Here is a 56,483-nt window from a genome sequence, read left to right as displayed (position 1 = left end):
CGTCAATTTTTTTACTTCACTCATCATCATCGCTTTCCTGCTGACGGGCGTCAGCTAATTGCTCCATTATGTACGCCTGCATTTCCTCACTATCAAGAGCCAATAACTCGGGATTTTCTATCCACTCATAGAGTGTGCGGCGTACGACTTCTTCTAAAACATCAAGGGTATCATCTTCATCACTGTATTGATGAATATAATGCAAAAGCTCATTTAACTGATCGGCAGCTTCATCGGCATCGTCTTCAAAAAACGCCATATCACGGTAACTGACCAGATAGGCATGAATATCGAATTCACTGTACATTGCCAAAGCCAGACCAGTTAAGGGTTTCAATAAAGCGACCCAGTTTACTTAAACCATCGGCGTCTTGCTCGCTAAAACGACCGACGGTCGGGCTGTCGAGATCAAATACGCCCACCACCTCATCGTTGACAATCAGCGGCACCACCACTTCCGAATTTGACGCACTGTCACAGGCGATATGACCGGGGAAGTCGTGGACATCATGCACGCGTTGCGTGGTACGCTGCGCCGCGGCTGTACCGCATACGCCTTTACCAAAATCAATGCGCAAACAGGCGACTTTGCCCTGAAACGGGCCTAATACCAGCGTTTCAGGCGCCCGGGTCAGATAAAACCCCACCCAGTTTACATCCTCAAGCGTATCGTAAACCAGCGCCGAAAGGTTGCTTAAATTGGCGATAAGATCAGTTTCGCCGCTGGTAATTGCTTCAGCCTGGGCTATCAGCAAAGAATAATCCGTATCTGCCATACTCTTTAAGACTCGTTATTGTTCAGGGAAAATGTGGCGATGGTGTCGTTCGAATTGCCAAAACTGGCTTTCATTTCCCGTTTACTACGGGTCACCAGGAGGCCGTCAGCGCCCACCCGGAAGGGTTCATCCGAGGGGCAGTATTTGGCCTGATAGGCCATCACTAACTGGATGGTATTCTCTTTTTGCTCTGCACTCAGGGCCACGCCGTCAGGCCAGCGTCCGGTTTCTACCGCGGTGACCAGTCGGGCATAGGTTTCAGGGGTAATACTAGCGAGTAAATCTTCGAACTGCATTAACGTTCCCGCTTATTAAAAATTAACCGCACACGATTCACCAGGAACCACAGCAAGCCTAAAAACAACAGACTATAACTGACTTTAGCATACCAGGTATCTTCTGCAGGCTGTTCAAGAAATATGTAAGCGAAGGCGGCAATAGCAATTAACAAGGCTAACATCGATTGACTCAACAGCTTCTCTTTGCGCCGTTGCCGGGCACGTTCCTGTTCCCGCTCAAGATCATCCTTGGAGCGCCCCGCAAGCACGTAATCGCAGTGCGGACATTGCTTCGCTTTATCGGAGGTACGTTTATTACAGGAGGGGCATTTTATTAGTGCCATCAGTTCCTCTCAGTTCTTACATCAGACTAAGCAATATAAGGGTTTCAGCGGTAAATTCAAGCGTTGATCAAGGCCCACAATAAAAAGAACCCGCACTTCGGCGGGTTCTTTAAATAAAACCTTGAGATTTTATTACTGCTCAGATTCTTTGCGTTTCGCCTGCTCGGCATCGAAATCCTGCCAGTAGGCTTTCACCGTATCTTTCATTTCACGGCGCAATAACATGATCCCAAGTAAGTTCGGGAGCGTCATCAGCACTATGGCAACATAGGACAAGGTCCAAACCAGCGTTGTGTCGGCGAATGAAGCAACGAAGAAGCCGGCCACATAAATAATCCGGTATGGCATCACGCCCTTTTGTCCGAACAGGTACACCACCGCACGGTCACCATAATACGACCAGGCGATGGCCGTCGAGAAAGCAAACAGCATCAGGCTGATAGGGACAATGTACTCGCCCGCGTCGCCAAGGAAACCATTGCTGAAGGCAATTGACGTCAGTGCCGCAGAGTGCACCAGACTATCGCCGACAATGACAATGTCCTCTTTCACCAAACGCCCGTTATCGATGCGTAAAGTACCGGTATAAGGGTCTTCACCGGCGACGATAAAGCGTACGTTCTCAGCTACAGAGCGCGCATGCAGCATGGTATAACCATCCGATACTGCAGCGCCGTCGCGCACCTGAATGGTACCAGTGAAAGTCTCAATAGAGCTCTCACCCGTGTTATTGAGATAGTGATACAGTTCCTGACGGTCGGCATCAAGGGTGTCGTTGTAATTGCCGGCAATGACCTGAAGATCCGTACGCGAGAAAACGTTTTCGTGTTTCTCATTCCATACCCCGGAAGACAAAATCACCAAACCGGTTAAGGTACAAACAATGATGGTGTCAATAAATGGCTCAAGAATTGACACCAGACCTTCAGAGACCGGCTCATCGGCCCGCGCTGAAGCATGCGCAATGGGCGCTGAACCCTGGCCTGCCTCGTTAGAGAACAGACCGCGGTTTACCCCACGGTTAAACGCATAAGCAAAGGTTGCGCCAAGGAAACCACCGGTTGCGGCCGAGCCAGTGAAGGCATCAGTGAAAATCGCAGCAAACGAAGGACCGATTTGATCCAGGTTATATAAAATAACGCTGAGCGCACCGATGACATACAGCACACCCATGATCGGCACAATGCGTGAAGTCACCGCAGCAATACGTTTGATACCGCCAATAATGACCATCGCCAGTAAGATTGCCAGCACACCACCGGTCAGCATAGGATCAAAGCCGAAGCTCATTTCCATACTTTGCGCGATGTTGTTGATTTGCGGCATGTTACCAGTACCAAAGGAACTGATGATGGTGGCAACGGCGAAGATCACTGCCAGCCATTTCATGTTCAGGCGACGATCCATGTAGTACATCGGACCACCGGCCATCGAGCCATCTTCAGTTTTAACGCGGTACTTGTGCGATAGGGTCACCTCAACAAACTTCGTGGTCATGCCTAAGAATGCGGTCACCCACATCCAGAATAGTGCTGCAGGACCACCAAGGAAGATTGCTAAGGCAACACCACCAATGTTACCGGTACCGACGGTGCCGGAAAGTGCTGTTGATAAGGCCTGGAAGTGACTGGTATCGCCCTGCGCGCCTTTTTTATCAAACTTACCGCCGACCACTTTCCAGGCGTGTTTGAAAAAGCGCACCTGAGGAAAGCCCAGATACAAGGTGAAGAAAATACCGACACCCAGCAAAATATAAGGAAAATAGACCGCTGAACCCAGGTAACTGTCCAGCAGCAACAGAAAATTATTAATCGCTTCCAAGGTATCCCCCTTGCGAATTGTTATCGTTATTTATTGTAATTGTAGTTTTAAGCTAACTTGCGCGGGTTAATCGCGCAAGTTATTCGCTACAGCATAGACTGCGCTGACAATATCTGCACCCAATTGTACACTGCGGTTAGCAGACCAACCGAAATCTTCATCAGGTAAGTTGGCATTATCTTTGAAAGGCATTTCCAGAGTAAAGGCCAAACAGTTAAAACGCTGTGCAACTGCGTTACTTGCAATGGTCAGATTCGCTTCGCCCGGTGCATCGACCTCATAACCATGCTCGACCTGAAATTCCGGGGTAATTGCCAGCAGGGTTTCTTTAAAGGTCGCAGCTAAACGTTCGTGCCGCTCATCATAACAAGGTACGCCCTCACAGCCCGCCAGGAAGTTATACGGCAGGTTTTCGTCGCCATGAATATCCAGGTAAAGATCAACGCCGGTCTCCTGCATTGCATTCAACACGTAATAAACCTCGGGGCTCTTTTCCAGCGTTGGCGTTTCCCATTCGCGGTTCAAATTAGTACCGACCGCGTTGGTACGCAGGTGACCGCGGACGCTGCCATCTGGATTCATGTTCGGGACGACGTAAAAGACGTTATTTTGCAGCAGTTTGCGCGCCGTACCGTCTTCATCATCAAGTAAGCGGCTCAATAAGCCTTCAACAAACCATTCCGCCATGCTCTCGCCCGGATGCTGACGGGCGGTCACCCAAATTTTATGTTTCTGCTCGTCTGGCTCGCCAATAACCAACAGGTTCATGTCACGGCCATCCAGCGTCTGCCCCAGCAGACGGTGTTCAACCAGACTTGACTGCTGTGCCCACTGGACCAGATCCTGGTGACGCTCGTACGAGTACGGCGTGAAATAGGCAAAGTAGAGGCTTTCCTGCTCTAAGGTGTGACGAATAGTCAGCTGTTTACCATCGTATTCAGTTGCGACCCGAAACCAGGTCTCGCGGTCGTATGAGGCCACCGCGGCGTATTCTTTCCAACCGTCCGGATAGGCAGACTCACCGGCATTGGTAATGGTCATCACATGTTCGGTACCCACTTCACCGTACAATTTAAAGTGAAACCACTGATAAAAGTCCGACTGATGATCGCGGCGGATCTGCAATTCAATGTCGCTTGCCTCGTCGGCTCTGATGACGTCAATATTGCCGCTATCGAAATTTGCTGTAATGAACATAATAAATTCCTATGGTTAGGCAAAACAAAAGCGCCCCATGGGCGCTTTTATTGAGATTACCGGATTATTTCGGCAGGTTCATTAGTTGATGACCCGCCATTTTTTCAGCGACACGAATGACCTGACAGCTATAACCAAATTCATTGTCATACCACACGTATAGAACAGCACGGTCACCATCAACGATGGTCGCCTGCGAATCAACCACACCTGCATAACGCGAACTAACTAAGTCAGTAGATACGATTTCAGTTGAGGCGGTGTAGTCAATCTGCGCCTGCAATTCAGAATGCAAAGCCTGATCGCGTAAAAAGGCATTTAACTCATCTTTTGAGGTTGTCTTTTCCAGGTTCAAATTCATAATCGCCATCGAAACGTTCGGGGTTGGTACCCGAATCGCGTTTCCGGTCAATTTACCTGCCAGTTCAGGCAGTGCTTTGGCGACTGCTTTTGCCGCACCGGTCGAGGTCAGCACCATGTTCAGCGGTGCCGATCGGCCACGACGCTCAGCTTTGTGGTAGTTATCGATAAGGTTCTGGTCGTTCGTGTACGAGTGAACCGTTTCAACGTGACCATTGCGGATCTGATAGTGATCGTGAATCACTTTCAGCACTGGTGTAATAGCATTCGTCGTACAGCTGGCTGCGCTGACAATCAGGTCTTCCGGCTGAATCATCTCATGGTTCACGCCATACACGACGTTCTTAATGTCGCCTTTTGATGGCGCCGTCAGCAGTACTTTCTTCACGCCTTTCGATTTCAGGTGTAAGCCTAAACCGGCTTCGTCTTTCCAGATACCAGTGTTGTCAATAACGATGGCATCATTAATACCGTACTGAGTATAGTCAACCTGATCCGGGCCATCTGAATAGATAACTTTAATACTGGTACCGTTCGCTTTGATGGCATTATTTTCATGGTCGACGGTAATAGAGCCATTGAATGGACCGTGGATCGAATCACGACGCAACAGGCTTGCGCGTTTTTCCAGGTCACCGTCGCGACCGCCACGCACTACAATGGCACGTAGCCGCATTTTATTATTGCTACCGTTACGCTCAATCAGTAAGCGTGCCAGCAAGCGACCGATACGACCAAAACCGTAAAGTACGACGTCCTGCGCCGGAATTTCGTCGGCTTTATCGACAATGTCAGCCAGTTCACGATTCAGGTAATCTTCAACAGAAGCGCCATTGCCGGCATCTTTGTGCAGATAGTTGAACGCCAGCTTACCCAGGTCAACCCGCGCCGGGGCTAAACGCATTTTGCTCAGTGCTTCAATGAACGGGAAACTTTCACGCAAGCGCAACTTGACCCCTTCATGGCGACGAATCAGTCGGTGCGCTTTAATAATATTAATGGTATCTACGTTTAACAGAGAACGGCCATAGACCAAAATTTCAACGCCATAATTGCGATACAGACGGCCAATCAGTGGCTGCATCATCTCGGCGTATTCCTGGCGCTCCTGCCAGCTTTGTAAGGTCAAATCCTGCTGTTGGTCACTCATGCGATTACCCTTGCGTTACGGTGAAAAGAAACGAAACAGAAAAAAGTGCGCGCTATTGTACTTAAAAGCGTCCCGAAGTGCCAGAAGCTCTGTATCCAGCTGATAACCGTGCTATAATTTCGGCCCTGTTTGCCACTTACCGCCGCATATATCGATGCGCATGTCGCTGCAACTGATCAGGCTGTTCACGTAAGGAGTTTTGCATGTTACGCCGTACCAAAATTGTTACTACTTTAGGGCCTGCTACCGACAAACGGGAGACGCTGGAAGCACTTATCAAAGCGGGAGCGAATGTCGTCCGGCTGAACTTCTCGCATGGTAAGGCTGATGATCATAAGCACCGCGCTGAAATGGTGCGCGACATTTGTGCCAAACTCGGTACCCACGTGGCGATTTTGGGCGACCTGCAAGGCCCTAAAATACGCATTGCCAAGTTTGCTCATGACTCGGTAACTCTCGATGAGGGCGACACCTTTGTCCTTGACGGCGAACTGGCGCGTGACGCTGGCAACGGCCAGGCGGTCGGTATTGATTACAAGGAACTACCGCAGGACGTTGAGCCCGGTGACATTCTGTTATTAGATGACGGCCGCTTACGCTTGCAGGTCGATAAAGTCGACGGCGCGAAAGTCATCACCACCGTGCTGGTAGGTGGCAAGTTGTCGAATAATAAAGGCATTAACCGCTTGGGTGGCGGACTCTCTGCTGCCGCACTGACCAGTAAAGACCATGAAGACATAAAGCTAGCCGCCGCTATTGGCGTCGACTATCTGGCCGTTTCCTTTCCGCGCTCAGGCGCCGATATGGAGCAGGCCCGACGCTTATTACGCGAAGCTAACGGCACTGGCATGCTTTGCGCAAAGATTGAGCGGGCTGAAGCGGTCGCCAGTGACGAAGCACTGGATGAAATTATTCGCGCCTCTGAGGCTGTTATGGTGGCGCGCGGTGACCTGGGCGTGGAAATTGGCGATGCCAAGCTAGTGGGTAAACAAAAGCGAATCATTGAGCGCGCGCGGCAACTGAACAAGGTCGTGATCACCGCCACGCAAATGATGGAGTCGATGATCGAGAACCCCATGCCGACCCGTGCTGAAGTCATGGACGTCGCCAATGCCGTACTGGATGGCACCGATGCTGTGATGCTGTCGGCCGAAACCGCCGCCGGTAAGCACCCTATTGCCACTGTCAAAGCCATGGCGGAAATTTGTCTGGGCGCTGAGACCCACCCGGCCGCACGTCTGGATAAAAACGATCTGGAAGAAACCTTTACCAATATTCAGGAAGCGACCGCAATCACCGCAATGTATGCGGCGACCCACTTAGCCGGTGTAAAAGCTATTATCGCATTGACTGAGTCAGGCTCTACCGCCAAGCTGATGTCGCGCATCCACACCATCTTGCCAATTTTTTCGCTGTCACGTCATAGCAGTAGCCGCAACCGTTGTGCTTTATATCGCGGCGTCTACCCTATTGCCTTCGACTCGACGCAGAGCAAGCCCGAGGGACTGGTACACGATGCCATTGCCGAAATTAAAGCGCGCGGCCATGTCGTCGCCGGCGATCTGATTGTCCTCACTCACGGTGATGTCATGGAAACGGTAGGTTCTACCAATACCTGTAAAATCATTGAAGTGAAGTAATCAGTCTGTGCGGTAGTGTTCAATGAGTTCAGTTAAAGTTGCGCGGTAGTCGCGCAACTTGCTTTTCAGACGCAGTTTCTGTGGCTCACTCAAGCTTTTATAGAGTTGATTTAAAGCGGCGATCCCCAGTTGCCGGTTACGCACAATTTGAGCCTGCAATTCAGCTGAGCGCAGTAGCTCAGGCTCAGTCATCAACAGCTGTATTTGATCGCTGAAACTCTTATCAGCGGGGTCTGCCAGAGCCTCCTGAAACGCTTCCAGCCAACTTTCCTGATAGGTAAGCCATAGTCGGTCGCTCTGCTCAGTTTCCGTGACCCAACGGCGCAGGATGCGACGCTGATCGGCATGGACCCGCCCTAACCATTCCTCAGCACGCTCAATCATGCGCTCGTAGCTTTGCTCAAACCGCTCTTCCGCACTCAGTTGCTGCGCTTCTTCGCGCTCTTCCTCCAGGCGCTGCGCCAGATTATCAATCAGTTGCTGTCGCTGGGCAATGCTTAGCCGTGGTAAGTATACCTGCGCATAAGGTTCAACCTGATAGCGGATACGGCGCCATAAATCGTAGACGTGTTCACTGTAGGAGAGGATTGTTGTTTCGCTGATGTCGCCCCGATCCAGATCAGTCAGCAGCTCATCGAGCAGATCACGGTAACGCGGCAATTCCGAACGGGCATGCCATAGGTGCAGTTCGTCGATGGAAGCGTCAATATCGCGTTCGAGCTGTCCGGAAACCTCAACGTACTTACCCAGTTGCCATTCCAGAAAAGTATCAGCCAAGCGATAGCCGAACTGCGTTGAGCAGGCGGACAAAAGCGAGGCCAGAAAAATGATCAACAACAGCCGACGAAGAATCATTGACGTAGTGTCCTCCACTGCAGAGAGTTAACCAGTCGCTATACGGCCGCCTAATTGTTAAGGATCAGCCTTTTGATGCGCTCTTTATAGCTGCGGCTGACTTTAAGTTCTTTGCCGTTTTTCAAGATAATATGGTATTCACCGTTTTGACGACTGCAGAGTTTCTCAATCTGATCGAGATTGACAATAGCTGAGCGATGAATCCGTTGAAAGCGATTCGGGTTAAGTTCATCCTCGAGCTCTTTCATGGTACGGCGCAGAATGTGGGTTTCGTTTGCTGCATGAATACACATGTAGTCACCTGCGGCATCTATCCACTCAATAGAATTAATCGCGACCCGGGTAATTTCGCCGCTTTCTTTAATTGCGATATGCTCGGGATAACGTGATGCTCCCATGGTCTCATCTTCTGCCAGTTTGCGCAGGATGGCTTCGCAGTCTTCCCCCGTGGCATCTGCCAGCAAATTCAGCATGCGCTGCTGCTGCTGATCACGCTCACGCTGAGCTAAATTACGTTCAACACGCTCCAGCGCCAAAGCCAGACGTTCATGGTCCACCGGCTTCAGTAAATAGTCGATGGCACGCACTTCAAAGGCCTTAATCGCATACTGATCATAAGCAGTGACGAACACTACGATCGGCAGTTCAGCGCCGCGTGCTTTTACTTCGCGCAGCAATTCAAAACCGTTCATGCCCGGCATCTGGATATCGAGAAACACCAGATCGGGCTTAAGTTCGATAATTTTTTCTAACGCCTGACGTGCGCTTTGGCATTCATCCAGTAACTCTACTTGCGGAAAGTCCTGCAAACGCACAATCAGGCCACGCCGCGCAAGCGATTCATCGTCAACAATCAGCGTGCGAATTTTGCTAGTCATGAGACATCAACCTGTTCGAAGGGGATGCGGATTTCAACACGCATGCCCGAAGGATCGTTAGCCGTTAATGTAAATGAGTAGCTCTTACCATACAAGGCCTGTAACCGATCCCGTGTGTTTGCCAGGCCGACCCCGCCGCTGCTGATAAGGTCCTGAGTGGGTGCTTTTGCACCCGGACCATTGTCCGCGACCACCACCACCAGTTCACCGGCCTGACGTTCTGCGGCAATACGAATCTCACCACCCTCTTCGAGCCTGGCAATGGCATATTTAATTGAATTTTCAATCAACGGTTGTAAAAACAGACTTGGAACCAATGCCTGCTGCGCTTCCTCACTTACCTCGATAATCACGTTTAAACGCTCATCAAAACGTACCTTTTCGATATCAAGATAGAGCATTAAAGCTTCTATTTCGCGCTCAAGCGGTATTTTTTTAATCGGTTCGTTGTCCAGCGAGAAGCGTAAAAACGAACTGAGCTTGGTCATCATTTTATTGGCTAACTCGTTTTCTTTAATCAGGATCAGCGTCGAGATTGCATTCAGCGTATTAAACAAAAAATGCGGATTCAGCTGATAACGCAGCATTTTTAACTGCGCCTGATGCGCCATGGAGGTCGCCATCAGGGCTTTTTGCTTTTCGTCTTGCAGCATCTGGTAGTACTTAATTCCGAAATACAGGCCACTCCAGCTCAGCATGATGTAAAACTTTGCCAGGGTATTTTTAAAGTAAAACAAGTTATTTTCGGGGCGAAAACCAAATTTATAGATTTCCCAGTAGGTCGCGTTGTCAATCACCGCCCAGATACTGGCGCAAATATAGGCCGAAGTTAGCACAATAGGCACCAGCAGCCAGGGCTTAATGTCCCAGATATGCCGGTACAGATAACGTAGCGGTACGGTCAACAAAAAGCCGGCATAAGCGCCAAGTAAAATAATAAGAATGTAGATGTCGCGCATCTCGTGCATCAGTGAGCCGATGTACTGCACCAATGCATACCCCAACCAGCCAGCTGCTTGCAGCACCCAGAAAAAGCGGTTGCGGTCATCAAGTAAGGCTTTCCAACGTCCAATCACAGGCTTAGTGTCACTTTGCTATCGGTTATGCCACCGATTATACCCATTATACCGACCCCTGTCGGTTCGTTTATCGCACGCAAAAGGCTACATAGCGTAATCTGCGCGTGCTACCATCGGTGCTATTCTTAGAGAGCTGATAAAGGCTGTCGTGCTATGCATTACCAGATCACACCCCTTGATTTAAACGGCCATCAATTTGCCGTTACCCTGACCCTGGCGACGAAATCTGCGAAGCAGTTAACGCTCAAACTGCCAGCGTGGATTCCCGGCAGCTACATGATTCGCGATTTTGCCCGCAACATTCTTGACCTGCACGCCGAGGCAGATGGCCGGCAGTTGCCATTACGGGCCGTCGACAAGCAAACCTGGCAGGTCGACACTCAGGACGCCAGCGAAATTACCGTGAGTTATCAGGTGTATGCCTTCGATTTGTCAGTTCGCAGTGCTTACCTTGACCAGTACTGGGGATTTTTCAACAACAGTAGTCTCTGCCTCGCGGTGGCCGAGCGCACTCATGAACCGGTCAGACTCACCCTGAAACTCTCAGAGCAGTGTCAGCATTGGCGGGTAGCGACCGGTATACCACGGGAAAGCGGTGAGGCGTTCCTGCCCGGCACCTTCCGAGCTGATAATTACGAAGCTCTGATCGATTATCCTTTCTTACTTGGCGACTTAGGTATTCACGAATTTATTGCCGGCGGGATCAAACACGCGTTTGTGACCGTGGGACGCAACTTCGCTGATACTGAGCGTATTTGTGGCGATCTTGCGCGTATCTGTGAGCATCAGATACAACTTTTCAATAAACAGATACCCTTTGATAGTTATCTGTTTCTTACCATGGTGGTGGGCAAAGGTTTCGGTGGCCTGGAACACCGTAATTCAACCGCGCTGCTATGTTCGCGCCGTGACCTGGTAAGCCCCGGCATCCGCAGCACCATTGACAGCGACTATCGCACCTTTTTAAGCCTGTGCAGCCATGAATACTTTCACAGCTGGAATATCAAAACACTGAAGCCAAAAGATTTTATTCCCTATCGGCTGGATGCCGAGCAATATACCCGACAGCTGTGGTTTTATGAGGGCGTCACCTCCTACTTTGATGACTTTGTCTTGCACGAGGCTGGCCTGATTGATGCGCCCACGTATTTGTCGCTGGTTGGCGATACCCTGGCACGGGTACACCGGGGGGCGGGCGTTGACCGACATACCGTGGCCGACTCAAGCCTGCAGGCATGGAACCGGTTTTATAAGCAGGACGAAAACGCGCCCAACGCGGTGGTCAGCTACTATGCAAAAGGTGCACTGATAGCGCTATGTACTGACTTGTTGATTCGCCTGAAAAGCCATCACAAGCAGACGCTGGCGCAGTGTATGGCGCAGTTCTGGACGCAATTTGGCGCTACGCAAAGCGGTACCGGGGACGACAGTTTCGCTGACTTCTTAGATGCTGAATATGGTATCAATCTGAAGTCCTTTATTGAGCGCGCGGTCCATACGACTGATCCCTTACCCGTTGACGAGCTTTTAGCCGAGTTCGGCGTAGCCGTTGAGCGCAAGCCGTCTCAGGACGACAATATCTTTGGCGGTAAACCCGCGGCGGCGCCCCTACCCGTTGCCTTAGGCGCTAAATTTAAAGCTTCGGCACAGGGTCTGGAAGTACAGGTCGTCTTTGCTGACGAGGCGGCTCAAAGCGCGGGCTTAAGCGCGCAAGATCGAATTATCGCCGTGGATGGGCTACAGGTGACGGATAGCAATATGCGCGAGGTTTTCGAGCGCTATCAGCCCGGTGACGTAGTGAAACTGCATGCTTTTCGCCGCGACGAGCTGATAGAACTTGAACTGATTTGGCAGGCGCCGAAGCGAAATAATTACTTGCTAAGCATTGACGATAAAGCCAAAGCACGCAGCTGGCTGAAGCTCTGAACGCTTCAGTCAGCGAAATGCTCAAGCACCAACGCCGGGTCGAGCCGCACATTGCCCCAGTTCACGCGCCAATCGAGGTGCGGCCCGGTAGCCCTGCCGGTGGCGCCGATCGCGCCAATGCGCTGACCTTGTTGTAACTGCTGGCCAACGCTGACATCGACGCTGCTCAGATGAATATAGGTGGTGGTCACACCAAAGCCGTGATCAACAATAATGGTGCCGCCTGAATAAAACAGATCAGAGTCAGCAAATACCACGGTTCCGGGCCAGACCACTTTTACCGGGGTGCCGGTAGGTGCTGCGACGTCGAGACCAAAATGCGGGTTGCGGGGCTCACCGTTAAAAATGCGCTGGCTGCCATATACGCCACTGATGCGGCCCTGCGCAGGTTCCACCACCGGGGTCAGAAAATGTAGTTCGTCGGTCATAGTCTGGCGTGCTTGCCAGACTGCCTGTGCTTCCTTGCGCGCCCGCGCCACCTGTTCAGGATCAGGTGTCACTGTGCGTTGCGGCACCCCCTCAACGCGATCGATCTTATACTGGCGCGGCGCAAGCTCAATGATTTGCGCATGTTCGCTGCCATCAGGCAGAGTCACGGTGAGCTGCTGCTCACCTTTGGCGTCGCGCGCAAAACCAAACACCACCACCCCGCTGGCTGAGACTTTCAGCGCCTTGCCATTCAGCAAAACTTCAGCCCCCGGCTGGGTCTTACCAACCACAAGCGCACCGGCAGTTCGTGCGCCGCGTAATTCAATCACAGGCTCGGCAGCGAGTGCTAAAGCGCTTGCCATGCAGAAAAAGGCAGCGATAACGTGCAGCATTTGCTTAGGCATAACCGATAGCTCCTTTGCCGACACCTTCAAAGGCCAGCACCTTTACCTGACCCGTGGCCTGATTTTCCACTGCAATCTCTGCGGCGAGGAATTCAGCAATACACTCCACCGTTGAGTCGTTGGCAATAATGAAATTCTCATCTTGTGGCACCGCCAGCTCAAATAGTCCCTGATCAGCGGTATAGCGATAGGCCTGATGACTGTTATCGTCAATAGCTTCAGCATGGATTGAACGGCGCAACTCGCTACAGCTGCAGGTATCTTCACGCGACCCCAGGTAAATGTCCTGCCAGCGCAGCGCCCACTGCTGCTCTACCTGTTGGCGGCGCAAACCGTCGATAAAGATCTGTAACTGTGAACGGTGGCCATGCGCAATGCGCTGGCAATTGCCATCATGCTTTTTTAGGCCATGGGTGTAGTGATAGTACGCACCGGCAATCACTTCCTCGCGTAAAATCACTTCAAGCCCTGCTACGTTCCCGGGTAATTCGCGTTTGATGACCGCCCGCAGATACGCATTAACACTCGCCATGGACACTCTGTCAGCGTCAATAAACGCGAATGCGTCAGCCGGACAGAAAAGATGAATTGACTTGCCTGCCGGGCGCAAAAAATCGACCCAGTAACTGCTGTCATCATCGGTGTGCGACACGCGGGTATAGGGGTGATCGGCAGGTACTGCCAGTTTATGATCGACCGCATCATCAATAATGCGTTTGATCTGTTTTTTCACCTTGCCAAAGTCGAGCACCATGGACTGCTCGTTCAGGCTACCATCAAGAATAATATCAACGATCCAGCTTTCACCGACAATGCCCCGCTCCGGGCACAGGTATGAAAAATCAATGACGGTCAGATCGTTTACAAATAACTGCATAGGGTACTCAACCAAAAGCTAATTTAACGAAGCCGATCATAGCATCTTCAGCCGTTTACGAGAACTTGAATTACGTGCCACCAGTCATAGATAAGCTTGGCGCTCAATAACAGTAAAATAGCGCCCATCAGGCGGTCCAGCCAATGGCCGAAACGCCAGATGCGCTCGTAAACCGGGCCGATTGTCAGCGCCGTCGCCAGTAACATGAACCACAAACCCGTGGCGACGGCCATATACAGCCCATAACCGGTTTTTATCCAGGTCGGCGTTTGCGGGCTAATCACGGCGGTGAACAGTGCCATAAAGAATAAGGTAGCTTTCACGTTCAGGCCATTGGTGATAAAACCAATGCGAAACGCTTTACGACGGCTTAAGTCACCTGCTGCTGCGGCCGCGGCAGGCACCTGTTGCCGTGGCTGTGCCTGAATGGCTTGCCAGCCAATCCAACCCAGATAGAGTGCGCCGAGCAGCAGTAAGGTGGCATAAACCCACTGGTAACGGTGAACGATGAGCGTCACTCCGAGCAGCGAATAAGCCACATGGATAAGAATGCCGGCACCAATGCCTAACGCCACCCAGCGGCCAATGCGCCGGCCATAGGCCAGGCTATAACGCGCAGTCACCGCAAAGTCAGGCCCTGGTGAGGCAACCGCAAGAAAATGCAGGACAGCGATTTCAATAAATTCTCTTAAATACATTGCCAAACGGCCTCTTTTCTATTTAATCTTGTTCTAATTTTTGCAATCGACATTAACTTAATCGCAACTAAGGCGGGTTCCTGTGCTGCTGAAAAATTACTCTCTTAATGCGTTACGCGTATTTGCTGTCGCTGCTAATGCTGGCTCATTTAAACATGCGGCGCAACAACTTGACCTGTCACAGTCAGCAATAACCCGGCACATTCAGACGCTGGAAGAGCAACTGGGCACCAAACTGTTTCACCGCGATAATCGTGTCCACGCCCTCACCCCGGTCGGTGAAGCCCTCGGCCAGCGTTTGCTGCCACTGTTCCAGCGGCTTGAGCAAAGTGTGCAATCGGCGCGCAGCAGTGGCGATGAGGAGCTGACCACGCTGCGCTTACTGGTACCGGCAAGCTTTCTGCGTTGGTGGCTGGCAGCGCGACTGGCAGATTTTACCGCAATTTATCCGCATATACGTATTCAATTGGATACCTATGATGAAGCCGCCGGCGCACCGCAACATGCGGCCATTGCCCAGGCACTGCAACAAGGCACGTTAGACCTTGCGATGATTCACGGCCGCATTAAAGACCGTAGCCTTAAACAGCAACGCTTGTATCAGCCGACGTTTAGCCCGATCAGCTCAGCTACCAGTGAGCGTGATACGCTAACGCCCTGTTGGGTAGATCCGCTCAGCGAAAGCTGGCAACAATTAATGCAGGGCTACCCCGAGTTTGCCAAAAGCCAGCGGCTGCAGCCGGTCGCTAAGAACAGTATTGGACTGGAATTAGTAACCAGCGCGCCTGGCTCTACCCTGATCGATAGTCTGTATGCGGCACATCCACAGTTCAGTGGTTTACGCCTGCACAGTGATATACGGGTGGTGAGTAAAACTGACGTCCTGCTGGCAATGAAACAGGCAGCGCGCCATCCGGTGGCAGTGGTTGCCTTTAGCAAATGGCTGCAAAACCGCCTGCAACAGAGCCTATGATTGCCGCGGGGCCTGTGGCGGATAGCGTTCAGTCAAGCTGATACTCTCACCAGTATGGGTGATAATACGGGCGTGCCGACGATTCAGTTGGCGTGGATCGGAGACTCCGCAGGAATGCGCGACAATATTGACGCCGTATTCAAGAAACTTGTGGTAATTAGCCACACGCACACATTTTTCTTCCGGATCCAGCCCTTTTTGCAGTTTTTTATTATGTGTTGTGACACCTGTCGGACAGGTATTTTTGTTGCATTGCATCGCCTGAATACAGCCAATCGAAAACATAAAACCGCGGGCGGAAACCACAAAGTCCGCTCCCATTGCCAGTGCCCAGGCGACATCAGCTGGCGAGATCATCTTACCCGAGGCAATCACGCGCACCCGATCTTTTAACCCTGCAGCGATAAGTTTGTCGATTAAAATGGGCAGGCTCTCAGAAAGCTTTAAGCCCACATAATCCATCAGCGGTTGCGGTGCCGCACCAGTGCCACCGTCGGCACTGTCCAAGGTAATAAAATCAGGGGCTGACTCAATACCACGCGCTAAAATAGCGTCGATCAGTTGATCGATCCAACCCGGGTCCCCCATGACAAACTTAATACCTACGGGTTTGCCGGTGATGATGCGGATTTTCTCAATAAAGTCGAGTAACTCTTCATCATTTTTAATTTCCGGATGTCGATTTGGACTAATTGAGTCCTTACCCTCAGGTATACCGCGTATTTCCGCAATTTCCTTTGTAACTTTTATCGCCGGTAAGATACCACCTTTGCCTGGTTTAGCGCCCTGGCTGAGCTTCAGTTCAAACATTTTGATGAGTTTATGTTCGCCCAGCTCTTTCAGACGCATTTCATTGAGGCTACCGTCCTGGTTTCGTACTCCATATTTTGCCGTACCAATCTGAAACACGACATCACACTCACCTTCCAGGTGATAGGGACTCAGCCCGCCCTCGCCAGTGTTCAGCCAGCAACCGGCAAGCTTAGCGCCTTTCGATAAAGCGCGCACCGCCACCGGCGACAATGAGCCGTAACTCATGCCGGAAATATGAAAATAGGATACAGGTGCGTAAGGATGTTCGCAGTAAGGTCCAATTTCGACCGGCTCGGGCTGGGTTTTCTCTTCTGTCTGTCGCGGATAAGGCGCATTGGCAAATATAATCGTGCCGTTTTTCGTTAAGTCCCGCGTGGAGCCAAATGCCAGAGTGCGATCGGCATCTTTCGCCGCGCGATACACCCAGCTGCGTTGCGCCCGGTTAAACGGCATTTCTTCACGGTCCATTGCATAGAAATACTGCCGGAAGAATTCGCCCAAATTTTCGAAAATATAGCGAAAACGGCCAAAAACCGGGAAGTTGCGACGAATAGTATGCTTCGTTTGCGTTTTATCAATGACATACATCACCACAATACTGATCAGGCCAATAATCAGTAGCAGTACGAACAGACCTAATAACCATTGCGCGACAATTAACAGTGTTTGGCTGTTAAGCCAGGCATTATCGACCATAGCACGCTCCCATTTGACCTAAGCAATCTTTAATGTAGCGTGCTACAGCCGACGCAACAACCCTAACTGTCCGTAATTTCAGGATGTTTTAGCGCAGTGAACACTTCCGCAAAGGTACTGGCTCGCGGATACAGGCGCACCGACTCACCGGTTAACGCGAGTATTTTCAGCGCTGCGATGAATCCCGTCAACTGGCCCTGCTCCTCTACCAACACGAAATCGCGACCTGCCGCCTGCATCGTCGCCGCAATATCACCGATTTTGGCGCGTTCCAGTTGCGCCTTGTCAATCACCGGTAAACGAGTGATGGGCTGCATCAGATGACGCACTTCGATTTGACTCCAGGGTAACTGCAGCGCACTGCTAAGTGCTCCGGTATGCCGGCTATGCAACTCGCGTGACGACAGAATACCACTCAGATTTTTTTGGGTGTCGAGTACACAGACATAACGGCTACCGTTTTTCTCAAATTTTTGCTCGGCTTCCGGTAAGCGCGTTGACTCAGTGAGTAAGTTACTCTGTTGCTGAAAATACTCCACCGCAATTTTGGCATTATGATGCCAGCTCAAACGTGCTGGTTGTTGTGCCGTGGCTTCGCTCAGGCGCACGCCAGTGGTTGCCTGATGCCAGTTCAATGCATGAAAGTTTGCCATAAAGGGCCTCATTCTGATTCAGATAAATAGATAACAGGAACAAAGGTTTTATCGAATCAGCGAACAGGAGGTGCCCGCGCCTGTGGCAAAAAGGTGGAAGTGAAAACATCAGTGTTGGGTAGGAACGATTGCTCGCCAGCAATACGCGTAGATAGGCTGCGCACCCGGTTATGGGTGATGTCGTTATCTTCCTCCTGGCTTTGCAATTGCTCGTCAATCGCCAGTTGGCAGACAGTGGCTTTCGCGGTTACCGTCGAGGACTGTTTGACCCACGACGGCCCGGTCGCACTATGCGACTCAGCACCTCCGATGCCTAACAGTAACAGCGTTAATAGCAGACGAAAATACACAAACATTACCGGGTAACCACTGATGAACTAAATATGGTGCGTCTGCCGGGCAATAACAAGAGAGGTTAAGATAATTTTTATCAGCAAACTAAAAAGAGAAGTGGTGCCCGGGGCCGGACTTGAACCGGCACGCTGTTGCCAGCGAGGGATTTTAAATCCCTTGTGTCTACCAATTTCACCACCCGGGCATACCTGAGGTACTACCTGAAGTTTTCGATGGAGGCGGGTCCCGGAGTCGAACCGAGATCCACGGATTTGCAATCCGCTGCATAGCCATTCTGCCAACCCGCCATCGAGTTTGGAGCGGGAAACGAGATTCGAACTCGCGACCCCAACCTTGGCAAGGTTGTGCTCTACCAGCTGAGCTATTCCCGCATCCAGTGCCGAGGCATTCTACTGTCTATTTTGCCAAGGTCAACGATTTTTTGCCCTGAAGCCGTTTGTTTGCTTATTTTTAATCCACTTGGCTTAAATCTGACCAGGCGGCGCGTAAATATTTCCACATTGACCAAAGCGTCAGGACAAAGGCGACATAGAGCAAAACGGTAGCGACCACCACCACAAAGGTATTGGCTTCCCAAATCAGGCCGCCAATAGCGACCATTTGCGCGGTGGTTTTCACCTTGCCAAGATTCGATACTTTTACCTTGCTCTGATGGCCAATCTGCGCCATCCATTCGCGTAGCGCTGAAACCACCAGTTCGCGACTGACAATAGCTAGCGCGGGCAGGCTAATCCACCAGGTGGCGTAGTTTTCCACTACCACCACCAGCGATGCTGCCACCATGACTTTATCTGCCACTGGGTCTAGAAATGCGCCGAACTGGGTAAATTGGTTAAAACGCCGGGCAATGTAGCCGTCCAGACCGTCGGTAATTGCCGCCAGCGCAAAGATAAACGCCGCCCAGAAATGAGCGTCTTGTCCCGGCAGGTAATAAATACCTAAAAACACAGGGATTAACAGAATGCGAAAGCTGGTCAGCAAGTTGGGAATATTCCACATACCGCTTGAGGTTCCTTTTATTCGTCGCGAAACGCGTGATAGATGGTTTCAGCTAGTTCATGACTGACGCCAGGTACCGCTGCAAGTTGCTCAATACTAGCCTGTTTTACCTGTTGTAATCCACCCAGATTTTGCAGTAAACGTTGACGACGCTTAGCACCAATACCGGGAATATCTTCTAACCGTGAGGTACGGCGAACTTTCGCGCGGCGCTGCCGGTGTCCGGTAATCGCAAAGCGATGCGACTCATCGCGTATATGTTGCACCAGATGCAACGCCGGCGCATCCGCGGGAAGCGGAATAGTTGCGTGACCGCCCGCCAGAATCAGCGTTTCCAGACCGGGCTTACGGGACTCGCCCTTGGCCACGCCGACCAACAAAGGTGCCGCGCGTGCCGCAATCGTCGGCCAATCGGAAAAATAATTCTCAGCCTGCGTCAACTGCCCTTTGCCTCCGTCAATAAATAACACGTCAGGCATAGCGGCAGCATCAGCTTTCGCCTGTTTCAGCGGATCAAAGCGCCGCTGCAGCACCTGTGCCATGGCCGCGTAATCGTCACCCGGGGTAATACCTTTGATATTGTAGCGCCGGTAGTCACTTTTTTTCGGTCCCTGCTGATCAAACACCACACAGGACGCAACCGTTTCCTGGCCCATGGTATGACTAATATCAAAACACTCCATGCGCGTGATAGGACGACCAAAATCAAGCACCTGCTCCAGTGCCCTGACCCGCATCATCATAGTGCTGGCCTGATTGGCTTTACTATCGAGCGCGTTCATGGCGTTTTTCTGCGCCAGGATCTGGTACTTGCGCCGCTCGCCTCTGACATTATGGGTCATGCGTATTTTCTGTGCCAGCGCCTGTTCCAGCGTGTGCAATTCCTGTTCGGGATCAAGCACAGTGGCGGCATTTTGTTCGGGCAGGATAATCTCGCGCGGCAGGCGTCGCTCGATCTGATCGTTAAGATAAAACTGCAATAAGAAGGCTAACAGAACTTCACTGTCTTCGGTATTGGCCGGTACCTTAGGAAAATAGCTGCGACTGCCCTGCACCGAACCTTCACGAATAAACAGTAAATGAATCGCCGCGATACCGCCCTGGCGGGCGTAGCCGATCACATCCAGCTCCTGCTGATTACCGGTGACCGCGTTACGTTCCTGTACCTGGCGTAACGCCGCAATCTGATCACGAAAACGTGCCGCGCGTTCAAATTGCAATTCTTCACTGGCGCCTTCCATCTTAATCACCAGTTGGTCAATCACTTGCTGGTTCTTGCCCTCAAGAAAGGCCTTGGCCAGATCCACCTGTTCATTATAGTCCTCGTCGCTGCAATAGCCTTTTACACAAGGCGCCAGACAACGCTGCAACTGATACTGCAGGCATGGGCGGCTACGCGCCCGATAGTAAGAATCTTCACACTGCCGCACCGGGAACAGTTTCTGTAGCAAGCGCAAACTGTTACGCACGGCAACGCCGTTGGGAAACGGACCAAAATAACGGCCTTTCTCACGCCGGGTACCGCGATGAAACGCCAGGCGCGGATGCTGATGATCACTGACCAGAATATAGGGATAAGATTTGTCATCGCGCAGCAACACGTTGTAGCGCGGACGATATTTTTTGATGAAGTTGTTTTCGAGGATCAGCGCTTCGGCTTCGGTGTTCGTTACCGTGACATCAATATGAGCAATTTGCCGCACGAGTGTCTGCGTTTTCGGACTATCGACCTGGGCACGGAAATAGCTGCCCACGCGCTTACGTAAGTCTTTGGCTTTACCGACATAAATAATATCGCCTGACTCATCGTACATGCGATAAACGCCTGGTTGATGAGTCAGGCTCTGCAGAAACTGCTTCGGGTTAAAGGTCTCCCTCTGCTGCGTCGTCTTCTTCAACTATCACCTCGACATCAAGATCCACCAGGCCTGTCTGTAAGGCCAGATGGGTTAATTCTACATCACCACTTAACTCAAGTTTATCAAAGATTCGGTAGCGAAAGGTATTTACTGTTTTACTGCTGATATTCAGCAACCGTGCGATAACGGCAACCCGTCGCCCCTGGGCGATCATCTGTGCGACCTGAATCTCACGTTTACTGAGTTTACTCAGCACCTCACTTTGCCGTTGCCGGGCCGGATTCCGGGCCAGGTATTCGGCAACACTTGCCGCCACGTAGATCCGTCCGCGACTGAGTGTCTGACAGGCCTGCAGAAACTCCGACTGTTGGGCGGACGCCAGCAAGTAGCCTTCAACCCGATCCAGGTTACACTGAAAATCAAGCACGTCCTGAAACCTGACTGCCCAAAGCAACACCTGCACATCGGCAAACCGGCGCTGAATGCGTCGCCAGATTTCAATGGTACCGTCACCACATAGCTGGCTTCCCAGAATTACGGTGGCATAAGGTGATTGACTGATGGCGTCGCGTAGTTGGTGTTGATTGGTTACGACGGCAGCGACTTTAAAGTGAGGATCTTGATTAATTAACGTTTGCATACCGATGCTCACAATCTGTGAGGGTACGGCGACGATGAACTCCGTCATCTTATCTTCCTTGTAGTTGATTCCGAATCAGCTCGGACTTCGCACCAAAAACCGTTTCGGTGCGCTTCAAGATATGCCCTGTATACGCCAACAACGCAAGCCTTTTTTAACCACTTTCCTGAAATTAAACAATATCTTACCAACTAATATTCAATTGAGCCGCGCGACCGTTCTGAGTTACGGTGAAGGCGGTCAATTGACACTTTTTTAGACCAAAATTCGATTTTTTCAGGCAAAAACCGTTACCGTCTGACGACTTATTGCCACCAACTTGCCAGCTTTGTCCCAGATGTGGGCATGGGTATGACCATAACCGTCGGCAGCATAATCAATAGTGGCGACATAGTGCCACCAGTCATGGGTCGAACACTCAGGTAAATGGGTTGGAAACTCAATCGTCCAGGTCAGCGAACTCGCCGGAGCGAGTTCAGTAAGATGTGGCAACAGCGCGGGCGGCCAGGCATCCACCAGGCCGAGGATCGAGCCAGTACTGATGGTCTCGTCCAGTTCAGAAAAGCGCATATAGCCACCAAATTCCCGACTTTTGACACCGCTAAAGGGTAAACCACCGACGGTGACCCGATAATCAAAAGCGCGGGTAAACTCAGGAACGCCCTGCACGTCTGGAAAAGGCATACCTTGCTCGGGCAATTTGCCCGGCGGTTCGGGCGTTTCCGTGATCTTAACACTGGAGTTGCGTGGGCTACCGTAAGTGACCAGCGCGGCCAGGGCCACTTCGTCGTTTTGCACGATATCAACAGCGATCTGGGTCACATTCTTCCCCTGTCGTAACACCCGCCGTTGCAACTGCGCCTGCCCGCTTAACAGAGGTGCCACGAAAGAGACTGTCATGGCGCGTAATTGTTGTCCCTTAGCCGCACCTGCTACCGCGTGTTGCCAGGCAATGGCGGCGGTTAAACCACCGAACAGGGCGCGACCTTGCCCCCAGCCGTCTGGTAACTCGATACTCTGCTCTGCGGCAGATGAAATTTGTGCCAAGATCTGATGAAAACTTTCCATGCCCATTGATCCTCTTAGTTTTTTTCCCGCGGAGTGAAATATTACTGACCAGCAGTATAAACAGGTACGACCAGATGTTAAAGAGGCAAGAAAAAAGCCCGCTGGCGAACCAGCGGGCTTTCGGGAATGTGGCGGAGAGAGAGGGATTCGAACCCCCGGTGGGTGTGAACCCACGCCTGATTTCAAGTCAGGTGCATTCAACCGAACTCTGCCATCTCTCCGTTGTCTGTGGCGTTGTGTGCCTCAAGACGAAGCGAATGATAAAGAGCCTGATTCAGCTTGTAAAGCAAAAATTTGAATCATTGGGTTCGTTTGCTGTCATTTTATACAATCAGTAAGAAAAATAACTTGAAAGCATTGCCTGTTACCCCCACTTTTGGGATACACTGAGGCTGTTTGTTAAATAACGGAGAAGTCCATGAACAATCAAGTTCACGTCTCGAGCTCGCAACACAGCGAGTCGGTTCTGCAAACCAACAAAGTATTACGCAACACTTATATGTTGCTTGGTTTAACGCTGGCATTTAGTGCTTTCACCGCGTTCTTGTCGGCAAGCATGAATTTGCCGCACCCAGGCCTCATTATCACGCTGGTAGGTTTTTACGGCCTGCTGTTTTTAGTTCATAAAACAGCAAACAGCGCTATGGGTTTGGTATCGGTCTTTGCTTTGACCGGTTTCATGGGCTACACCCTTGGACCTATTCTTGGAATGATTAACGCCATTGGCCCGCAGGGTTCTGAAATCATCATGATGGCCTTAGGTGGCACCGCGCTGATTTTCTTTGCTTTGTCTGCCTATGTGCTGACCACCAAAAAAGACATGTCTTTCTTAGGTGGCATGATGATGGCTGGTTTTGTGGTGCTGATTGCCCTCTTTATTGCCAACATCTTCCTGAATATGCAGGCACTGAGTCTGGCATTATCTGGTTTGTTTATCCTGTTCTCAGCAGGTGCTATTTTAATGCAGACCAGCGCGATTATTCACGGCGGCGAGCGTAACTATGTTTTAGCGACCGTGACCCTATACGTTTCTATTTACAATATTTTCGTCAGCCTGCTGAACCTGTTGATGGCCTTTGGTGGCGAAGAATAAAATTGTGACTGATATTGTTCTTTCGGTGCATAGCGCACCAGAACACTCTCGCAGCCTGTTAGCGTATCACTACGCGCAGGCTGCGCTTGCATTGGGGCATCGCATCCGCCAGGTGTTTTTCTATCAGTCTGGTGTATTACACGGGCGCTTACAGTCGGGACAGGTGGCACCGGTCGCCGCTGACTGGTTGCGTCTGGGCGAGCAACACGGCTTCCCTCTCATTCTTTGCGCGACTGTGGTCGAGCAGGATTTCCAATTAAGCGCCGAGGCACTTCATTCAGGTTTTGCGCTGGGTGGCCTTACCGAATTTAGTATGGCGGCGGCGCAGGCAGAGCGGGTGTTGCAGTTCTGATGAGTATTTACATTATTCAAACTCAGGCGCCCGATCATCCCTCAAGCTGGCACGGTCAGGACATGTACCTGGCACTGGCAACGATGGAGTTGAATCCACAGCTCATTTTACTGGGTGACGCACTGCGCCATCTGCAAACCGGTGCCGACGCCCAGCGTGACGGTCGCTCATTGCAAAAGCGCTACGCCCTGCTCGACCTATACGAATGTCCTGCGCCACTGGTCGTTACTAATGATGTAGAAGCCGGTCACTGGGTTGCCGATGTGCGCGCTATTAGTAGCGAAGAACTCACTGAATTACTTGCTGCAGCCGGCAAGGTTTTACGGTTTTAAGGGCTGATGATGACGTCTGCACTGAATCTTACCAAGGCTGAGCGCGCCCTCTTTTACTTGCGCGACTGGCCGCTTAATGAACGTGATAAAGAGTTGCTGGCGAGTGCTGCCGGGCAGCAGGATGTTACTGTTATTCTCACTGAGGCAGCGCTGGAAAAGGTACTACGGCAGCCCGATGTGCTTGCCAGCTTCTCATACCCGGCGTACGTATTAGTGACGGAATTAAAGCTATATGGCGAAGCAGTTGAGGAGCTTCCGGCTTATGTTATGCAACTCAATGATGCCAGCTGGGTTGAGCTGACGCTGGAGTCGCAGCCGGTACTTTATTTGGGTGATCCTGATGTTTGAGTTTAACGGGCGTCAGTACGCCACCGATAAGCACGAGTACCTGGCAAATTTTGCCGAGTGGTCGCCGGAGCTGGCGGTTTATATTGCCGGTCTTGAAGGGATAGAAATGACCGATGCACACTGGGAAGTCGTGCTGTTCGTGCGCGATTTTTACCAGGAATTTGATACCAGCCCTGCCATGCGCGTGCTGGTGAAAGCCATCGGTCAACGTTTAGGGCCGGATAAAGCGAACAGCCGCTATCTTTATAAATTATTCCCAAAAGGCCCGGCAAAACAGGCCACGCGTATAGCGGGCCTGCCAAAACCAGCAAAGTGTATCTGAGCAGTTACGCCTCAATCACCGTCTTACCGCCCATATAAGGCTGTAGCACCGTAGGGATTTTGACGGAGCCATCGGCCTGCTGGTAATTCTCGAGAATTGCGACCAGTGCACGCCCTACCGCCAGACCCGAACCATTTAAGGTATGCATCAGTTCAGGCTTCTTTGCACCTTTACGACGGAACCTGGCCTGCATGCGGCGTGCCTGGAAGTCGCCCATATTTGAACAGGAGCTGATCTCACGATAGGTCTCCTGGGTCGGCAACCAGACCTCGAGATCATAGGTTTTACAGGCACCAAAGCCCATATCGCCGGTACACAGCAGTACTTTACGATAGGGTAACTCAAGCAACTGCAGAACCCGCTCGGCGTGCTCAGTCAGACGCTCGAGCGTCGCCATCGACTCTTCTGGCTTGACCAGCCATACCAGCTCAACTTTATCGAACTGATGCTGACGGATCAGACCGCGGGTATCGCGGCCATGCGAACCTGCTTCACTGCGAAAACAAGGCGTATGCGCGGCATATTGCAGTGGTAATTGCTCTTCATCGGCAATTTCATCGCGCCATAAGTTCGTCAGTGGTACCTCGGCCGTTGGAATTAATGACATCGGCACCTGTTTTTCCGTTGCGCCCTGCACGTGAAACAGATCTTCGCCGAATTTTGGCAACTGACCGGTGCCAAATAAGGTGTCATGATTGACCAGATACGGAACATAGGCTTCGGTATAACCATGCTCGTTCACATGCAGATTCAGCATAAACTGCGCTAGTGCGCGGTGCAGTTGGGCAATCGCACCCTGCAACACAACAAAACGCGCGCCCGCGAGTTTCGCGCCGCGCTCAAAATCCATACCCTGCGCCAGTTTTTGCGCAACATCTACGTGATCTAACGGGCTGAAGTCGAAGCTTGCCGGCTCACCCCAGCGCAGAATTTCTTTATTGTCGTCTTCATCTTTACCGAGCGGAACTTCAGCGTCAGGTAAGTTCGGCACGCCAGAGATAATCTCATGCAGTTCCTGCTGGATCCCGGCCAGTTCGTGTTTCGCCTGTTCCAGTTGCTGGCCCAGATCATCAACCGCCGCCAGCAGTGGTTGAATATCTTCGCCCTGCGCTTTGGCTTTACCGATAGCTTTCGAACGCGAATTGCGTTCCGCCTGCAATGACTCGGTGCGCACCTGCAAATCCTTGCGGCGTTGTTCGAGTTGCTCCAGCCTGGCAACATCCAGTTGGAAGTCACGCGTCTGCTTCAGACGGGCAGTGGTTTCAGCGAGTTCACTTCGAAATAACTTGGCGTCTAACATGTTAATTCCACATCGATAAAAAATAAGATTTCAGCCCCAGCGCGAGTGCGACTGCGGCAATACAACAAAACAGGTTAAGACCGGCATAAGCGAACGCTTTAAGTGTTTCTCCGTTTTGTAGCAACAACACGACGTCGAGCGAAAATGTCGAGAAGGTGGTAAACGCGCCAAGCACTCCGACGCCGACCCATAACCACGTCTGTTCGCTGACGGCACCCTGCTGCTGGCCGAGAAACAACAATGCCAGTAAAAATGACCCCACTATGTTAACGATTAAGGTTCCGAAAGGGAATGACTTCCCCAATATTCCTGCGCTTAGCATCACCACAGTAAAGCGCGCCATGGCTCCCAATGCTCCGCCGAGCGCTACCCAGAATAAGTTAGTTAAGGTTATCATCGCGTTGCCACTGACTCTGTTCGTCTTGTTGTTGCAGCCACTGCAATTTTTTCTTCAGCTGCAGCTCCAGCCCACGTTCGCTGGGCTCGTACAAGCTGCTTTGCGCGATGCTTTCGGGCAGGTAGCGCTCGCCCGCCACATATGCATGCGGGTAGTTATGGGCGTAGCGATAATCGGCGCCAAAGCCTTCCTGCTTATGGATCTTTGTCGGCGCGTTACGCAGGTGGTGCGGCACCGGCAGGTCGGGATGCTCGGCGGCCAGGCGTTTTGCTGCATTGAATGCCTGGTAAACAGCGTTACTTTTTGCTGCCAGGGCACAATAAACCAACGCCTGAGCAATGGCACGTTCCCCTTCAGCAGGCCCCACCCGGTGAAAGGTATCCCAGGCATTTAATGCCAGCTGCAAGGCACGTGGATCAGCATTACCAATATCTTCTGAGGCAATCGCTAACAACCGGCGCGCGACAATTAACGGGTCGCCGCCACCATGCAAAATACGTGCGTACCAGTACAGTGCGCCATCCGCCGATGAGCCTCGCACGGATTTGTGCAATGCCGAGAGTAAATCATAATAAATATCGCCTTGCTTATCGTAACCGGCCTGACGCCCGCCAATGGCAGCGACAACTGTCTCGCGTTCAAGTCGTGCGCCGTCGGCAATACTGTCGGTGCTGATCTCTAAGTAATTCAGGGCGCGACGGGCATCGCCTGCGGCAGCATGCACCAGGTAGTCCAGTGCATCGTCGGAAATGTCCAGCTCACGCTGCCCCAGCCCCAGCTCTGAATCGGCTAAAGCGGTTTTAAGTAAGTTGGCAATCGCATCGTCTTCAATCGTTTTCAGACGATAAACCCGCGCTCTGGAAAGTAAGGCGCCATTTAACTCAAAGGCCGGATTTTCAGTAGTCGCGCCAACAAAAATAACCGTGCCATCTTCAATATGTGGCAAAAAGGCATCCTGCTGGCTTTTATTAAAGCGATGCACCTCGTCGACAAAGAGTAAGGTGCGGCGGCCCTGTTGCTGATTCGCCTTGGCATTTGCGATGGCGGCACGTATTTCTTTTACCCCTGAGGTGACCGCGCTTACCCGCTCTAACGCTGCAGCGCCCGACTGCGCGATAATTTCAGCGAGGGTGGTTTTGCCGGTGCCCGGTGGTCCCCACAAAATCATCGAGTGGAGCTGGCCTTTTTTTATTGCCTCACGCAGAGGTTTGCCAGGCCCAAGCAGGTGCTCCTGGCCGACATAAGTATCTAGGGTCTGCGGTCGCATGCGCGCCGCCAGTGGCCGAAAATCAGGACTGAAATCAAAACTCTGGTTGGCCACATGCCCCCCTAGGGTTGCTCACGCTGATCATCGACCACAGCATGCTCCGGAATTTCAAACCTAAAGGTCGTGTAGGGTAAGGCCGCATTGACGGTAACATCGTGCAGCTCAATACGGGTCACCTGGCCCTGACCATCGTCCAGAATCAGCTCTGCCAGCTCAGCATCACCCTCTTCCTGCGCGCGAAAATTCACTTGCAGACTTTGTTGCTGAGCGCTACCCGTTAGCGGCTCAAGCTGGTAGCTCAAACCCTCGGCACTCACCTCATACTCCGCCCAGGCGCTGGCTTCAGCGTCAAGTAGCAACAAAAACGGACTTTGCGCGCTGGCATTGCTTTGCGACGAAATCGTAACTTGCTCAACAAAGGGGTCGTAGTAATACACCGACTGTCCGTCGGCGACCAAAATCAGTTCATCGGGGGCATCACTTTGCCAGTAGAATTTATTCGGGCGTGCCAGGGCAAGCTCACCCTGAAGCTCCTGAATGAGCTCGCCTTCAGCATCCATGACCTGCTGCTGAAAGTTAGCCTGCAGGGTACTAATTGGCGCCAGTTGCGCCTGTAACTGGCGTTTGGCGTCACTGCTGTGCGGCTGCGACAACTCTGTAGAGCTTTGGGCCAGCGTGCCTGCACTCGCAAACAGCATCAGGCCGGCAATTATCAACTTCATACAACATCCTTAATCTCGTGGTGGGCGCGGCGCTAATACGTCCCGTTGACCGTTGCTTGCCGCACTACTAACGACACCGCTGTGCTCCATTTGTTCAACAATGCGCGCGGCGCGATTGTAACCAATTCTGAACTTACGTTGCACACTCGAGACCGACACCCGCTGGGTCTCGGTGACAAAGGCGACGGCCTCATCATACAGCGGGTCGCTTTCACCATCGTCATCCTCTAACGACTCGCCCGGCAGCAGACTTTCCTCAGTCGGGTCGCCGTTAAGAATTTCATCAAGATAATTTGGCTTACCACGTTTTTTCCAGTCAGCGACCACCGCATGTACTTCATGATCATCAACAAAAGCGCCGTGAACGCGGGTCGGCACGCCGCTGCCTGGCGGCAAATACAGCATATCGCCCTGCCCCAGCAGCTGATCTGCGCCGGGCTGATCAAGAATCGTTCGCGAGTCAATTTTTGACTGTACCTGAAACGCAATACGGGTCGGAATATTAGCTTTAATCAAGCCGGTAATAACATCAACTGACGGGCGCTGCGTGGCCAGAATGAGGTGAATACCAGCTGCCCGCGCTTTTTGCGCGATACGGGCAATTAATTCCTCAACCTTTTTACCGACAATCATCATCATATCGGCAAATTCGTCAATGACAACGACAATGCTGGGCAGCGTTTCCAGATGCGGTGGCAGCTCGTCCATCGAGTCACCCGGTTTCCATAGCGGGTCACGCAAGGGCTCACCGCTATCGCTTGCCTCAGCAACTTTGGCGTTATAGCCTTTCAGATTACGTACTCCAAGTGCTGACATAAGCTTATAGCGGCGCTCCATTTCGCCGACACACCAACGCAGTGCGTTGGCAGCGTCTTTCATGTCAGTCACTACCTCGGTCAGCAAGTGCGGAATGCCCTCATACACCGATAACTCGAGCATTTTCGGGTCAATCATGATCAGGCGCACTTCTTCCGGCGTGCTCTTATATAGCAGGCTCAGTATCATGACGTTCACGCCCACCGACTTACCTGACCCTGTGGTACCTGCGACCAGCAAGTGCGGCATCTTCGCCAGATCCACAATGACCGGCTGCCCGGAAATACCTTTCCCTAAGACCATGGTCAGTGGCGACGCGCTTTGCTGGAAAGCGTCACAAGCAATGACGTCGCTGAAGAAAACCGTTTCCCGACTCTTATTCGGCAGCTCAAGGCCGACGTAGGATTTACCCGGGATCACTTCGACCACCCGTACTGATATCGCTGACAATGAACGGGCAATGTCTTTATCAAGGTTTGATATCTTGGAAACTTTCACGCCCGGTGCCAGATCCAGCTCAAAGCGGGTAATCACCGGCCCTGGTTGGACATTGGCGACTTTTACTTCCACACCAAAGTCCTGCAGTACCGCCTCCACCGTCTGACTGATCTGGTCCAGCTCGGCCGGAGTCAGCGGATTACCTGTTTGTGCCGGTTTATCCAGTAAGGCAATAGATGGCAAAGGGTCAAGCGGTGCAGCGACGCTGTTATCGTCTTCATCAGCTGTCACATCTGCGGTTGCCGCGGTTTCGGTGGCAGGCGCAGATTTCGCAGCCGGTGCCGGGCGCGCAAAACGGGAATTTTGGCTTGCAGGCGCGGCATCTTCACTAAGACGGCCATCGGGCTCGACCTTCTGCTCCACTTCCGCAAATAATCCGAGATCGGGTTCCCCATCCATATCATCAGTACTGATACTTAAGTCCAGATCGAGCTCCGGTTCATGCCGTTGCGGCGCTTCGTCCGCTGGTAATGCCTTTAGCTTGCGCCGTTTTTTCCGACGTTCACTGGCAGTGGGTGTGCTGTCATGATCGCTGCTGCGCCACTTATTGATTTGCTTCTGCGCACCATGATACAGCCACTGCGTTCCCTGAATTGTCCACTCGCCCAGCTTGTCAGCCAACCACACCCACGAGATGCCAGTCACCAGCGTCAGGCCGGTACACAAAAAAGTCAGTAACAGTAACGTGGTGCCAATCAGATTAAAGTAAGGCAATAAAGAACTACTGATCACGTCGCCGACGACACCGCCGGCGGAAAAGGAATAAAGCGCAGAAAAGTTCAGTGATGCCAGCGCAGAAGCGCCGACCAAGGTCAGAATTAAACCGATCAGGCGCAGCCCAAGAGCTAAGTAGTCAAGCTCAAGTAAGCGATGGGGCTGCCGAAACATGACATAGCCTAACCCGGCAAGACCAAAAGGAATGGCATAGGCGACAAAGCCAAACGCAAACAGCAGCGCGTCGGCAAACCAGGCACCAATGGCACCCGCCGCGTTCTCAATTGTGCCCTCGTAGCCGGTTTGCGACCAGCTGGGATCGGCCGGGTTGAAGCTCACCAGCGCCAGAAATAAGAAAATAGCAAAGGCCCCACAGAGAATCAGGCCTACTTCAAGTACGCGTTGGGCACCACTCATAGAGCACCCGGAAAAAGATAGTGTGGCACGGTCGTCATCGTTCGTTCATTCCCTGTTAGCGTCGTTATTGTTATTTGGCGCGACGTTTATTGCTTAGTGTAGCGTGTCAGCGGCAGAGATTCAGCTGTTTTACCACCTCTTTGCTAACCTTTTATCAGTACCTTATTATCGTTTTTCACCTCTTCCATCACTACATAAGTGCGTGACTCGTTTACCCCCGGCATCGTTAACAAGGTTTCTCCCAGTAACTTTCGATACGAAGGCATGTCCGGCACCCGCGCCTTAATGAGAAAGTCGAAGTCGCCGGCAACCAGGTGACATTCGAGAATTTCTGGCGTTTTGCGCACCGCCTCACTAAACTCAGCAAACGAATCGGAAGAAGTCCGGGTCAGCGTAATTTCAACGAACACCATCAGGTTGGCGCCGAGTTTGCTGGGATTAATGCGGGCATGGTAACTTTCAATAATGCCTTCCTGCTCCAGCTTACGCACGCGCTCGTTACAGGCCGAGGCGCTCAGGCCCACACGCTGCGCTAAAGCAACGTTACTCAGGCGTCCCTCGTCCTGCAATAGCCTTAATATTTTCCGGTCAATTCTGTCAATAGTGATTCGTACGGGTTCTTCGGCGTTAAACATGCTTTTCCACGGTCGAAAGTTATTTATGCCGTAGTATAAACGGTATAGAGGTATAAAAAAAGTACGAAACAAGGCTGGGGTTTCGCCTATAATGCTCGCCTTAAATCATTCTGTAAAACCGACAACCTTAACGGGATCAAAGTCATGCTAATTGGTGTACCTAAAGAAATAAAAAACCATGAATATCGTATCGGCCTAACTCCGGCAGCAGTACGTGAATATGTTGCCCACGGTCATGATGTGATGGTTGAAAATAACGGTGGCGCGGCCATCGGTTTTACCAACGAAGATTACGAACTGGCCGGCGCGACGATTGTTGATGATCCAGCTGAGATTTTTGCCAAAGCTGAGATGATCATCAAGGTCAAAGAGCCACAGCCAAACGAGTGCGTACAGTTACGTGAAGGCCAGATTCTGTACACCTATCTGCACCTGGCACCGGATCCAACGCAAACTGACCTGCTGGCCAAAGCTGGCGTGTCCGCTATCGCTTACGAGACGGTCACTGACCGTAACGGCGGTTTGCCATTGTTGGCGCCAATGAGCGAAGTTGCTGGCCGTATGTCGATTCAGGCTGGCGCGCACAATCTTGAGAAAGCCAACGGCGGCAGCGGCGTACTGCTTGGCGGCGTACCAGGCGTTGAGCCAGGTAAAGTACTGGTGATTGGCGGCGGCGTGGTCGGAACCCAGGCCGCTAAGATGGCGGTGGGCATGGGTGCTGACGTCACTATTTTAGATCGCTCACTGCCGCGCTTGCGTCAACTGGATGACATTTTCGCCGGCCGCGTGAAAACCATCTACTCGACCGTTGATGCGGTAGACAAGTTCTCCCGTGAAGCTGATCTGGTGATCGGCGCGGTACTGATCCCGGGCGCTGCTGCACCGAAGCTGCTGACCCGCGAACACCTGAAGAACATGAAGCCAGGCTCTGTGGTGGTTGACGTCGCCATCGATCAGGGCGGTTGTTTTGAAACGTCAAAAGCAACCACGCACCAGGAACCAACCTATGTGGTTGAAGACATTGTGCATTACTGTGTTGCGAACATGCCAGGTGGTGTTGCCCGTACCTCTACCATCGCGCTGAACAATGCGACCTTACCATTCGGTCTGGCATTGGCGAATCAAGGCCTAAAAGCGATGGAAAACAACGAGCACCTGCGTAACGGCCTGAACATGCACAAAGGTAAGATCACTTACAAAGCAGTGCATGATGACTTAGGTGAAAAGCTGGGTCTTGATTATCTCGACCCAATCGAAGCAATTCGCAGCTAAGTTTACACTTTCCTCCCCTTTGAGACCCGCACAATTGTTGCGGGTCTCTTGTTTGCGGCCGTTGTAATCCATACAATCAGTCCCAATGTATCTATGCAACTTGCAAATCGAATAATTAAAAATGGAGTAACTTTACTATGGCTGAAGCCAAACACTGCCGTTTATTGATCCTCGGTTCAGGTCCTGCGGGCTATACCGCTGCGGTCTATGCCGCGCGCGCGAACCTGAACCCGGTCATGGTCACCGGCATGCAGCAAGGTGGGCAATTGACCACCACTACAGACGTTGAAAACTGGCCGGGCGACGCCGAAGGCCTGACCGGACCTGATCTGATGGTGCGCATGCAGCAGCACGCAGAAAAATTTAATACCGAAATCGTTTTCGATCATATTAACGCAGTAGACTTCAGCAAGCGCCCTTTCCGCCTGACCGGCGACACTAACGAGTACACCGCTGACGCAGTTATTATTTCTACCGGCGCTTCCGCCAAATACCTCGGCCTTGATTCAGAAGAAGCCTTTATGGGTAAAGGCGTTTCTGCCTGCGCCACCTGCGACGGCTTTTTCTATCGCAATCAAAAAGTCTGTGTGGTCGGCGGTGGTAATACCGCGGTTGAAGAAGCGCTTTATCTGGCCAACATTGCCAGTGAAGTACATGTTATTCATCGCCGCGAGGAGTTCCGCGCGGAAAAAATCCTGGTCGACCGGCTTATGGACAAAGCCGCGAACGGCAATGTTACTCTGCATTTGAACAAAACCCTGGATGAGGTTTTAGGTGATGACAGCGGCGTCACCGGTGTGCGGATTAAAGACACAGAAACCGGCGGCTTGTCTGAGCTGGAAGTGATGGGTTGCTTTATCGCAATCGGCCATCAACCCAATACCGGTATTTTCGAGGGCCAGGTGGAAATGCAGGACGGCTATATTCTAGTGCGCTCGGGCTTACAGGGTAACGCGACCGCCACCAGCGTACCTGGCGTGTTTGCAGCGGGTGATGTGATGGACCATACCTATCGTCAGGCGATCACCTCAGCGGGTACTGGCTGTATGGCAGCACTCGACGCCGAACGCTATCTTGATGCTCTGACCAAAGCCTGATTCTTTATGGTCTACCGGCTCGCAGCCCGTGACAACCATTTTCCCCGGCCGGAACTGGCGCTGCGAGAACCTGACGGTTTGCTGGCGATCGGTGGTGATTTAAGCACCGATCGCCTGCTCAATGCATACCGAAACGGTATTTTTCCCTGGTTTACTGAAGACGACCCGCCACTTTGGTGGAGTCCTGATCCGCGTGCGGTTTTTACACCGCAAAGCATTCATGAAAGCCGCTCAATGCGCCGTTTTCGCCGCCGCACTGAACTGACGGTGACTTTAAATCAGGCTTTTGCAGAGGTCATTCGCGGTTGCGCGCAGGCCCATGCGGACGGCGCCGGAACCTGGATAACAGAAGAAATGCAGCGTGCGTATCAGCGGCTGCATGAGGAAGGTCATGCCCATTCCATTGAAATCTGGCGCGACGGACAACTCGTCGGTGGCATGTATGGCGTGGCAATACCGGGCATTTTCTGTGGGGAGAGCATGTTTCACCGCGTTACCAACGCGTCAAAGCTGGCCCTACTGACCTTCGCCCGGCATTACTTTCAGGCGGGCGGGCAACTCATTGATGCACAGGTACCGAATGAACACCTGCATTCGTTAGGACTAAAACAACTGCCACGGGCGCAATTTTTGTATCAATTACGGTCATTTGCACAGAAATCGCCGCCATTAGCAGCGGATTTTTGGCAGTCACGCGAGTTGAAAAAAGAAATCGAGTGGTAATTCAGATCGAAAACAGCTAGAATTCTGACCACTTTTTCCGAGCTTAGCAAAAAATCGAGGATTTGAATGGCAAAAGAAGACAGTATTGAAATGCAAGGTACGGTACTCGAAACCTTACCGAACACAATGTTCCGGGTTGAACTGGAAAACGGCCACGTGGTCACCGCGCATATTTCCGGAAAAATGCGTAAGCACTACATCCGTATTCTTACCGGTGACACTGTGACCGTGCAACTTACGCCTTACGATTTAACCAAAGGCCGCATTGTCTTCCGCGCGCGCTAAACCACGCTTGCCGTTAGCCCGTGGTTGAACCACGGGCTTCACGCTCTTCAATCGTAAGTTCTAATGCGTCGCCCTTCACACTGACGCGCACTTCACCACCATGAGTTAACTTGCCAAATAGTATTTCGTTGGCCAGCGGCTTTTTCAGATGTTCCTGAATAACCCGCGCCATTGGCCGCGCACCCATTGCTTTGTCGTAGCCTTTTTCCGCCAACCAGGTCCGCGCCTGATCATCGAGCTCTAAGGTTACTTGCTTGCGATCCAGCTGCGCCTGTAGCTCGGTGACAAACTTATCGACCACCTGCACTATGACCTCCGGACTCAGGTGATTAAACCAGACAATACCGTCCAGGCGGTTACGGAATTCAGGACTGAAGGTGCGATTGATTTCCAACATTGCGTCCGGTGCGTGATCCTGCTGTTTAAAGCCAATCGACTGCCGCACGGTTTCCTGTACGCCGGCATTGGTGGTCATGACCAAAATCACGTTGCGGAAATCGGCCTTACGACCGTTGTTATCGGTCAATGTCCCGTGGTCCATCACCTGCAACAGAATATTGTAAATATCACTGTGCGCTTTCTCGATTTCGTCCAGTAACACTACCGCGTGCGGATGCTTGATCACCGCTTCAGTCAATAAGCCGCCCTGCTCATAGCCGACGTAGCCCGGCGGTGCGCCGATAAGACGACTGACCGCGTGACGCTCCATATATTCCGACATATCAAAACGCAGGAATTCAATGCCCAGCGCGTTGGCCAGTTGCTGCGTTATCTCGGTTTTACCGACCCCGGTCGGACCGGCAAACAAGAACGAACCGATTGGCTTGTCTTCAGCTCCTAACCCCGAACGTGACAAACGAATCGCCGCACTTAGTTGATCAATAGCTGGATCCTGGCCAAACACCACCAGTTTCAGATTGCGATCCAACTGCTTCAATAGCTGCTGATCGGAGCGTGACACACTTTGCTCCGGAATCCGCGCGATTTTCGCAATAATCTGCTCAATATCGCCAACATTGATGGTTTTCTTGCGCTTTGAAGGCGCCACCAGGCGTTGACTCGCACCGGCTTCGTCAATGACATCAATCGCCTTATCGGGCAAATGACGTTCATTAATATAGCGTGCCGAAAGTTCTGCCGCCGCCCGAATCGCTGGTTGCGTGTAGCGAATACCATGATGCTCTTCATAACGTTCTTTCAAGCCCATCAGGATCTTCGTGGTATCGTCCACCGACGGCTCGGCGATATCAATTTTCTGGAAACGGCGCACCAGCGCGCGATCCTTCTCGAAAATATTTTTAAACTCACTGTAAGTGGTAGAACCAATGCACTTAAGCTCACCGCTACTCAAAAGAGGCTTTAGCAGATTTGAAGCGTCTAAGACGCCACCGCTGGCAGCACCCGCGCCGACAATGGTATGAATTTCGTCAATGAATAAGATCGCATGCTCTTTAGCACGTACTTCTTTGAGTAGTGCTTTAAAGCGTTTTTCGAAATCACCCCGGTATTTGGTACCGGCCAGGAGTCCACCCATATCCAGTGAATAAATGGTGGCGTTTGCCATCACCTCTGGCACGTCTTCGTTGACAATACGGTAGGCCAGGCCCTCGGCAATCGCTGTTTTACCGACGCCCGCTTCGCCTACTAATAACGGGTTATTTTTACGCCGACGACACAACACCTGCACACAGCGTTCAAGTTCAAGTTCACGACCGATCAATGGGTCAATCTTGCCTTCTTTAGCGCGCGCATTTAAATTGCTGCAGAAGCGTTTTAAATAGCTTTCCTGCTCATCAACAGGCTGCTCTTGCTGCTCTGCCTCGTCATCTTCCTGACGAATAATCGGCTCGTCCACTTTCGACAGGCCATGCGAGAGAAAATGGACGACATCCAGTCGGGTAATATCATGCTTGTTGAGCAGGTAAACCGCGTGCGACTCCTGCTCGCTGAAAATAGCAACCAGCACGTTGGCGCCGGTGACTTCACTGTTCCCTGATGACTGCACATGGAACACAGCCCGCTGCAGTACGCGCTGAAAACCAAGCGTTGGCTGGGTTTCGGTCTCAGCTGTCTCACTGTCAAAACTTGGCGTACTGCGATCGATATAAGCCAGTAGCTCCTGTTTGAGCTTAGTGAACTCCAAACCACAGGCACGCAGTGCTTTTGACGCTTCAGGATTATCAAGAAGTGCTAATAATAAATGTTCCACCGTCATCAGTTCATGACGACGGTCACGAGCGATGCGAAACGCATCGTTTAAGGTTATTTCCAGAGCTTTATTTAACATACGCACTCCTCAACTTCGACCAGACAACACTGCTGTTCAAGCTTTCTCCATCGTACAAAGTAACGGATGGTCATGCTCGCGAGCATACTGGTTTACTTGTACCACTTTCGTTTCAGCGACTTCTGCTGAATAGACCCCGCAAACGGCTTGGCCTTTATAATGGATGGTCAGCATGGTGTCTGTCGCCCGTTCCTGATCCATCCGAAAAAATTTGATGAGTACTTCGATGACAAAGTCCATCGGCGTGTAATCATCATTATTTAATATGACCTTATACATTGGCGGTGGTTGCAACTTTTGTTTCTCGCTTTCGCGATCGCGCACCGCTTTCTGTTGATGTTGGTCCATCCGACTCATAACCGCTCTTTACCTATTTATAGCCAGAAAATGCGCCTTTCGCTCACTTTCATTTAAATTAAACGCTTGGGCCGCCATCAGCCGTTCAATAAATAATCAAAATATGCCTTGACACTGAACAGAACTCACCTAGAGTAAAACATGGCGTTAACAAATGGCTTTTTAAAGGCCTCGACGTCATTCTAACAATAATTAAATAGTAACTGCAGAATTAAAGGAAGTAGAAGTATGGCAACCGGTAAAGTGAAATGGTTCAATAACTCAAAAGGTTTTGGATTCATTGAAGCAGAAGACCGTGAAGGTGATATCTTCGCACATTATTCAACCATCGAAATGGAAGGCTATCGCACCTTAAAAGCGGGTCAGGACGTTCAGTTCGAACTCGAGGAAGGGCCCAAAGGTCTTCACGCCACGAATATCATTCCCGTGCAGAAATAACACCCTGTCTTAACTTTAAAAACGCTGGACCAGCTCACTGCTCCAGCGTTTTTTGATCTTAACTGTCAATGCCAAAATAGCGGCGTAACTGGTCGCGCAGATTGGGTGGCGTACCATGAATCGTTAGTTTGTCGGTACTGGGGTCGTATTCGACGCGCTCTCCGAGCAGCTCCTGATCAAACCCCACACTCAGGCCGCCGCCCTGCCCCTGAAACTTGACCAGCTTGCGCAAGGTCGAACGGTCGGTCGGAAACTCATCAACCAACGCGCGCTCCGCCTGCGCCTTGTTAAAGTCCGCGAAGCTACGCTCCATCGGCACAGCTTCACGTAGCTGTTCAGACAAGTCTTTCACCCGCACCGGCTCACCGTGTTGCCACTGATTGTCACAGATATCGTACACCGATTTCCGTAATTGCCGTGCCTGTTCGCTCTCCAGCTGCTCTTCCTGCGCATAACGGCTGACACTCTCAATCAGCTGCTGCGATTGTTTCTTCGGATTAAGGCCTTCGGCACAGCCGAGAAAATCTAAAAAGAAATCCGATACCTTGCGCCCGGCACGACCTTTAATAAAGGAAATATAGGTGGTCGACGCCGGCTCTTCATGCCACTCGGTCAGATTGATCGTCGCTGCCAGCTGCACTTTGCTGATCGCTAGCTGCGACGAGCGGTCAACGCTTAAGTCGGCGGCAATAGTGACACCATCCTGGCTCGGCAAAAAGGCTACCACCAGAAAGTCCTGACCGCGCTCGCGATAGCTGGCTAAAAGCAGAAAACCCGCTTCAAGAATGCCGTAGTGTTGTAACTGCTGGTGTAATAGCTTGGCGCCTTCCTGGGAGAAGTTAACGAACTCCTCGTCGCCTTTTTGCCATTTTTCCAGCAGCTCCGGAAAGTTACTTTTCAAGGTGCTGTCGTGTTCATCATCCTCACGCAAAAAACGTGCATAGCCTTTACTTGGCTTGGCCTGATATACCTCGGTGAGTTCTGCCAGCAACAAACTCACCTCATCGTTTATCGCCAGTGTCGCCGGCGCCAGGCGCAGGCCGACCTGACCGTCATTGGTGTAAAACTGGTGAATAATGCTATGTTGAACATCTGCTTGCATGCTGTTGCCTTGTCCTTTCTTACTGCAAATGGCGTAGCCTGTGATAAGATTGACGTTATTCTATCATGTGAGGAAAAAAATCGATGCCAATCGTGTCAAAATATGACGCCGACCGCCAGGAAAAATTAGTCAACGACGTCCTAAGCGTTTTACATGAAGAGCAGGTACCCGTTGACCTGGCGTTGATGACGCTTGGCAATGCGGTCACTCATATCTTGTCTGAGCATTATGCCCCGGAACGGGCGCATCAAGTCGCTGAACAATTTGGTAAAGTACTGCTACAATCGTTGAATAAATCAGCATAAGCTAAAGAATCAGGCAACACATGAGACAACGCAAACAGCGGCGCGATAAAATTGCTCGACTGATCAGCTGGGGACACTGGTTTACCTTTTTCAATATCCTGCTGGCACTGGCGATAGGTACTCTGTATATTGAAGCGGCAGAGACGCCAGCGACGGTATTAGGCGGCATCTACATGGTGATCAGTTGGCTTGGCCACTTTGCCTTCTTACCTTTTATTGCCTTTATCATTCTGGTTTTTCCGTTTTGTTTGCTGATTCCGTTCTCACGCATCCTGAAGGGTATCGCCACCCTGGTTGCTTCGTTCGGTCTGATTGCGCTGGTTGCGGATGCCCTGTTCTTCCGTCAGTACGGCTATCATCTTAATACCTACTCGCTGTCGCAACTGGCTGTCGATGCCGAAGCCGCCTTCGCCGGTGCCAGCTTTGTGTTACTTCTGGGCATGTTACTGATTTTCGTGATATTGCTGGTGTTTGAATTGGCGCTTGCCAATATTGCCTGGAAACGGCTTGATCGCCTCCGTGAAAAGCATTGGGGCGCGGCATTCAGCGCAGTGTTTGTGATGTGCTTTCTGGCCAGCCACAGCATTCATATCTGGGCCGATGCAGTCTTCTATACTCCTATTACCAAGCAGGATGACTTATTTCCGTTATCCTACCCCACCACCGCCCGCACGTTAATGAGCAAACACGGCTGGCTGGCGGAGGAGCGCCTGGAAGCGACTGATCGCCTGTTAAAAGAAACCTCTTCCATTGAACTGAATTACCCGCCGCGTAACTTAATGTGCGCCCGGCAACCGCAAACCAATAACACTCTGGTCGTGGTATTTAATCACCTGACCGCCGCACAGCAACAACAAATTGCCAGCGCACTGCCAGCCCTGACCGCTTTGCCGACACCATTGGTGGGTCAGATCAGCACTCAGGGCGGTATGTTCGAGCTGTTATACGGACTTGCCGATATTTATGCGCAGCCAGTTCTGCAGCAACAGGTGCGGCCAGCGTATTGGCAGCAATTAAGTGACTATCAGGTACGTGTGCGTTTGCGCGGCGATTTTGCCGCCTTCGCGGTCCCCGAATTTTTACAGCAAGCGCAAACAAAAGCCTTCCGCGACAGTATCGAAGTGCAGTTCAGTACCAGCCTGGATACCGCGCTGATTGAGCAGGTGCAAACCGAGCTGGCAGCTGGTACGCAAGTGGTAATCACCGCGTTGACCCCGAACCATGCGCTGAGCAGCGGTCCCGAAGCCTATGCCTTAAGCGAAGTACAGGTGCCCTTCTATCACTCGGAGAACCTTGATTTCGCGACGCAGGACGTCGCCCTGCTGACCGATATTATGCCAACGCTGAGCAGTCACTACATGGTCTGTTCCGATGGCGTGCGCTCCTTTGCCACCGGTAAAAACCTGTTCGAAGCGCACGAGCGCAGCTTTCCGGTCATGACAAGTTTCAATCGTGATCTGGTCGTTTACGATCGCGCTTCAACAACGGTGATAGAAGTTAATGGCCAACTGCGCACCTTCGACAATGGCACCTTTGCCGAGCTGCCAAGCGTGTCACCGGCAACCCCGGTATTAGTAGATGGCATCCGTCACCTGCAACGCTTTAGCCAGCAAAACGAGCAATAATTCGCCAAACGGTACACGAAGCGCTGCCGACGACTTGTTTAATCGAAAAAAAGCAGTAATATAACGGGCTCGGTCGGCGTGTAGCGCAGCTTGGTAGCGCACTGTCATGGGGTGTCAGGGGTCGCTGGTTCAAATCCAGTCACGCCGACCAATTCTTCCCTCTTCTTAGCGCTTCGCTATAAACTTTCCTGTAACAGTACTTCCAACTTGCGTATAACTTTTTCCCGATCAATATCGGGCGTTTCCGTCAGCACCGGACGTAATACTTTTTCGATCGCGCTGAACTGTTCACGCGATAAACGGTGATCAACAGCGACTTCGACGGCTTCGGTCGCAGCATGCCCGCGACGGCTTAGTTGCTGCAATAAAAATAATTGCCGCCCGGCAATGGTTGCCAGCGTTGCCGCGTCAACGCCAAGCTCACGCTCACCGCGCCAGCGCTGTTTTACTTTCTCGCCCAGATGGCGCCAGCTTTGATAGAGCCCACCTGCGGCCGCACCTAACGCCGTGGCCAGCCCCAGACTCAGACCACCGACCATTAAATCAACGCCAGCACCGGCTGCGGCCCCGGCGCCGACACCAAAGCCAGTGTCCTTACTCCAGGCTTTTAACGTTTCCGGTTCAAACAGATCGTCCTGCCAGGTTCCGGTGCGGATATCCAGGTGCGCGGTGACCGCGTCTTCCGGTAAAAAGGCAAAACGCCCGAGCAGTTCCTGTACAGTTTTTTGCTCGCGCTCACGAATGCGTTGCTGCAGTCGGGCCGCGGCTTGCTTTAGCTCATGCTCCGGCAACTCATGCGGCACTCGTATATGATAACTGGCAACCTCAAACAGCAATTCGGCAATACTGTGGATACCACCGATAAAACGCCGTTCCCGCTCCTGCCGGCGCTGTTGCAGAAGCTTGGTTAATACCGGCTCGGCGGCTGGTATGACGGTGGCTAAACTTTGCAGCAAGTATTTCTCACCGCCTTCTGGTGGCGACACCGTATCAAAGGCCACCACTGCATGCAGGTTCAGCCGCGCCAGTGCCTCGCGCCAGTCCTGCTCACGGTTAGGTGTGCTGGCGGTATAGTTGAGCACCGGCAGCATAGGTTTACCGCAGCGGGTTAATAGCTGTAATTCATCCTGGTATTTGGGCAATACCGGATCGCGACAATCAATAACGTAAAAAGCAGCGTCGGACTGCAATAGTTGCCGCAATACTTTGGCTTCCTGAGCGTAGATCGTTTCGGCTGAAGGGCTCTGTAAAAACGCGCGGATCTGCGCCGGTCCGTCATGGCGGTGGGCGTCGGCATAGCCCTCTATTTCAGTATAAAGCTCAGATCCGGACTCCAGTCCGGGCGTATCGTAGAAACTCAGGATCTGCTCGCCCTCCAGCCATACGCCCTGCGCTAACACGCTACGGGTGGTGCTGGGACGTTGATCCACTTCGCCAAATTCACGCAATTCCAGTAAGGTACGCAGCAGTGACGTCTTCCCTGCATTGGTATGGCCAACCACGGCGACCTGTAGTGGCTTATTCAGTGTCGACATAAGTGACCTCATGCTGTTCCAGTAGTTCTTGCCACTGTTTAAGGTAAGTTGTCCCGGCACTTTTCACCAATACGACCGTAAGTCGACGGGTCCTTGCTGCCAGAGCGGCAAGGTAGCGCAAGCTGCTGCGATCGGGCGTGAGACTACCGGCAATGCGCACTTCTAAGCGCTCAGCGGGCTCTTTATCCAAACGATCTAACAGCGCTTTTTTATCTTGCTGGCGGGCCACCACACCAAGGTAATTCTCATCGCCGCGCCAATTTGGATCGGCTTCAAAGTCAAGGCTCAGACTCACCTCGCCTTTGCCTTCGCTGGCATAGCGAAACGTCAGGCTTTCATGCTCCCGGCCACTATCAGCGTCGACATTCCGGGTCGGCCGCTGCGCCGCCTCAATCGCACGAACGGTAGCCACATGTCCGGGCGCGTTAAGGTCAAGTTGCATACGCGCGCAACGCAAGCTGAATAACAAAAACGCGGCGCTGAAAATCACCGCCCGTGGCAGCACGGCGTAGCTGACTACGGTCAAACTGAGCCAACGCCCCGCCGTATTATCAAAATTCGCTGCAGCTGAAGCTGCCGAGAGTTCTGGCAACGTCGCACCAAACAGCAGCTCAGGTAAGTAATGAGCCAGCCTGACAAAGGTATGCAGCTGCTCCTCACTTAAAATGGTAGTCGCCCAGTGAAAGGCATAATCGTTAAAACTGAGATAAAGCAGGAGTGTTGCCCACGAACTTAGCGCGATGAGTAACCAGAAGCCATTGGAGAGCATTGCCATTAAAGGTTGCAGCAGCTTTTGCTGTTGCACGTGACTTAGCCACGCGGTGCCGAGCTCATGCGCTTGCGAGCTGCGCTGTAGCCATTCCAGCAACTGCAGTCCCGAGGCAGTCACACCGACAGGACGATTACGGCGCACCGCCACCAGCGCCCAGAGCAGGAGCATAATTAAGTTCGGAACCACCAAAACACTGACGGCAAACAACAACGATATTGGCTGTGGCTGATTCAGCACCGCTTGCGTCGCCCCGATACCCAGCGCAACGGCCAATAGTGCAAAAATTAAGGTAAGTAAACGGCGTAATTGCTGCCAGCGACCGATGTGCTGAGTGTCCTTGCGGCGTTCAGCACTACGCCGCGCGCGCTCCAGCAGTTGCTCTGTCATACCCTGTTTGGCGTCCAGCTCTGTCAGCCGGAACCTGTCGGCTTGCTGATCGGCGTCGCTGACATCACGCTGTCGCTGTAATTCAGCTAACCAGAAAAGTTCAAAACGAGAGAAACGCAAGGATGTCCTTCCCCTGTCCGTCAGTGGAAGGTTAAAGATACTGGAGGCTGTTGCTCAGGTAAAGTGGCATGCCGCCATTTAATAGCGGCTACGCGGCTGGCAGTGGGCGTTTTGCAGGTTTTCGTCGACGGCAACGTAAGTTCCCGCCGGGCACTCAAGCTTTAACTGCGTAGGGTCACGTTTTTCTACGGCTTTGCGCTTCAGGTCGCCGGCGACCTGGCCTAAATCCACGGCGGGCAGCAAATGCGCGCCGAAACCATAATAATACTGGTACACGGCTGCCGCGAAAATAGCTAAAATCAGCAATTTACGCATTGTTCTCACCCCTCGCTTCCTATACAGCTGTGTACATTTTAACCGATCGTTAGGTTTTAATGAAGCTCAGAATAAAGAAAAAGTACAGCCCTGTCCGTAAATTTAGCGTAAATGTTGCTCTAACTTTACTGCTGTACCGTATACCAGCAGCTCAGCGGCACCATGCGCCAGCATTGAAGTGGTGAATCTGACGTTAACAATGGCATCAGCGCCCAGTGACACGGCTTCGGCCTGCATGCGATCGAGCGCCTGCTCGCGGCTCTCCGCCATGAGTTTGGTGTAGTCGTTAATTTCGCCACCGACCAGATTGCGAAAAGCAGCCAGAATATCGCGACCGATGTGGCGCGCGCGGATGGTATTGCCACGCACAATGCCGAGCTGTTCAGAAATATCGTAGCCAGCAATGGTTTCCGTAGTAACAATGGCAATGTGTTTCATAATTGTACCTTCTTGTAGGGGTCATTTTTTGCGTTATGAAGACGTTCTCGTAGCACATTGGCAAACAGAATAAGTAAGCCCAGGACGGTAACACCACTGGTAATTTTTACCCACAAAGGCAAGGTGGGATCCTGACTGAACTGGTACACGCCATAGGCCAGCAAAGGTAGTACCCCGAGCACTATCAATAACCAGCCAAAGCGATTCCAGAAACGGGTACTTGTGGTTTCAGCGGCGTCAGTTGGTGGCGCTACGCCGAACTTTACCGCGCCACGCTGCTCGGCAAGTTCCTGATACAGACGTGTGCACTGCTCACAGTGTGCCAGATGTAAATGCAAGGCCTGCCGTTGCTGTTGTGTCAGCTCATTATCGAGCGCGCCACTAATCAGCGGGGCGAAGCTGTCACAGGGGTCAGTTTGTGGGTTCATGATCGACTCCCATTTGTCGTTGTAACTTATGCCTCAGTGCTAAGCGCGCACGATGCAAACCGGACATCACCGTTCCTGCAGGAATCCCCATAATGATGGCAATATCAGCGTAGCTGCAGTCATTAAATTCACGTAACACCAGTAAGTCACGCTGTTCGGCGCTTAACTGCGCCAGTGCGCGCTGAACCAGGTTCTGCTGTTGTTGGCGCTCCGCCGACCAGGTTTCAGCAGCTGGCTCTGCCAGGTCAGTGTCATTCGTCAAGCGCTGCAAATGACGCAGCTCGTCCAGACAACGGTTCCGCACAACTTGCAAAAACCAGGCTTTGGTTTTTTCCCGGGCCGGAAAATGCTGTGTGGTCAGTGCTTTTTCCAGCGCGTCCTGAACCATATCCGCAGCACGTTGCGAACAGTTAAGCAGTTGCTCGGCCAGCACTCTCGCACCCGGCACATGGGGCTGTAACTGTAAATAACGTTGCTGCGTTTGATCTGGCATCATGCACTCTCTTTAGCGTCATGTTCCTGTTAAAGACGTAGCTCCAACTGCTTTTATTCCAACTTTTTGCGCCGCAGGGGCATTACTCGGCAATAAAACCGCCTGACTGGCGCGCCCATAAGCTGGCATACAGGCCTTTGTTGGCCAGTAACTCACTATGGCTGCCCTGCTCCACTATCCGCCCCTCGTCCATGACCACCAGACGATCCATCGCCGCAATCGTGGACAAGCGGTGCGCAATCGCGATCACGGTTTTTCCTTCCATTAGTCGGTAGAGGTTTTCCTGAATCGCGGCCTCGACTTCTGAGTCAAGCGCCGATGTGGCTTCATCGAGAATAAGAATAGGCGCGTCTTTTAGCATTACCCGGGCAATCGCGATACGTTGCCGCTGCCCCCCGGATAACTTAACGCCCCGCTCACCGACATGAGCGTCATAGCCTCGACGCCCTTCGGAATCTTCAAGATCGGCAATGAAATCGGTGGCTTCGGCGCGCGCTGCAGCTTGCTCGATCATTTGCTGACTGGCATCAGGACGACCATAGGCAATATTGCCGCGCACTGAGCGGTGTAATAACGACGTGTCCTGGGTCACCATGCCGATATGCTCACGCAGACTGTCCTGGGTCACCCCGGTAATGTCCTGACCGTCAATGCGAATGGTACCGCTGTTCAATTCGTAAAAGCGCAAGAGCAGATTCACCAGGGTCGATTTACCTGCTCCGGACCGTCCTACCAGACCAATTTTTTCACCGGCGCGAATACGCAATGAGAGATCACGCAGTACCGGCTTGTCGTCAGCGTAGTGGAAATCAACATGATCGAACTCCACTTCGCCGCGCTTAACTTGAAGTTCGCGTGCATCGGGCGGATCCTGAATATGCTGCGGCACCGAAATGGTTTTTACGCCATCTTGCACTGTGCCTAAATTTTCGAATAAGGCCGAGACCTCCCACATAATCCACTGGCTCATACCCCATAAGCGCAGCACCAGGCTTAGAGCCACGGCAATGGCGCCGATGGTGATGAGCGCATCGACCCATAACCACAACGCCATGGCTGCGATAGTGAATAACAACAATGAGTTAATCAGGTACAAACAGGTATAGAGCTTGGTGACCAGACGCATCTGCTTATGCACGGTGCCAAGAAATTGTTCCATGCCTTCGCGTGCAAACGCACTCTCACGCTGCGCGTGGGAGAATAATTTCACGGTCTGAATATTGGTATAGCTGTCGACCACGCGCCCGGTCATAACTGAACGCGCATCGGCCTGTTTTGTTGCGACCTTGCCAAGGCGTGGCACAAAATAGCGTAACAACACCAGATAACAGAGTAACCACACCAGCAACGGTAATGCCAGGCGCCAGTCGGCGCTGGCGACGATCACCACGGTACCGACGAAATAAACGCTGACATAGTTCAGCACGTCGAACAGCTTAATAACGCTCTCACGTACTGCTAACGCCGTCTGCATCACCTTGGTGGCAATGCGTCCGGCAAATTCATCCTGATAAAACGACAATGACTGGCGTAACAGGTAATTATGCACCAGCCAGCGAATGCGCATCGGGTAGTTGCCCAGCAATGACTGATAGGTGACCAGCGAATGCAATACCACCAACAAAGGCAGACCGATCAGAACCACCGCCGCCATGCCCAGAAGCGACCAGCGCTGCTCGCTCAGAAAGGTTTCGCGCGATTGCTGGCTCAGCCAGTCGACAATATTGCCGATAAAACTAAATAGCCAGACCTCGGTGATGGCAATCAGCATCATCAGTACGCCAGTAGTGAAGATATAGGGCCAGGCGCCGCGCGTAAAATAACGACAAAAGGCCACCAACGAGGTGGGCGGCTGCTGGTAATCTGGCGACGGGAACGGGTTTAAGCGGTTTTCAAACCAACGAAACATAACTATCCTTGAAGTCAGGCTAGACCTTGGTCGAATGTCATAAAAATGGCTGTTTAACTTATAATAAGACGTACCTGTAACAGCCTGTTTGCCACCTCATCATAAACGAAAAAGGTACCACATGAACGCTATTTTGCTGATGTTACTCGGTTTAGGCGGAATGTTTCTTGGTTACGTCTTTTACTCGCGGTTTGTCGCGGAAAAAATTTATCGCCTTGATCCGGACTTTCGTACGCCGGCACATGAATTCGAAGATGGTGTCGATTTTGTGCCCACCAATAAGTACGTTTTATGGGGTCACCATTTTACCTCGGTAGCCGGTGCAGCCCCCATTATCGGCCCGGCCATCGCGGTTATCTGGGGTTGGGTACCGGCGTTCCTGTGGGTCGTTTTTGGCACCATCTTCTTCGCTGGCGTGCATGACGCTGGTGCTATCTGGGCGTCGAACCGCAACCGCGCCCGTTCCATCGGTGCCCTTACCGGTGATGTGGTCGGCAAACGCTCGCAGTCGCTCTTTATGATTGTTATCTTTTTAGTCTTGCTGATGGTCAATGCGGTGTTTGCTACCGCCATCGCCACTCTGTTGATCAACTTCCCCAGCTCTGTCGTGCCGGTCTGGGGCGCTATCTTTGTTGCCCTGATTATCGGTCAGATCATTTTTCGTAAGTGGCTGAACCTCGGCACTGTGTCGGTGCTGGGCGTGATTGCGCTCTATGCGCTGATCATTGCCGGCCCGTCGGTGCCAATCACCCTGCCAGAGTCGGTGTTCGGCGTGTCGGACAACGCTAGCTGGATCCTGATTCTGTTTTTCTATGCCGCCATCGCATCGTTGCTGCCGGTGTGGGTGCTGCTACAGCCACGGGACTACATCAACGGCTTACAATTATTTATCGGCCTGATTTTACTTTATGGCGCCGTGCTCATCAGCGGTCCGGAGCTGGTGGCCCCGGCGTTTAATACCAACACGCCGGAAGGCACCCCGTCGATGATCCCGTTACTTTTTGTCACCATCGCTTGCGGTGCGATTTCAGGCTTCCACGGTTTGGTCGCATCGGGCACCACCTCAAAACAGCTCGATAAAGAAACTGACGCGCGTTTTGTCGGCTATTTTGGCGCCGTCGGCGAAGGCTCGTTATCGCTGGCGACCATTATTGCCGTCACCGCGGGGTTCGCGACCCTGGCAGACTGGCAGGCGGTGTATCATAGTTTCGGCCAGGGTGGCGTCACCGCCTTTGTTTCCGGCGGTGCGCGTATTTTACAAGATGGTGTGGGACTCAATGTCGATATCGCCGAAACCTTACTGACGGTTATGGCAGTACTCTTTGCCGGTACCACCATGGATACCGGCCTGCGCCTACAGCGTTATATCTTTCAGGAATGGGGCGGCATTTATAATATCAACTGGATGACCAAAGCCGCACCCGCCACTTTGCTCGCAGTCAGCTCTTGTTTGTTGCTGGCGTTTGGTGCCGGCGGCGCCGACGGCTCGGGCGGCCTGGCCATCTGGCCCTTATTTGGTACCACCAACCAGCTGCTTGCCGGTTTGACGCTACTTGTCATCACCACCATGCTGGTGAAACTAAACCGCCCGATGTATGTGACGCTGTTACCGCTGTTATTCTTACTGGTCATGACCATCTTTGCGTTACTGATTCAGCTACGCGGGTTTTATGAGATTGGCAACTGGTTCCTGTTTACGCTGGATCTGCTGGTGCTGATCGCCGCCGTATGGATTGCGCTGGAAGCGACCGCCACACTTGCCCGTTTACGCCAGCAAAATAAAACACTGCAGGCTACGAGCAATGAAGATTAGAGCCATTTTGCGCTTTCTCAGCCGCGCCAATCAGCTCGCGCAGGACTATTACAATGCGCCCTACCGCGCTGCTGTGGCCAGAGCGCAGCGCGAGCAGGAAGATCTGTTTATGCTTTACGTGTATGCCGAGCTTATGGGCATCCCTAACCCTGCCAGTTACTATACGCTGGAGCTGCAACCGCTGTTACTGGAACAGTTTCACGACTGGCACCTGCGCATGGGCATGGAGCATTCACCTTTTGATGAGTTCAGGTGCTGTTGATGACCGATGCCTTATTGCAACAGCCGCCGCCAGTGCTTTTCATCGGTGGTAAAGGCGGTGTCGGCAAAACCTCAGTAGCGTCTGCCCTGGCATTGCACTATGCAACTAACGGATATCGCACCTTGTTGGTTTCTACCGACCCGGCACATAGTCTCAGTGACGCCTTTGCTATGCCCATTGGTGCTGGCGGAACCCGTATTAACGAGCGTCTTTACGCACTTGAGCTCGATCCCGACAGCCAGGTCGAAGCCCATATAGCCGAAGTCCTGGCCAGCATGAAGCAGCTCAGCAAACCGGCAATGTATCCACAGATCGAGCGCCAGTTAAAGCTTACCGCACAGTCGCCCGGCACTCAGGAAGCGGCACTGCTCGAAGCCATTGCCAAACTTATTGATACCCGCGAACAACAGGGGTACGACGTGCTGATCTTTGATACCGCGCCCACCGGTCATACATTACGTTTACTGATCTTACCTGAGGCCATGGCGGCCTGGACTCAGGGCATGCTGAAAACGACTGATAAAGCCCGGCAACTGAAAGGTGTGGTCGATCATCTTTCCACGGATCGCCGCGTGGCCCCGGGTCACCCGTTGGCTGAGCCACAACAACATGATGTGACGGCGTTAGCCGACCGTAATGCGCAAATTGCAACGCGGCTGCGTCAGCGGCAACAATTATTTCAACGCGTACGCCATGAGCTAAAAAACCCGAAACGCTGCGCGATTGCCCTTGTTTTAACCCCGGAAAAACTACCCATTCTGGAAACTCAGCGGGCGGTGCAACAGTTGCAGGAACAGCGGCTGCCACTGGCAGCGTTATGGATTAACCGCAATTTACCAGCAACGGCGGACGGCGATTTTCTGGCCCAACGCCGACAGCAGGAGGCCGTATATCAGCAGCAGATCCGCACCAGTTTTAAAGGTATTGCGGCAGCCTTCCTGCCACTTTTTGCGACGGATCTGGTCGGCTTGCAAGGCTTACAACACCTGCAGCAGGAAATAACCGCAACACCCTTGGAGAAGCTTTAAACCAGCACCACCAAAAGGTAAATTGCAGTGCCTGCCAACAGTACGGTCCAACCCAGTCGACGGTGATGATTCTGCCACCAGTGCCATAACTGGACGCCCAGCCAGTAGACCAACACCGCCAGCCCGTAGTAGCGGATACCGCGGGCGATCAATGTCGCGAGCAGGAACAGATAAAAGGGATAATGCGTTGTCCCGGCGATTAACATCCCCACCTGAAACGGAATAGGAGTAATGCCTACCAGCAACAAGGTGGCAAACCCATGTTCGCTGAAGTCAGCTTTCAGTTCGGCAAACGCTGCCTCGTAACCCCACAGGTTTAGCAGCCACTGCCCCGCCGAATCAAACAAGTAAAAGCCGACTGCATAGCCAATAGTGGCGCCCACCAGACACCCCGCCAGCGTTGCTGTAGCAATACTGAACCAGCGCTCACGTTCATGAATGAGTAATGGGATCAACACTAGTTCCAGCGGCACCGGAATAATGATCGACTCGAGCATGGACAATATAAAAATCATCCAGAGAATGCTTCGCGAACGCAGAATGCGCTCAAGCCACTTATTGGCCTGAGGGTCATCCGGTTTAGGTGGAGGTGTCATTCACCAAAGGCTCCGGCGGGTCCGGGAAAGACCACAGGACTCTCAAAGCCGTCCTTACTAACACTGGCCACCCCAAAGAAATAGTTATCGATAACAATATTCTCTAAAGTGTACGCATTGACCAGACCGACATCGCGGCTGAACTCCCAGTTTGGCGCGTCCGTGTGGCGCCAGTAAATACGATAGCCGGCAATCAATTCCTGCTCGGCGGCGCTCGGCGCTTGCCAGGACAGCGTGGTGTCCGGGCTTACCGCACCTTTAATACTTACCTCTGCCGGCGGGCTGGGGGCCCAGGCCATACTGGCCAATGACACTGCATTTAAGGCCGTGAGTTTGGCGGCGTAATCAAAATCAACGCCATCAAGGGTGTCACCGTAATGAATACCGTCTTCGACGCGGATATCCTGGTGCTGACGATGGTAATTTTCGTTGGTTTCCATAATCCGCACACCCGGATAACCTAAGTCGTTAAATGGTCGATGGTGACCGCCCCGGCCAAAACGATCGAGTCGGTAAATGACCATGGTATCAAGATTGGTGATGTAGCGGTCCGCCATCCAGTCAATGTAGCGGGCCAGATTACGACTCGGTGAATCAACCTCCCCTCCGGTAAAGCGGCGGCGCCGTTCATCGGCATCGGTCTCATCCATGCGGGTACCCTCGGCGAAAATACGCGCGGTAGTATTGTTGACCACACCGTTAATGCCCTCAACGTTACCAATCATATCGTTATTCAGTACGGCTTTAATGCGCCAACCGTCTTCCTGCGCCTGTGCTGCCATAATTTTACCACCAAACAGTCCCTGCTCTTCGCCTGCCAGAGCAGCATAAACGATAGACCCGGCAAATTCATACTGACTCAATACCCGCGCGGCCTCAAGCGTGCCGGCAACGCCTGAGGCGTTATCATTGGCACCCGGCGCGTCGGATGTCGCGTCCATAACATCGGAAACACGGGAGTCAATGTCACCCGACATAATGACGTAACGGCTCGGATCGACATTACCACGTTGTACGGCAATCACGCTCACCACTTCAGTCGGCTCGGGGATGCGTCGCTCACCACTAATCACGTCACTCTGATAATAAACTTCGAGACAACCGCCACACGCGGCCGAGATTTTATCAAACTCCGCTTTAATCCAGCGGCGTGCCGCCCCTATGCCACGGGTGTCCGAAGTTGTTTCTGACAAGGTATGGCGGGTGCCAAAACTAACCAGTTTCGTAATGTCCTGCTTAATCCGCTCTGCTGAAACCGCCCCGGCAATATCATGCAGTTTTTGTTGTTCCTGATAAGCAGGGCTCGACGCCGAGGCACCGGCGCTCGCCACTGCCAAAGCCAGGGCCAGGGATACAGAAATTGTTCTCATAGTAACTACCTTTTGACTCAAACTATTGTACTTAAGACTGCGCACAGTCCCCGGGCGTAAAACGAAAGTTGAAAAGCTTCAGCCCATTTTGATCAAGATACTGAAACTCCACAAAATCCGCTTCTTCGCGATAAAATGCAAGTGCTTCGCCATGACAATACTCGCGACGCATTTGCGGTTCAATTTGCGTAGCCAGTTCCGCCTCGTCATGGACAAAGCGATCCACACGAACCAAGGTGTAATAGAAACGCATACCATAGTTTGCGACTTCAGCGCGATCAAAACGCGTCTGACGATCCAATAGCCGCGGTAAATCGCGATTCAGCTGTCCCGACATGGACAGCAGTTCAGTATAAAGCTCGTTGCGCGCGCGCGAACTATCGTCATCACTGAACGTACGCCAGACGAAAATCAAGATAACGCCGGCGAGTAGCACGACGGCACCGACCATAAGGCTTTTACGAAATGAAACAGACATAAACTTTTACCTTTTCCCCTGCGTACCCCTAAATAAATACCGCTACCCCACTTACAAACATTCATGTATGTATGTATAATTGAGCACCTTGAAAACGGAAACAATAACGCTTCGCGCGACCTAAAAAATTTACGAGGTAGACTTTAATGCGTCAACGTACCCTATCACCGATTGCTGTAGCTGTCTTGAGCAGTGCTCTGTTTCTTGCTGGTTGCAGTAATGGCGAAGAAGGCCAGCAAGCACAAGCAGGCCAACAACAGCAGCAAACTGTCGGGGTTGTCACCATTGCCCCACAGGAAGTTGATCTGCAGGTTAAACTGCCAGGCCGTGCCACGGCATTTCGTAGCGCAGAAGTGCGTCCTCAGGTAAGTGGCATTATAGAGCAGCAGTTGTTTACCGAAGGTAGCACCGTTAGCGCCGGCCAGTCATTGTATCAAATTGACCCGGCCACTTATGCAGCGGATGTCAGTGCAGCAGAAGCAGCCGTTGCCCAGGCCGAAGCGAATTTGCACGCCGCTACCGCACGCTTTGAGCGATTTCAGGAATTACTGGCCGGAAAAGCCGTGAGCCAACAGGAATTTGACGAGGCCCAGGCGGCTTACCTGCAGGCCCGTGCAACGTTGAAAACCGCTCAGGCACAGCTGCAGCGCGCCGAAGTCAACCTTGAATATACCAAGGTGAAGGCGCCTATCAGCGGTCGTATTGGCCGCTCCCTGCTTACAGAAGGCGCACTGGTTAATGTGGCCCAGGCACAACCGCTGGCCACCATTCATCAGCTTGATCCGATCTATGTCGATATTCAGCAAAGCAGCGAGGACTACCTCGACCTGCAACAGGCCATTGCCTCAGGCCGCATTGTCACTGATGGTCTGAATCGGGCTGCGGTGAAGTTATATGCTAACGGCGGTAGCGAGGTCATCGCTGAGGGTCAGCTGTTGTTCAATGAAGTTACCGTACAGCCAAGCACCAGTTCCATTACCCTGCGGGCAAAATTTGCTAACGCTGATATGCGTATTTTACCGGGTATGTACGTGACCGCTGAGGTTGAAACCGGCACCTTGACGGGTGCTATTCTGGCACCTCAGGAAGGTGTCAACCGCGACCCTCGTGGTCGCGCCGTGGCCATGGTGGTCAATAGTGAGGGTAAAGTTGAGCAGCGTTATCTGACGTTAGGCGCCACTTCAAATGGCAACTGGGTGGTACGCTCAGGTCTTTCAGCCGGCGACAAAGTAATTGTCGAAGGCCTGCAAAAAATCCAACCCGGCGCAGCGGTACAAACGGAAGAAGTGAAATAAAACATGGCAACATTTTTTATTAACCGACCCATTTTCGCATGGGTGATTGCAATTGTTATCATGCTGGGCGGTGCTTTGGCAGTAACCCAGTTGCCGGTCGAGCAATATCCTGAAATTGCACCGCCAACCGTGCAGATTAACGCAACCTATCCGGGGGCGACGGCAGAAACACTGGAAGAAAGTGTTACCCAGTTGATTGAGCAAAACCTCAATGGGGTCGACAATCTTGAATACTTTTCGTCGACCAGTGACTCGGCCGGCAATGCCAGCATTACCCTGACTTTCGCTGCAGGTACCGATCCGGATATCGCTCAGGTGCAGGTGCAGAATAAACTGCAGCTGGTGCTGCCACTGCTGCCTCAGGCAGTTCAGGATCAGGGCGTGATTGTCGCGAAGGCGAATGATGCATTCCTGTTGGTACTGGCACTGACCTCGAGCAATCCGGAAATTAACCAGATTGACCTTGGCGATTATATCGCCAGTAATTTGCAGGATCCTATTGCCCGTACCCCGGGTGTGGGTAACGTGCAGCTGTTCGGAGCACCTTACGCCATGCGCATCTGGCTCGACCCGCAAAAGCTGACCCGTTATAACCTGATTACTCAGGACGTAGTACTGGCACTGCGGGAGCAAAACAACCAGGTTGCCGCAGGCCAGCTCGGTGGCACGCCCGCTGTTGAGGGGCAACGGTTGACCTCCTCGATCATTGCGCAGACACGCCTGGAAACTGTGGAAGAGTTTGAGCAAATCCTACTTAAAGTGAATCCGGATGGCTCGAAAGTGACCGTTGCTGATGTCGCGCATGTTGAACTTGGTGGTGAAAATTACAATACCATCGCGCGCTACAACCGCGACGCTGCCACCGGCCTGGCGGTCACTCTTGCGACCGGCGCCAATGCACTTGACACTGCTGCCGCAGTAAAAGAGCGCGTAGCTGAATTGGAACAGTATTTTCCCAGCGGCGTTGAGCTGGTGATCCCCTACGACACAACGCCATTTGTCGAGATCTCTATCACCGAAGTGGTCAAAATACTGTTTGAAGCCGTGGTACTGGTGTTCCTGCTGATGTTTATTTTTCTGCAGAACCTGCGTGCTACCTTAATTCCGGCGCTGGCAATACCTGTGGTCTTGCTGGGCACCTTTGGCATCATGTCAGCGTTTGGCTTTAGCATTAATACCTTAACGATGTTTGGCCTGGTGCTGGCCATCGGTTTGTTGGTCGACGATGCCATTGTCGTGGTCGAGAATGTCGAGCGCCTGATGAGCGAAGAGAAGCTCTCGCCGCGTAAGGCGACCATTAAGTCCATGGGTCAGATCACCGGTGCGCTGATCGCCATCGGTCTGGTCATGGCTGCGGTATTCGTACCCATGGCCTTCTTCGGTGGCTCGACGGGCGCGGTCTATCGACAGTTTTCGATTACCATCATCTCAGCCATGGCATTGTCAGTCATGGTCGCCATCATTTTCAGCCCGGCACTTTGCGCGACGCTGCTCAAACCGGTGGATCATGAGAAGCAGAAAAAAGGTATTCTCGGGGCTTTCAACCGAGGTCTGGAGCGCGTCACCGAGCGCTATGCCGAATCGGTGCGTGGCATTATCAAGCGCAGCGTGCGGTTTGTGTTTATCTACCTGGCACTTGTGGCGGTATTGGGGTACTTATTCTTACGCATGCCCGGCTCCTTCATTCCGAATGAAGACCGTGGTGTGTTCCTGACGCAAATGCAACTACCTCCAGGTGCTACTCAGGAACAGTCGCTGCAAACCATGAAAAAG

General features: G+C 52.2%; 60 protein-coding genes and 5 tRNA genes (2 of these 65 cut by a window edge). 21 read left to right on the top strand and 44 right to left on the bottom strand.

What is annotated here, in order from left to right:
* The 8 genes from proQ to CWI71_RS07740 form a co-directional block, all read right to left on the bottom strand.
* A protein-coding gene (gene proQ, locus CWI71_RS07775) for an RNA chaperone ProQ (RefSeq protein ID WP_126754699.1) crosses the window boundary here: on the bottom strand, positions 1-24 show its beginning. It extends 630 nt beyond the left edge of the window; only the first 24 of its 654 coding nucleotides appear in the window; its start codon is at positions 22-24; the stop codon falls past the left edge of the window.
* Entirely contained in the window at positions 17-307 is a 291-nt protein-coding gene (locus CWI71_RS07770) for a hypothetical protein (RefSeq protein WP_126754698.1), read from the bottom strand. The genes proQ and CWI71_RS07770 overlap by 8 nt, the downstream gene beginning before the upstream one ends.
* Positions 297-776, bottom strand: a complete 480-nt coding sequence (locus CWI71_RS07765) for a GAF domain-containing protein (protein ID WP_126754697.1) — start codon at positions 774-776, stop codon at positions 297-299. Before CWI71_RS07765 ends, CWI71_RS07770 begins: the two co-directional genes overlap by 11 nt.
* A 5-nt stretch (positions 777-781) precedes the next feature.
* Positions 782-1,072 (bottom strand): YeaC family protein, encoded by a 291-nt coding sequence (locus tag CWI71_RS07760; RefSeq protein ID WP_126754696.1) that lies wholly within the window; start codon positions 1,070-1,072, stop codon positions 782-784.
* Positions 1,072-1,398 carry a hypothetical protein gene (locus CWI71_RS07755; protein WP_126754695.1) on the bottom strand — a complete coding sequence of 109 codons (327 nt, stop codon included), beginning with the start codon at positions 1,396-1,398 and terminating at the stop codon, positions 1,072-1,074. The genes CWI71_RS07760 and CWI71_RS07755 overlap by 1 nt, the downstream gene beginning before the upstream one ends.
* 132 nt (positions 1,399-1,530) lie before the next feature.
* Positions 1,531-3,219, bottom strand: coding sequence for an alanine/glycine:cation symporter family protein (locus CWI71_RS07750; protein ID WP_126754694.1), 1,689 nt, complete (start codon positions 3,217-3,219; stop codon positions 1,531-1,533).
* Between the two features lie 66 nt (positions 3,220-3,285).
* Entirely contained in the window at positions 3,286-4,416 is a 1,131-nt protein-coding gene (locus CWI71_RS07745) for a M14 family metallopeptidase (RefSeq protein WP_126754693.1), read from the bottom strand.
* Between the two features lie 64 nt (positions 4,417-4,480).
* Entirely contained in the window at positions 4,481-5,926 is a 1,446-nt protein-coding gene (locus CWI71_RS07740) for a glyceraldehyde-3-phosphate dehydrogenase (protein ID WP_126754692.1), read from the bottom strand.
* Positions 5,927-6,129: 203 nt separating this feature from the next.
* Here CWI71_RS07740 and pyk point away from each other — a divergent pair, with 203 nt between their 5' ends.
* Complete coding sequence (gene pyk, locus CWI71_RS07735; RefSeq protein ID WP_126754691.1) at positions 6,130-7,566, top strand: pyruvate kinase; 1,437 nt, start codon at positions 6,130-6,132, stop codon at positions 7,564-7,566.
* Here the strand turns inward: pyk and CWI71_RS07730 are convergent, their stop codons facing one another.
* Genes CWI71_RS07730 through CWI71_RS07720 form a run of 3 tightly spaced genes read right to left on the bottom strand, consistent with a single transcriptional unit; the run spans position 7,567 to position 10,375 of the window.
* Positions 7,567-8,421 carry a DUF6279 family lipoprotein gene (locus tag CWI71_RS07730; RefSeq protein ID WP_126754690.1) on the bottom strand — a complete coding sequence of 285 codons (855 nt, stop codon included), beginning with the start codon at positions 8,419-8,421 and terminating at the stop codon, positions 7,567-7,569.
* 50 nt (positions 8,422-8,471) lie between these two features.
* Positions 8,472-9,299, bottom strand: a complete 828-nt coding sequence (locus CWI71_RS07725; RefSeq protein WP_126754689.1) for a LytR/AlgR family response regulator transcription factor — start codon at positions 9,297-9,299, stop codon at positions 8,472-8,474.
* Positions 9,296-10,375: a sensor histidine kinase gene (locus CWI71_RS07720; RefSeq protein WP_241967660.1), complete on the bottom strand. Its 1,080-nt coding sequence runs from the start codon at positions 10,373-10,375 to the stop codon at positions 9,296-9,298. The genes CWI71_RS07725 and CWI71_RS07720 overlap by 4 nt, the downstream gene beginning before the upstream one ends.
* Positions 10,376-10,531: 156 nt before the next feature.
* On the opposite strand from CWI71_RS07720, the gene CWI71_RS07715 reads away from it, so the two are divergent.
* On the top strand, positions 10,532-12,304 hold the full coding sequence (locus CWI71_RS07715; protein ID WP_126754688.1) for a M61 family metallopeptidase: 1,773 nt from the start codon (positions 10,532-10,534) through the stop codon (positions 12,302-12,304).
* 5 nt (positions 12,305-12,309) lie between these two features.
* Here CWI71_RS07715 and CWI71_RS07710 read toward each other — a convergent pair whose 3' ends face one another.
* From CWI71_RS07710 to CWI71_RS07700, 3 genes are read right to left on the bottom strand one after another with little or no spacing between them, the layout of a single operon-like run.
* Positions 12,310-13,137, bottom strand: a complete 828-nt coding sequence (locus CWI71_RS07710) for a M23 family metallopeptidase (RefSeq protein ID WP_126754687.1) — start codon at positions 13,135-13,137, stop codon at positions 12,310-12,312.
* On the bottom strand, positions 13,130-14,014 hold the full coding sequence (locus CWI71_RS07705) for a 6-carboxytetrahydropterin synthase (protein ID WP_126754686.1): 885 nt from the start codon (positions 14,012-14,014) through the stop codon (positions 13,130-13,132). Before CWI71_RS07705 ends, CWI71_RS07710 begins: the two co-directional genes overlap by 8 nt.
* Positions 14,015-14,061: 47 nt before the next feature.
* On the bottom strand, positions 14,062-14,712 hold the full coding sequence (locus CWI71_RS07700) for a LysE family translocator (protein WP_126754685.1): 651 nt from the start codon (positions 14,710-14,712) through the stop codon (positions 14,062-14,064).
* A gap of 82 nt (positions 14,713-14,794) precedes the next feature.
* On the opposite strand from CWI71_RS07700, the gene CWI71_RS07695 reads away from it, so the two are divergent.
* On the top strand, positions 14,795-15,685 hold the full coding sequence (locus CWI71_RS07695) for a LysR family transcriptional regulator (RefSeq protein WP_126754684.1): 891 nt from the start codon (positions 14,795-14,797) through the stop codon (positions 15,683-15,685).
* Here the strand turns inward: CWI71_RS07695 and CWI71_RS07690 are convergent.
* The 11 genes from CWI71_RS07690 to CWI71_RS07640 all read right to left on the bottom strand — a co-directional run bounded on the left by CWI71_RS07690 (position 15,680) and on the right by CWI71_RS07640 (position 22,988).
* A complete protein-coding gene (locus CWI71_RS07690) occupies positions 15,680-17,194 on the bottom strand; it encodes an FMN-binding glutamate synthase family protein (RefSeq protein ID WP_126754683.1) in 1,515 nt (504 codons plus the stop codon). The two genes, CWI71_RS07695 and CWI71_RS07690, sit on opposite strands and share 6 nt — an antisense overlap.
* Before the next feature lie 62 nt (positions 17,195-17,256).
* A complete protein-coding gene (locus tag CWI71_RS07685) occupies positions 17,257-17,847 on the bottom strand; it encodes a CBS domain-containing protein (protein ID WP_126754682.1) in 591 nt (196 codons plus the stop codon).
* 56 nt (positions 17,848-17,903) lie between these two features.
* The gene (locus CWI71_RS07680; protein ID WP_126754681.1) at positions 17,904-18,197 is read right to left on the bottom strand and encodes a hypothetical protein; all 294 of its coding nucleotides are present in this window, start codon (positions 18,195-18,197) and stop codon (positions 17,904-17,906) included.
* 101 nt (positions 18,198-18,298) lie between these two features.
* Positions 18,299-18,385, bottom strand: a tRNA-Leu gene (locus tag CWI71_RS07675).
* Positions 18,386-18,414: 29 nt separating this feature from the next.
* A tRNA-Cys gene (locus tag CWI71_RS07670) sits at positions 18,415-18,488 on the bottom strand.
* A gap of 8 nt (positions 18,489-18,496) precedes the next feature.
* Positions 18,497-18,572, bottom strand: a tRNA-Gly gene (locus CWI71_RS07665).
* A 79-nt stretch (positions 18,573-18,651) separates the two neighbouring features.
* On the bottom strand, positions 18,652-19,200 hold the full coding sequence (gene pgsA / locus CWI71_RS07660) for a CDP-diacylglycerol--glycerol-3-phosphate 3-phosphatidyltransferase (RefSeq protein WP_126754680.1): 549 nt from the start codon (positions 19,198-19,200) through the stop codon (positions 18,652-18,654).
* Positions 19,201-19,217: 17 nt separating this feature from the next.
* Positions 19,218-21,098: an excinuclease ABC subunit UvrC gene (gene uvrC / locus CWI71_RS07655; protein WP_126754679.1), complete on the bottom strand. Its 1,881-nt coding sequence runs from the start codon at positions 21,096-21,098 to the stop codon at positions 19,218-19,220.
* Positions 21,064-21,747 carry a LuxR C-terminal-related transcriptional regulator gene (locus CWI71_RS07650; RefSeq protein ID WP_126754678.1) on the bottom strand — a complete coding sequence of 228 codons (684 nt, stop codon included), beginning with the start codon at positions 21,745-21,747 and terminating at the stop codon, positions 21,064-21,066. Before CWI71_RS07650 ends, uvrC begins: the two co-directional genes overlap by 35 nt.
* Before the next feature lie 228 nt (positions 21,748-21,975).
* The gene (locus tag CWI71_RS07645) at positions 21,976-22,767 is read right to left on the bottom strand and encodes a thioesterase family protein (RefSeq protein ID WP_157981076.1); all 792 of its coding nucleotides are present in this window, start codon (positions 22,765-22,767) and stop codon (positions 21,976-21,978) included.
* A gap of 129 nt (positions 22,768-22,896) precedes the next feature.
* Positions 22,897-22,988, bottom strand: a tRNA-Ser gene (locus tag CWI71_RS07640).
* A 197-nt stretch (positions 22,989-23,185) separates the two neighbouring features.
* Between CWI71_RS07640 and CWI71_RS07635 the strand changes: the two genes are divergently transcribed.
* The 5 genes from CWI71_RS07635 to CWI71_RS07615 are packed head-to-tail and all read left to right on the top strand — an operon-like array spanning position 23,186 to position 25,214.
* The gene (locus tag CWI71_RS07635) at positions 23,186-23,860 is read left to right on the top strand and encodes a Bax inhibitor-1/YccA family protein (protein WP_126754676.1); all 675 of its coding nucleotides are present in this window, start codon (positions 23,186-23,188) and stop codon (positions 23,858-23,860) included.
* Between the two features lie 4 nt (positions 23,861-23,864).
* Positions 23,865-24,212, top strand: coding sequence for a DsrE family protein (locus CWI71_RS07630; protein WP_157981075.1), 348 nt, complete (start codon positions 23,865-23,867; stop codon positions 24,210-24,212).
* Complete coding sequence (locus tag CWI71_RS07625) at positions 24,212-24,544, top strand: DsrE family protein (RefSeq protein WP_126754674.1); 333 nt, start codon at positions 24,212-24,214, stop codon at positions 24,542-24,544. The genes CWI71_RS07630 and CWI71_RS07625 overlap by 1 nt, the downstream gene beginning before the upstream one ends.
* 6 nt (positions 24,545-24,550) lie before the next feature.
* Positions 24,551-24,892: a hypothetical protein gene (locus CWI71_RS07620; protein WP_126754673.1), complete on the top strand. Its 342-nt coding sequence runs from the start codon at positions 24,551-24,553 to the stop codon at positions 24,890-24,892.
* Positions 24,885-25,214, top strand: a complete 330-nt coding sequence (locus CWI71_RS07615) for a TusE/DsrC/DsvC family sulfur relay protein (RefSeq protein WP_126754672.1) — start codon at positions 24,885-24,887, stop codon at positions 25,212-25,214. Before CWI71_RS07620 ends, CWI71_RS07615 begins: the two co-directional genes overlap by 8 nt.
* A 4-nt stretch (positions 25,215-25,218) precedes the next feature.
* Here the strand turns inward: CWI71_RS07615 and serS are convergent, their stop codons facing one another.
* The 6 genes from serS to CWI71_RS07585 all read right to left on the bottom strand — a co-directional run bounded on the left by serS (position 25,219) and on the right by CWI71_RS07585 (position 31,980).
* Complete coding sequence (gene serS / locus CWI71_RS07610; protein ID WP_126754671.1) at positions 25,219-26,514, bottom strand: serine--tRNA ligase; 1,296 nt, start codon at positions 26,512-26,514, stop codon at positions 25,219-25,221.
* 1 nt (position 26,515) lies between these two features.
* Positions 26,516-26,911: a fluoride efflux transporter CrcB gene (gene crcB, locus CWI71_RS07605; RefSeq protein WP_126754670.1), complete on the bottom strand. Its 396-nt coding sequence runs from the start codon at positions 26,909-26,911 to the stop codon at positions 26,516-26,518.
* Entirely contained in the window at positions 26,895-28,232 is a 1,338-nt protein-coding gene (locus CWI71_RS07600) for a replication-associated recombination protein A (RefSeq protein WP_198678763.1), read from the bottom strand. Before CWI71_RS07600 ends, crcB begins: the two co-directional genes overlap by 17 nt.
* Positions 28,233-28,240: 8 nt before the next feature.
* A complete protein-coding gene (gene lolA / locus CWI71_RS07595; protein WP_126754669.1) occupies positions 28,241-28,900 on the bottom strand; it encodes an outer membrane lipoprotein periplasmic chaperone LolA in 660 nt (219 codons plus the stop codon).
* A gap of 9 nt (positions 28,901-28,909) precedes the next feature.
* On the bottom strand, positions 28,910-31,345 hold the full coding sequence (locus CWI71_RS07590; RefSeq protein ID WP_126754668.1) for a DNA translocase FtsK: 2,436 nt from the start codon (positions 31,343-31,345) through the stop codon (positions 28,910-28,912).
* A gap of 143 nt (positions 31,346-31,488) precedes the next feature.
* The gene (locus CWI71_RS07585; RefSeq protein WP_126754667.1) at positions 31,489-31,980 is read right to left on the bottom strand and encodes an Lrp/AsnC ligand binding domain-containing protein; all 492 of its coding nucleotides are present in this window, start codon (positions 31,978-31,980) and stop codon (positions 31,489-31,491) included.
* 144 nt (positions 31,981-32,124) lie between these two features.
* Between CWI71_RS07585 and ald the strand changes: the two genes are divergently transcribed.
* The 4 genes from ald to infA all read left to right on the top strand — a co-directional run bounded on the left by ald (position 32,125) and on the right by infA (position 35,357).
* Entirely contained in the window at positions 32,125-33,252 is a 1,128-nt protein-coding gene (ald, locus tag CWI71_RS07580; RefSeq protein ID WP_126754666.1) for an alanine dehydrogenase, read from the top strand.
* Positions 33,253-33,389: 137 nt separating this feature from the next.
* The gene (gene trxB / locus CWI71_RS07575) at positions 33,390-34,349 is read left to right on the top strand and encodes a thioredoxin-disulfide reductase (protein ID WP_126754665.1); all 960 of its coding nucleotides are present in this window, start codon (positions 33,390-33,392) and stop codon (positions 34,347-34,349) included.
* 6 nt (positions 34,350-34,355) lie between these two features.
* Positions 34,356-35,072, top strand: coding sequence for a leucyl/phenylalanyl-tRNA--protein transferase (gene aat / locus CWI71_RS07570; RefSeq protein ID WP_126754664.1), 717 nt, complete (start codon positions 34,356-34,358; stop codon positions 35,070-35,072).
* 66 nt (positions 35,073-35,138) lie between these two features.
* Positions 35,139-35,357, top strand: coding sequence for a translation initiation factor IF-1 (gene infA, locus CWI71_RS07565; protein WP_054487875.1), 219 nt, complete (start codon positions 35,139-35,141; stop codon positions 35,355-35,357).
* 13 nt (positions 35,358-35,370) lie between these two features.
* Here infA and clpA read toward each other — a convergent pair whose 3' ends face one another.
* Together clpA and clpS are read right to left on the bottom strand one after the other, a co-directional pair.
* Positions 35,371-37,644, bottom strand: a complete 2,274-nt coding sequence (gene clpA, locus CWI71_RS07560; protein ID WP_126754663.1) for an ATP-dependent Clp protease ATP-binding subunit ClpA — start codon at positions 37,642-37,644, stop codon at positions 35,371-35,373.
* Positions 37,645-37,680: 36 nt separating this feature from the next.
* The gene (gene clpS, locus CWI71_RS07555) at positions 37,681-37,992 is read right to left on the bottom strand and encodes an ATP-dependent Clp protease adapter ClpS (RefSeq protein WP_126754771.1); all 312 of its coding nucleotides are present in this window, start codon (positions 37,990-37,992) and stop codon (positions 37,681-37,683) included.
* Between the two features lie 237 nt (positions 37,993-38,229).
* On the opposite strand from clpS, the gene cspD reads away from it, so the two are divergent.
* Complete coding sequence (gene cspD, locus CWI71_RS07550) at positions 38,230-38,439, top strand: cold shock domain-containing protein CspD (RefSeq protein WP_126754662.1); 210 nt, start codon at positions 38,230-38,232, stop codon at positions 38,437-38,439.
* Between the two features lie 58 nt (positions 38,440-38,497).
* Here cspD and yejK read toward each other — a convergent pair whose 3' ends face one another.
* Positions 38,498-39,541, bottom strand: coding sequence for a nucleoid-associated protein YejK (gene yejK / locus CWI71_RS07545; RefSeq protein ID WP_126754661.1), 1,044 nt, complete (start codon positions 39,539-39,541; stop codon positions 38,498-38,500).
* 83 nt (positions 39,542-39,624) lie between these two features.
* On the opposite strand from yejK, the gene CWI71_RS07540 reads away from it, so the two are divergent.
* The 3 genes from CWI71_RS07540 to CWI71_RS07530 all read left to right on the top strand — a co-directional run bounded on the left by CWI71_RS07540 (position 39,625) and on the right by CWI71_RS07530 (position 41,622).
* Positions 39,625-39,846, top strand: coding sequence for a YejL family protein (locus CWI71_RS07540; protein ID WP_126754660.1), 222 nt, complete (start codon positions 39,625-39,627; stop codon positions 39,844-39,846).
* Positions 39,847-39,866: 20 nt separating this feature from the next.
* A complete protein-coding gene (locus CWI71_RS07535; RefSeq protein WP_126754659.1) occupies positions 39,867-41,471 on the top strand; it encodes a DUF3413 domain-containing protein in 1,605 nt (534 codons plus the stop codon).
* Positions 41,472-41,545: 74 nt separating this feature from the next.
* A tRNA-Pro gene (locus CWI71_RS07530) sits at positions 41,546-41,622 on the top strand.
* Between the two features lie 25 nt (positions 41,623-41,647).
* Here the strand turns inward: CWI71_RS07530 and CWI71_RS07525 are convergent.
* From CWI71_RS07525 to CWI71_RS07495, 7 genes are all read right to left on the bottom strand, one after another.
* Positions 41,648-43,006 carry a GTPase/DUF3482 domain-containing protein gene (locus tag CWI71_RS07525; RefSeq protein WP_198678761.1) on the bottom strand — a complete coding sequence of 453 codons (1,359 nt, stop codon included), beginning with the start codon at positions 43,004-43,006 and terminating at the stop codon, positions 41,648-41,650.
* The gene (locus CWI71_RS07520) at positions 42,990-44,285 is read right to left on the bottom strand and encodes a DUF2868 domain-containing protein (RefSeq protein WP_126754657.1); all 1,296 of its coding nucleotides are present in this window, start codon (positions 44,283-44,285) and stop codon (positions 42,990-42,992) included. The genes CWI71_RS07525 and CWI71_RS07520 overlap by 17 nt, the downstream gene beginning before the upstream one ends.
* Positions 44,286-44,363: 78 nt before the next feature.
* Positions 44,364-44,600 (bottom strand): hypothetical protein, encoded by a 237-nt coding sequence (locus CWI71_RS07515; protein WP_126754656.1) that lies wholly within the window; start codon positions 44,598-44,600, stop codon positions 44,364-44,366.
* A gap of 102 nt (positions 44,601-44,702) precedes the next feature.
* Positions 44,703-45,038, bottom strand: coding sequence for a YbjQ family protein (locus CWI71_RS07510; RefSeq protein WP_126754655.1), 336 nt, complete (start codon positions 45,036-45,038; stop codon positions 44,703-44,705).
* Positions 45,035-45,466: an anti-sigma factor family protein gene (locus CWI71_RS07505; RefSeq protein WP_126754654.1), complete on the bottom strand. Its 432-nt coding sequence runs from the start codon at positions 45,464-45,466 to the stop codon at positions 45,035-45,037. The genes CWI71_RS07510 and CWI71_RS07505 overlap by 4 nt, the downstream gene beginning before the upstream one ends.
* On the bottom strand, positions 45,450-45,962 hold the full coding sequence (locus CWI71_RS07500; protein ID WP_126754653.1) for an RNA polymerase sigma factor: 513 nt from the start codon (positions 45,960-45,962) through the stop codon (positions 45,450-45,452). The genes CWI71_RS07505 and CWI71_RS07500 overlap by 17 nt, the downstream gene beginning before the upstream one ends.
* Before the next feature lie 79 nt (positions 45,963-46,041).
* Positions 46,042-47,868, bottom strand: a complete 1,827-nt coding sequence (locus CWI71_RS07495) for an ABC transporter ATP-binding protein (RefSeq protein ID WP_126754652.1) — start codon at positions 47,866-47,868, stop codon at positions 46,042-46,044.
* 121 nt (positions 47,869-47,989) lie between these two features.
* Between CWI71_RS07495 and CWI71_RS07490 the strand changes: the two genes are divergently transcribed.
* From CWI71_RS07490 to CWI71_RS07480, 3 genes are read left to right on the top strand one after another with little or no spacing between them, the layout of a single operon-like run.
* Positions 47,990-49,681, top strand: a complete 1,692-nt coding sequence (locus CWI71_RS07490; protein ID WP_126754651.1) for a carbon starvation CstA family protein — start codon at positions 47,990-47,992, stop codon at positions 49,679-49,681.
* Positions 49,671-49,943: a cory-CC-star protein gene (locus tag CWI71_RS07485; protein WP_126754650.1), complete on the top strand. Its 273-nt coding sequence runs from the start codon at positions 49,671-49,673 to the stop codon at positions 49,941-49,943. Before CWI71_RS07490 ends, CWI71_RS07485 begins: the two co-directional genes overlap by 11 nt.
* The gene (locus tag CWI71_RS07480) at positions 49,943-50,971 is read left to right on the top strand and encodes an ArsA family ATPase (protein ID WP_126754649.1); all 1,029 of its coding nucleotides are present in this window, start codon (positions 49,943-49,945) and stop codon (positions 50,969-50,971) included. The genes CWI71_RS07485 and CWI71_RS07480 overlap by 1 nt, the downstream gene beginning before the upstream one ends.
* Here the strand turns inward: CWI71_RS07480 and CWI71_RS07475 are convergent.
* Genes CWI71_RS07475 through CWI71_RS07465 form a run of 3 tightly spaced genes read right to left on the bottom strand, consistent with a single transcriptional unit; the run spans position 50,968 to position 53,415 of the window.
* Positions 50,968-51,567, bottom strand: coding sequence for a YqaA family protein (locus CWI71_RS07475; RefSeq protein ID WP_126754648.1), 600 nt, complete (start codon positions 51,565-51,567; stop codon positions 50,968-50,970). The two genes, CWI71_RS07480 and CWI71_RS07475, sit on opposite strands and share 4 nt — an antisense overlap.
* Positions 51,564-52,937, bottom strand: a complete 1,374-nt coding sequence (locus tag CWI71_RS07470; protein ID WP_126754647.1) for a M28 family metallopeptidase — start codon at positions 52,935-52,937, stop codon at positions 51,564-51,566. Before CWI71_RS07470 ends, CWI71_RS07475 begins: the two co-directional genes overlap by 4 nt.
* Positions 52,938-52,968: 31 nt before the next feature.
* Positions 52,969-53,415, bottom strand: a complete 447-nt coding sequence (locus CWI71_RS07465) for a hypothetical protein (protein ID WP_126754646.1) — start codon at positions 53,413-53,415, stop codon at positions 52,969-52,971.
* A gap of 146 nt (positions 53,416-53,561) precedes the next feature.
* On the opposite strand from CWI71_RS07465, the gene CWI71_RS07460 reads away from it, so the two are divergent.
* Both CWI71_RS07460 and CWI71_RS07455 read left to right on the top strand, forming a co-directional pair.
* Positions 53,562-54,710, top strand: a complete 1,149-nt coding sequence (locus CWI71_RS07460; protein ID WP_126754645.1) for an efflux RND transporter periplasmic adaptor subunit — start codon at positions 53,562-53,564, stop codon at positions 54,708-54,710.
* Positions 54,711-54,713: 3 nt separating this feature from the next.
* A protein-coding gene (locus CWI71_RS07455; protein WP_126754644.1) for an efflux RND transporter permease subunit crosses the window boundary here: on the top strand, positions 54,714-56,483 show its 5' portion. It continues 1,338 nt past the right edge of the window; the window shows 1,770 of its 3,108 coding nt (coding positions 1-1,770); the start codon lies at positions 54,714-54,716; its stop codon lies beyond the right edge, outside the window.

Source organism: Pseudidiomarina insulisalsae (genome assembly GCF_003987065.1).
Lineage (GTDB): Bacteria > Pseudomonadota > Gammaproteobacteria > Enterobacterales > Alteromonadaceae > Pseudidiomarina > Pseudidiomarina insulisalsae.
The sequence above is the reverse complement of the archived record's forward strand: the minus strand, read 5'-3'. Positions and strand labels throughout refer to the sequence as shown.

Coding starts and splice junctions, on each gene's coding strand:
- CWI71_RS07525 (WP_198678761.1), bottom strand. CDS start 43,006: ATGTCGACACTGAATAAGCCACTACAGGTCGCCGTGGTTGGCCATACC.
- CWI71_RS07475 (WP_126754648.1), bottom strand. CDS start 51,567: ATGACACCTCCACCTAAACCGGATGACCCTCAGGCCAATAAGTGGCTT.
- CWI71_RS07635 (WP_126754676.1), top strand. CDS start 23,186: ATGAACAATCAAGTTCACGTCTCGAGCTCGCAACACAGCGAGTCGGTT.
- pgsA (WP_126754680.1), bottom strand. CDS start 19,200: ATGTGGAATATTCCCAACTTGCTGACCAGCTTTCGCATTCTGTTAATC.
- CWI71_RS07510 (WP_126754655.1), bottom strand. CDS start 45,038: ATGAAACACATTGCCATTGTTACTACGGAAACCATTGCTGGCTACGAT.
- infA (WP_054487875.1), top strand. CDS start 35,139: ATGGCAAAAGAAGACAGTATTGAAATGCAAGGTACGGTACTCGAAACC.
- CWI71_RS07505 (WP_126754654.1), bottom strand. CDS start 45,466: ATGAACCCACAAACTGACCCCTGTGACAGCTTCGCCCCGCTGATTAGT.
- lolA (WP_126754669.1), bottom strand. CDS start 28,900: ATGAAGTTGATAATTGCCGGCCTGATGCTGTTTGCGAGTGCAGGCACG.
- trxB (WP_126754665.1), top strand. CDS start 33,390: ATGGCTGAAGCCAAACACTGCCGTTTATTGATCCTCGGTTCAGGTCCT.
- pyk (WP_126754691.1), top strand. CDS start 6,130: ATGTTACGCCGTACCAAAATTGTTACTACTTTAGGGCCTGCTACCGAC.
- CWI71_RS07485 (WP_126754650.1), top strand. CDS start 49,671: ATGAAGATTAGAGCCATTTTGCGCTTTCTCAGCCGCGCCAATCAGCTC.
- CWI71_RS07490 (WP_126754651.1), top strand. CDS start 47,990: ATGAACGCTATTTTGCTGATGTTACTCGGTTTAGGCGGAATGTTTCTT.
- CWI71_RS07495 (WP_126754652.1), bottom strand. CDS start 47,868: ATGTTTCGTTGGTTTGAAAACCGCTTAAACCCGTTCCCGTCGCCAGAT.
- CWI71_RS07745 (WP_126754693.1), bottom strand. CDS start 4,416: ATGTTCATTACAGCAAATTTCGATAGCGGCAATATTGACGTCATCAGA.
- CWI71_RS07755 (WP_126754695.1), bottom strand. CDS start 1,398: ATGGCACTAATAAAATGCCCCTCCTGTAATAAACGTACCTCCGATAAA.
- CWI71_RS07645 (WP_157981076.1), bottom strand. CDS start 22,767: ATGGAAAGTTTTCATCAGATCTTGGCACAAATTTCATCTGCCGCAGAG.
- CWI71_RS07725 (WP_126754689.1), bottom strand. CDS start 9,299: ATGACTAGCAAAATTCGCACGCTGATTGTTGACGATGAATCGCTTGCG.
- CWI71_RS07515 (WP_126754656.1), bottom strand. CDS start 44,600: ATGCGTAAATTGCTGATTTTAGCTATTTTCGCGGCAGCCGTGTACCAG.
- clpS (WP_126754771.1), bottom strand. CDS start 37,992: ATGGACCAACATCAACAGAAAGCGGTGCGCGATCGCGAAAGCGAGAAA.
- CWI71_RS07710 (WP_126754687.1), bottom strand. CDS start 13,137: ATGCCTAAGCAAATGCTGCACGTTATCGCTGCCTTTTTCTGCATGGCA.
- CWI71_RS07730 (WP_126754690.1), bottom strand. CDS start 8,421: ATGATTCTTCGTCGGCTGTTGTTGATCATTTTTCTGGCCTCGCTTTTG.
- CWI71_RS07700 (WP_126754685.1), bottom strand. CDS start 14,712: ATGTATTTAAGAGAATTTATTGAAATCGCTGTCCTGCATTTTCTTGCG.
- CWI71_RS07535 (WP_126754659.1), top strand. CDS start 39,867: ATGAGACAACGCAAACAGCGGCGCGATAAAATTGCTCGACTGATCAGC.
- aat (WP_126754664.1), top strand. CDS start 34,356: ATGGTCTACCGGCTCGCAGCCCGTGACAACCATTTTCCCCGGCCGGAA.
- cspD (WP_126754662.1), top strand. CDS start 38,230: ATGGCAACCGGTAAAGTGAAATGGTTCAATAACTCAAAAGGTTTTGGA.
- CWI71_RS07500 (WP_126754653.1), bottom strand. CDS start 45,962: ATGATGCCAGATCAAACGCAGCAACGTTATTTACAGTTACAGCCCCAT.
- CWI71_RS07470 (WP_126754647.1), bottom strand. CDS start 52,937: ATGAGAACAATTTCTGTATCCCTGGCCCTGGCTTTGGCAGTGGCGAGC.
- CWI71_RS07690 (WP_126754683.1), bottom strand. CDS start 17,194: ATGGTCGATAATGCCTGGCTTAACAGCCAAACACTGTTAATTGTCGCG.
- serS (WP_126754671.1), bottom strand. CDS start 26,514: ATGTTAGACGCCAAGTTATTTCGAAGTGAACTCGCTGAAACCACTGCC.
- CWI71_RS07480 (WP_126754649.1), top strand. CDS start 49,943: ATGACCGATGCCTTATTGCAACAGCCGCCGCCAGTGCTTTTCATCGGT.
- CWI71_RS07740 (WP_126754692.1), bottom strand. CDS start 5,926: ATGAGTGACCAACAGCAGGATTTGACCTTACAAAGCTGGCAGGAGCGC.
- CWI71_RS07770 (WP_126754698.1), bottom strand. CDS start 307: ATGTACAGTGAATTCGATATTCATGCCTATCTGGTCAGTTACCGTGAT.
- CWI71_RS07705 (WP_126754686.1), bottom strand. CDS start 14,014: ATGCAGTTATTTGTAAACGATCTGACCGTCATTGATTTTTCATACCTG.
- CWI71_RS07540 (WP_126754660.1), top strand. CDS start 39,625: ATGCCAATCGTGTCAAAATATGACGCCGACCGCCAGGAAAAATTAGTC.
- CWI71_RS07465 (WP_126754646.1), bottom strand. CDS start 53,415: ATGTCTGTTTCATTTCGTAAAAGCCTTATGGTCGGTGCCGTCGTGCTA.
- CWI71_RS07715 (WP_126754688.1), top strand. CDS start 10,532: ATGCATTACCAGATCACACCCCTTGATTTAAACGGCCATCAATTTGCC.
- CWI71_RS07460 (WP_126754645.1), top strand. CDS start 53,562: ATGCGTCAACGTACCCTATCACCGATTGCTGTAGCTGTCTTGAGCAGT.
- CWI71_RS07615 (WP_126754672.1), top strand. CDS start 24,885: ATGTTTGAGTTTAACGGGCGTCAGTACGCCACCGATAAGCACGAGTAC.
- ald (WP_126754666.1), top strand. CDS start 32,125: ATGCTAATTGGTGTACCTAAAGAAATAAAAAACCATGAATATCGTATC.
- crcB (WP_126754670.1), bottom strand. CDS start 26,911: ATGATAACCTTAACTAACTTATTCTGGGTAGCGCTCGGCGGAGCATTG.
- CWI71_RS07585 (WP_126754667.1), bottom strand. CDS start 31,980: ATGTTTAACGCCGAAGAACCCGTACGAATCACTATTGACAGAATTGAC.
- CWI71_RS07685 (WP_126754682.1), bottom strand. CDS start 17,847: ATGGCAAACTTTCATGCATTGAACTGGCATCAGGCAACCACTGGCGTG.
- CWI71_RS07760 (WP_126754696.1), bottom strand. CDS start 1,072: ATGCAGTTCGAAGATTTACTCGCTAGTATTACCCCTGAAACCTATGCC.
- clpA (WP_126754663.1), bottom strand. CDS start 37,644: ATGTTAAATAAAGCTCTGGAAATAACCTTAAACGATGCGTTTCGCATC.
- CWI71_RS07650 (WP_126754678.1), bottom strand. CDS start 21,747: ATGACGGAGTTCATCGTCGCCGTACCCTCACAGATTGTGAGCATCGGT.
- yejK (WP_126754661.1), bottom strand. CDS start 39,541: ATGCAAGCAGATGTTCAACATAGCATTATTCACCAGTTTTACACCAAT.
- CWI71_RS07625 (WP_126754674.1), top strand. CDS start 24,212: ATGAGTATTTACATTATTCAAACTCAGGCGCCCGATCATCCCTCAAGC.
- CWI71_RS07620 (WP_126754673.1), top strand. CDS start 24,551: ATGATGACGTCTGCACTGAATCTTACCAAGGCTGAGCGCGCCCTCTTT.
- CWI71_RS07590 (WP_126754668.1), bottom strand. CDS start 31,345: ATGAGTGGTGCCCAACGCGTACTTGAAGTAGGCCTGATTCTCTGTGGG.
- CWI71_RS07765 (WP_126754697.1), bottom strand. CDS start 776: ATGGCAGATACGGATTATTCTTTGCTGATAGCCCAGGCTGAAGCAATT.